This window comes from Burkholderia cepacia complex sp. TUM26381 (genome assembly GCF_057439935.1).
The window spans coordinates 3,349,979-3,406,638 of record NZ_CM172007.1 but is presented as its reverse complement, the minus strand read 5'-3'; the positions used below and the strand labels follow the sequence as shown (position 1 = coordinate 3,406,638).

Annotated in this window: 51 protein-coding genes (2 of these 51 running past the window's edge); 22 read left to right on the top strand and 29 right to left on the bottom strand. The window is 65.7% G+C overall.

All coding sequences use genetic code 11. The features are described 5' to 3' along the window. Nucleotides 1-770, top strand: the 3' portion of a protein-coding gene (locus ACWMMN_RS32125; protein WP_174991726.1) for a LysR substrate-binding domain-containing protein. It extends 154 nt beyond the left edge of the window; 770 of the gene's 924 nt are visible here — the last part of the coding sequence; its start codon lies beyond the left edge, outside the window; the stop codon is at nt 768-770. A gap of 98 nt (nt 771-868) precedes the next feature. Here ACWMMN_RS32125 and argC read toward each other — a convergent pair whose 3' ends face one another. Beyond that, nucleotides 869-1,810 (bottom strand): N-acetyl-gamma-glutamyl-phosphate reductase, encoded by a 942-nt coding sequence (gene argC / locus ACWMMN_RS32120; protein ID WP_486423671.1) that lies wholly within the window; start codon nt 1,808-1,810, stop codon nt 869-871. A 121-nt stretch (nt 1,811-1,931) separates the two neighbouring features. Here argC and ACWMMN_RS32115 point away from each other — a divergent pair, with 121 nt between their 5' ends. Further along, nucleotides 1,932-2,816 (top strand): LysR family transcriptional regulator, encoded by an 885-nt coding sequence (locus ACWMMN_RS32115; protein ID WP_486423670.1) that lies wholly within the window; start codon nt 1,932-1,934, stop codon nt 2,814-2,816. A gap of 39 nt (nt 2,817-2,855) precedes the next feature. Here the strand turns inward: ACWMMN_RS32115 and ACWMMN_RS32110 are convergent, their stop codons facing one another. From ACWMMN_RS32110 to ACWMMN_RS32095, 4 genes are all read right to left on the bottom strand, one after another. Beyond that, complete coding sequence (locus tag ACWMMN_RS32110) at nt 2,856-3,320, bottom strand: signal peptide protein (RefSeq protein WP_486423669.1); 465 nt, start codon at nt 3,318-3,320, stop codon at nt 2,856-2,858. A gap of 61 nt (nt 3,321-3,381) precedes the next feature. After that, nucleotides 3,382-4,599, bottom strand: coding sequence for a patatin-like phospholipase family protein (locus tag ACWMMN_RS32105; RefSeq protein WP_174991728.1), 1,218 nt, complete (start codon nt 4,597-4,599; stop codon nt 3,382-3,384). Continuing rightward, nucleotides 4,596-5,381, bottom strand: coding sequence for a 3-hydroxybutyrate dehydrogenase (locus ACWMMN_RS32100; protein WP_105391308.1), 786 nt, complete (start codon nt 5,379-5,381; stop codon nt 4,596-4,598). The genes ACWMMN_RS32105 and ACWMMN_RS32100 overlap by 4 nt, the downstream gene beginning before the upstream one ends. A gap of 52 nt (nt 5,382-5,433) precedes the next feature. Continuing rightward, nucleotides 5,434-6,174 carry an acetoacetate decarboxylase gene (locus tag ACWMMN_RS32095; protein ID WP_059238261.1) on the bottom strand — a complete coding sequence of 247 codons (741 nt, stop codon included), beginning with the start codon at nt 6,172-6,174 and terminating at the stop codon, nt 5,434-5,436. A 435-nt stretch (nt 6,175-6,609) separates the two neighbouring features. On the opposite strand from ACWMMN_RS32095, the gene ACWMMN_RS32090 reads away from it, so the two are divergent. Continuing rightward, nucleotides 6,610-7,191: a phosphatase PAP2 family protein gene (locus ACWMMN_RS32090; RefSeq protein ID WP_486423668.1), complete on the top strand. Its 582-nt coding sequence runs from the start codon at nt 6,610-6,612 to the stop codon at nt 7,189-7,191. 29 nt (nt 7,192-7,220) lie between these two features. Here the strand turns inward: ACWMMN_RS32090 and ACWMMN_RS32085 are convergent, their stop codons facing one another. From ACWMMN_RS32085 to ACWMMN_RS32075, 3 genes are all read right to left on the bottom strand, one after another. Further along, a complete protein-coding gene (locus ACWMMN_RS32085) occupies nt 7,221-7,448 on the bottom strand; it encodes a hypothetical protein (protein WP_059238257.1) in 228 nt (75 codons plus the stop codon). Between the two features lie 167 nt (nt 7,449-7,615). Beyond that, nucleotides 7,616-8,437 carry a siderophore-interacting protein gene (locus ACWMMN_RS32080; protein WP_174991731.1) on the bottom strand — a complete coding sequence of 274 codons (822 nt, stop codon included), beginning with the start codon at nt 8,435-8,437 and terminating at the stop codon, nt 7,616-7,618. Nucleotides 8,438-8,475: 38 nt separating this feature from the next. Then, the gene (locus ACWMMN_RS32075) at nt 8,476-9,186 is read right to left on the bottom strand and encodes a PadR family transcriptional regulator (protein ID WP_059238253.1); all 711 of its coding nucleotides are present in this window, start codon (nt 9,184-9,186) and stop codon (nt 8,476-8,478) included. Between the two features lie 433 nt (nt 9,187-9,619). Here ACWMMN_RS32075 and ACWMMN_RS32070 point away from each other — a divergent pair, with 433 nt between their 5' ends. Then, on the top strand, nt 9,620-10,045 hold the full coding sequence (locus ACWMMN_RS32070; RefSeq protein ID WP_486423667.1) for a hypothetical protein: 426 nt from the start codon (nt 9,620-9,622) through the stop codon (nt 10,043-10,045). Nucleotides 10,046-10,125: 80 nt separating this feature from the next. Here ACWMMN_RS32070 and ACWMMN_RS32065 read toward each other — a convergent pair whose 3' ends face one another. The 3 genes from ACWMMN_RS32065 to tssI all read right to left on the bottom strand — a co-directional run bounded on the left by ACWMMN_RS32065 (nt 10,126) and on the right by tssI (nt 16,707). Then, a complete protein-coding gene (locus tag ACWMMN_RS32065; protein ID WP_081051972.1) occupies nt 10,126-10,389 on the bottom strand; it encodes a PAAR domain-containing protein in 264 nt (87 codons plus the stop codon). Nucleotides 10,390-10,456: 67 nt separating this feature from the next. Then, the gene (locus ACWMMN_RS32060) at nt 10,457-10,720 is read right to left on the bottom strand and encodes a hypothetical protein (RefSeq protein ID WP_486423666.1); all 264 of its coding nucleotides are present in this window, start codon (nt 10,718-10,720) and stop codon (nt 10,457-10,459) included. Nucleotides 10,721-10,737: 17 nt separating this feature from the next. Further along, entirely contained in the window at nt 10,738-16,707 is a 5,970-nt protein-coding gene (tssI, locus tag ACWMMN_RS32055) for a type VI secretion system tip protein TssI/VgrG (RefSeq protein WP_486423665.1), read from the bottom strand. A 281-nt stretch (nt 16,708-16,988) separates the two neighbouring features. Between tssI and ACWMMN_RS32050 the strand changes: the two genes are divergently transcribed. The 7 genes from ACWMMN_RS32050 (at nt 16,989) to ACWMMN_RS32020 (ending at nt 26,673) form a co-directional block, all read left to right on the top strand. Continuing rightward, on the top strand, nt 16,989-17,387 hold the full coding sequence (locus ACWMMN_RS32050; RefSeq protein ID WP_081051971.1) for a helix-turn-helix domain-containing protein: 399 nt from the start codon (nt 16,989-16,991) through the stop codon (nt 17,385-17,387). A gap of 463 nt (nt 17,388-17,850) precedes the next feature. Further along, complete coding sequence (locus tag ACWMMN_RS32045) at nt 17,851-18,075, top strand: hypothetical protein (protein ID WP_155627243.1); 225 nt, start codon at nt 17,851-17,853, stop codon at nt 18,073-18,075. A gap of 466 nt (nt 18,076-18,541) precedes the next feature. Beyond that, on the top strand, nt 18,542-19,543 hold the full coding sequence (locus ACWMMN_RS32040) for an FHA domain-containing protein (RefSeq protein WP_486423664.1): 1,002 nt from the start codon (nt 18,542-18,544) through the stop codon (nt 19,541-19,543). After that, the gene (locus tag ACWMMN_RS32035; protein WP_486423663.1) at nt 19,540-23,586 is read left to right on the top strand and encodes a TOMM system kinase/cyclase fusion protein; all 4,047 of its coding nucleotides are present in this window, start codon (nt 19,540-19,542) and stop codon (nt 23,584-23,586) included. The genes ACWMMN_RS32040 and ACWMMN_RS32035 overlap by 4 nt, the downstream gene beginning before the upstream one ends. Nucleotides 23,587-23,619: 33 nt before the next feature. Further along, nucleotides 23,620-23,964, top strand: coding sequence for a BMA_0021/BMA_0022 family TOMM bacteriocin (locus tag ACWMMN_RS32030; protein WP_174991736.1), 345 nt, complete (start codon nt 23,620-23,622; stop codon nt 23,962-23,964). A gap of 16 nt (nt 23,965-23,980) precedes the next feature. After that, nucleotides 23,981-24,343: a BMA_0021/BMA_0022 family TOMM bacteriocin gene (locus tag ACWMMN_RS32025; protein WP_059238242.1), complete on the top strand. Its 363-nt coding sequence runs from the start codon at nt 23,981-23,983 to the stop codon at nt 24,341-24,343. Between the two features lie 92 nt (nt 24,344-24,435). Next, a complete protein-coding gene (locus tag ACWMMN_RS32020; RefSeq protein ID WP_486423662.1) occupies nt 24,436-26,673 on the top strand; it encodes a TOMM precursor leader peptide-binding protein in 2,238 nt (745 codons plus the stop codon). Between the two features lie 119 nt (nt 26,674-26,792). Here ACWMMN_RS32020 and ACWMMN_RS32015 read toward each other — a convergent pair whose 3' ends face one another. From ACWMMN_RS32015 to ACWMMN_RS32005, 3 genes are all read right to left on the bottom strand, one after another. Next, nucleotides 26,793-27,365 carry an AidA/PixA family protein gene (locus ACWMMN_RS32015; RefSeq protein ID WP_059238238.1) on the bottom strand — a complete coding sequence of 191 codons (573 nt, stop codon included), beginning with the start codon at nt 27,363-27,365 and terminating at the stop codon, nt 26,793-26,795. Nucleotides 27,366-27,567: 202 nt separating this feature from the next. Further along, entirely contained in the window at nt 27,568-28,107 is a 540-nt protein-coding gene (locus ACWMMN_RS32010; protein WP_059238236.1) for a cytochrome b, read from the bottom strand. A gap of 183 nt (nt 28,108-28,290) precedes the next feature. Next, nucleotides 28,291-29,241 carry a helix-turn-helix domain-containing protein gene (locus tag ACWMMN_RS32005; RefSeq protein ID WP_174991738.1) on the bottom strand — a complete coding sequence of 317 codons (951 nt, stop codon included), beginning with the start codon at nt 29,239-29,241 and terminating at the stop codon, nt 28,291-28,293. A gap of 343 nt (nt 29,242-29,584) precedes the next feature. Between ACWMMN_RS32005 and ACWMMN_RS32000 the strand changes: the two genes are divergently transcribed. Next, entirely contained in the window at nt 29,585-31,183 is a 1,599-nt protein-coding gene (locus ACWMMN_RS32000) for a GMC family oxidoreductase (RefSeq protein WP_486423661.1), read from the top strand. 39 nt (nt 31,184-31,222) lie between these two features. Further along, the gene (locus ACWMMN_RS31995) at nt 31,223-32,713 is read left to right on the top strand and encodes an aldehyde dehydrogenase family protein (RefSeq protein ID WP_059238229.1); all 1,491 of its coding nucleotides are present in this window, start codon (nt 31,223-31,225) and stop codon (nt 32,711-32,713) included. Nucleotides 32,714-32,804: 91 nt separating this feature from the next. Here ACWMMN_RS31995 and ACWMMN_RS31990 read toward each other — a convergent pair whose 3' ends face one another. From ACWMMN_RS31990 to ACWMMN_RS31970, 5 genes are all read right to left on the bottom strand, one after another. Next, nucleotides 32,805-33,896, bottom strand: coding sequence for a porin (locus ACWMMN_RS31990; RefSeq protein WP_486423660.1), 1,092 nt, complete (start codon nt 33,894-33,896; stop codon nt 32,805-32,807). 177 nt (nt 33,897-34,073) lie between these two features. Continuing rightward, a complete protein-coding gene (locus ACWMMN_RS31985; RefSeq protein ID WP_256087003.1) occupies nt 34,074-34,796 on the bottom strand; it encodes an SDR family NAD(P)-dependent oxidoreductase in 723 nt (240 codons plus the stop codon). Continuing rightward, on the bottom strand, nt 34,774-35,895 hold the full coding sequence (locus ACWMMN_RS31980; protein WP_486423659.1) for a 2,3-butanediol dehydrogenase: 1,122 nt from the start codon (nt 35,893-35,895) through the stop codon (nt 34,774-34,776). The genes ACWMMN_RS31985 and ACWMMN_RS31980 overlap by 23 nt, the downstream gene beginning before the upstream one ends. Nucleotide 35,896: 1 nt before the next feature. Next, on the bottom strand, nt 35,897-37,201 hold the full coding sequence (locus ACWMMN_RS31975; protein WP_486423658.1) for an MFS transporter: 1,305 nt from the start codon (nt 37,199-37,201) through the stop codon (nt 35,897-35,899). Nucleotides 37,202-37,219: 18 nt separating this feature from the next. After that, nucleotides 37,220-37,753, bottom strand: a complete 534-nt coding sequence (locus tag ACWMMN_RS31970; RefSeq protein ID WP_174991743.1) for a 2,4'-dihydroxyacetophenone dioxygenase family protein — start codon at nt 37,751-37,753, stop codon at nt 37,220-37,222. 176 nt (nt 37,754-37,929) lie between these two features. On the opposite strand from ACWMMN_RS31970, the gene ACWMMN_RS31965 reads away from it, so the two are divergent. Further along, a complete protein-coding gene (locus ACWMMN_RS31965) occupies nt 37,930-38,910 on the top strand; it encodes a helix-turn-helix domain-containing protein (RefSeq protein ID WP_059238217.1) in 981 nt (326 codons plus the stop codon). An 86-nt stretch (nt 38,911-38,996) separates the two neighbouring features. Here ACWMMN_RS31965 and ACWMMN_RS31960 read toward each other — a convergent pair whose 3' ends face one another. The 4 genes from ACWMMN_RS31960 to ACWMMN_RS31945 all read right to left on the bottom strand — a co-directional run bounded on the left by ACWMMN_RS31960 (nt 38,997) and on the right by ACWMMN_RS31945 (nt 43,802). Then, nucleotides 38,997-40,562 carry a GMC family oxidoreductase gene (locus ACWMMN_RS31960; protein WP_486423657.1) on the bottom strand — a complete coding sequence of 522 codons (1,566 nt, stop codon included), beginning with the start codon at nt 40,560-40,562 and terminating at the stop codon, nt 38,997-38,999. Between the two features lie 149 nt (nt 40,563-40,711). Continuing rightward, nucleotides 40,712-41,680, bottom strand: coding sequence for a helix-turn-helix domain-containing protein (locus ACWMMN_RS31955; protein ID WP_059238209.1), 969 nt, complete (start codon nt 41,678-41,680; stop codon nt 40,712-40,714). 203 nt (nt 41,681-41,883) lie between these two features. Beyond that, the gene (locus ACWMMN_RS31950; RefSeq protein ID WP_059238207.1) at nt 41,884-42,672 is read right to left on the bottom strand and encodes a hypothetical protein; all 789 of its coding nucleotides are present in this window, start codon (nt 42,670-42,672) and stop codon (nt 41,884-41,886) included. A gap of 182 nt (nt 42,673-42,854) precedes the next feature. Then, on the bottom strand, nt 42,855-43,802 hold the full coding sequence (locus ACWMMN_RS31945; RefSeq protein WP_174991746.1) for an aldo/keto reductase: 948 nt from the start codon (nt 43,800-43,802) through the stop codon (nt 42,855-42,857). A 356-nt stretch (nt 43,803-44,158) separates the two neighbouring features. Here ACWMMN_RS31945 and ACWMMN_RS31940 point away from each other — a divergent pair, with 356 nt between their 5' ends. From ACWMMN_RS31940 to ACWMMN_RS31925, 4 genes are all read left to right on the top strand, one after another. Further along, nucleotides 44,159-46,663: a type VI secretion system Vgr family protein gene (locus tag ACWMMN_RS31940; RefSeq protein ID WP_342705546.1), complete on the top strand. Its 2,505-nt coding sequence runs from the start codon at nt 44,159-44,161 to the stop codon at nt 46,661-46,663. A 13-nt stretch (nt 46,664-46,676) separates the two neighbouring features. After that, nucleotides 46,677-47,570: a DUF4123 domain-containing protein gene (locus tag ACWMMN_RS31935; RefSeq protein ID WP_059238201.1), complete on the top strand. Its 894-nt coding sequence runs from the start codon at nt 46,677-46,679 to the stop codon at nt 47,568-47,570. Between the two features lie 112 nt (nt 47,571-47,682). After that, complete coding sequence (locus tag ACWMMN_RS31930; RefSeq protein WP_059238199.1) at nt 47,683-48,363, top strand: DUF3304 domain-containing protein; 681 nt, start codon at nt 47,683-47,685, stop codon at nt 48,361-48,363. Between the two features lie 36 nt (nt 48,364-48,399). Then, entirely contained in the window at nt 48,400-50,142 is a 1,743-nt protein-coding gene (locus tag ACWMMN_RS31925; protein WP_256086998.1) for a T6SS phospholipase effector Tle1-like catalytic domain-containing protein, read from the top strand. A gap of 81 nt (nt 50,143-50,223) precedes the next feature. Here ACWMMN_RS31925 and ACWMMN_RS31920 read toward each other — a convergent pair whose 3' ends face one another. After that, complete coding sequence (locus ACWMMN_RS31920) at nt 50,224-50,844, bottom strand: LysE/ArgO family amino acid transporter (protein ID WP_059238194.1); 621 nt, start codon at nt 50,842-50,844, stop codon at nt 50,224-50,226. A 110-nt stretch (nt 50,845-50,954) separates the two neighbouring features. Here ACWMMN_RS31920 and ACWMMN_RS31915 point away from each other — a divergent pair, with 110 nt between their 5' ends. After that, nucleotides 50,955-51,848 carry a LysR family transcriptional regulator ArgP gene (locus tag ACWMMN_RS31915; RefSeq protein ID WP_059238193.1) on the top strand — a complete coding sequence of 298 codons (894 nt, stop codon included), beginning with the start codon at nt 50,955-50,957 and terminating at the stop codon, nt 51,846-51,848. A gap of 48 nt (nt 51,849-51,896) precedes the next feature. On the opposite strand, the gene fnr is transcribed toward ACWMMN_RS31915, so the two are convergent. Both fnr and ACWMMN_RS31905 read right to left on the bottom strand, forming a co-directional pair. After that, complete coding sequence (gene fnr / locus ACWMMN_RS31910; protein WP_059238191.1) at nt 51,897-52,643, bottom strand: fumarate/nitrate reduction transcriptional regulator Fnr; 747 nt, start codon at nt 52,641-52,643, stop codon at nt 51,897-51,899. A gap of 103 nt (nt 52,644-52,746) precedes the next feature. Next, entirely contained in the window at nt 52,747-53,214 is a 468-nt protein-coding gene (locus ACWMMN_RS31905; RefSeq protein WP_059238189.1) for a universal stress protein, read from the bottom strand. 162 nt (nt 53,215-53,376) lie between these two features. On the opposite strand from ACWMMN_RS31905, the gene ACWMMN_RS31900 reads away from it, so the two are divergent. Then, nucleotides 53,377-53,640, top strand: coding sequence for a hypothetical protein (locus ACWMMN_RS31900; protein WP_059238188.1), 264 nt, complete (start codon nt 53,377-53,379; stop codon nt 53,638-53,640). Between the two features lie 85 nt (nt 53,641-53,725). Here the strand turns inward: ACWMMN_RS31900 and ACWMMN_RS31895 are convergent, their stop codons facing one another. Beyond that, the gene (locus ACWMMN_RS31895) at nt 53,726-54,145 is read right to left on the bottom strand and encodes a DUF3005 domain-containing protein (protein WP_342705548.1); all 420 of its coding nucleotides are present in this window, start codon (nt 54,143-54,145) and stop codon (nt 53,726-53,728) included. Nucleotides 54,146-54,423: 278 nt separating this feature from the next. Here ACWMMN_RS31895 and ACWMMN_RS31890 point away from each other — a divergent pair, with 278 nt between their 5' ends. Together ACWMMN_RS31890 and epsC are read left to right on the top strand one after the other, a co-directional pair. Next, nucleotides 54,424-54,657, top strand: a complete 234-nt coding sequence (locus ACWMMN_RS31890) for a hypothetical protein (RefSeq protein ID WP_059238184.1) — start codon at nt 54,424-54,426, stop codon at nt 54,655-54,657. A 137-nt stretch (nt 54,658-54,794) separates the two neighbouring features. Beyond that, nucleotides 54,795-55,715, top strand: a complete 921-nt coding sequence (gene epsC, locus ACWMMN_RS31885) for a serine O-acetyltransferase EpsC (protein ID WP_059238182.1) — start codon at nt 54,795-54,797, stop codon at nt 55,713-55,715. A 52-nt stretch (nt 55,716-55,767) separates the two neighbouring features. On the opposite strand, the gene ACWMMN_RS31880 is transcribed toward epsC, so the two are convergent. Together ACWMMN_RS31880 and folE are read right to left on the bottom strand one after the other, a co-directional pair. Then, nucleotides 55,768-56,571 carry an SDR family oxidoreductase gene (locus ACWMMN_RS31880; protein WP_486423656.1) on the bottom strand — a complete coding sequence of 268 codons (804 nt, stop codon included), beginning with the start codon at nt 56,569-56,571 and terminating at the stop codon, nt 55,768-55,770. After that, nucleotides 56,571-56,660, bottom strand: partial view of a GTP cyclohydrolase I FolE gene (folE, locus tag ACWMMN_RS31875; RefSeq protein ID WP_059238178.1) — the end only. 546 nt of this gene lie beyond the right edge of the window; only the last 90 of its 636 coding nucleotides appear in the window; its start codon lies beyond the right edge, outside the window — the gene reads right to left on this strand; its stop codon occupies nt 56,571-56,573. Before folE ends, ACWMMN_RS31880 begins: the two co-directional genes overlap by 1 nt.

Here is a 56,660-nt window from a genome sequence, read left to right as displayed (position 1 = left end):
TGCATCGCTCGACGCGCCGCGTGACCGTCACCGAAGCCGGCGAACGCGTGTTCGCGCGCGCCGAGAAGATTCTCGACGACGTCGATCATCTCGTCGAGGACGTGTCGACCACCCGCACGGTGCCGCGCGGCACGCTGCGCATCTCGAGCAGCTTCGGCTTTGGCCGGCACGTGGTCGCCCCGGCGCTGCTCGACTTCAGTGCGCGCTATCCGCAACTGAACGTGCGGCTCGATCTGTTCGACCGGCTCGTCGACGTCGCGGGTGAAGGCTACGACCTCGACGTGCGCATCGGCGACGAGATCGCCGATCACCTGATCGCGCGCCGCCTCGCCGCGAACCATCGCGTGCTGTGCGCGTCGCCCGACTATCTCGCACGACGCGGCATGCCGCGCTCGCTCGCGGATCTCGCGTCGCACGACTGTCTTGCAATCAAGGAGCGCGACCATCCGTTCGGCGTCTGGCGGTTGAACGTGCGCGGCGAAACGGTCACGGTGAAGGTCGGCGGCGCGCTGTCGACGAACCACGGCGAGGTGGCCGTGCAATGGGCGCTGGCCGGCCGCGGGATCGTGCTGCGCTCGATCTGGGAAGCCGCGCCGCTGATCGAGCGCGGTGAACTGTGTCGCGTGCTGCCGGACGCGATCCAGCCCGCGAACATCTGGGCCGTGTATCCGGAACGCGTCGCGGCGTCGGCGAAGGTGCGTGTGTGTGTGGATTTTCTGGCGGAGACGCTGGCAGGGATGAATGCCGCAGCGGGTGACGATACGGCCTGAAATCGTCTAAAGGTGAGCTTTTACGGGGGGCGTGCGCAGGCACCGGCGCGACGTGGATCTGCCTGCCGGGCAGACCTTTGACGGTGCCTGCGCGAGACTCACGCCGCGCTCGACGTATCGAGCATCAAGTCGAGATTCTGCACGGCCGCGCCGGATGCCCCCTTGCCGAGATTGTCGAACACGGCGGACAGCAACACCTGCCCGCGATCTTCATTGACGAACACGCCGAGCCGCAGGTCATTGGTGCCGTTCAGCGCTTGCGGATCGAGATGCGTGATCGCGTGCGTGTCAGCAAGCGGCGTGACGTCGACGTGACGCGCGGCGGCGTAGTGGTGCGCGAGACACGCATGCAGTTGCTCACCGGTCACGCCGGCCGGAAGCAGGCGCAGCTCGATCGGTACGGTGAGCACGATGCCTTGCCGATAGGCACCGTAGGCCGGCACGAAGAACGGGCGGTGTGCGAGCCCGGCATGCAGCCGGATCTCGGGGACATGCTTGTGCTCCAGAGCCAGGCCGTACACCTGCAGCGGCAGCATGCGTGCGGCGGCGTCGCCGGATTCGAATGCTTCGACGGCGGCCCTTCCGCCTCCCGAGTAACCGGAGACCGCGTGGATGCTCGCCGGGTAGTCGCGCGGCAGCAGGCCGGACTGCAACAGCGGGCGAAGCAGGCCGATCGCGCCCGTCGGGTAGCAGCCCGGATTGGTGACGCGCTTCGCGTGCGCAATGTGCTGCGCGTGTCCGTCGGCGATCTCGGGAAAGCCGTAGACCCATTCGGGCTGCGTGCGATGGGCCGAACTTGCATCGATCACGCGTACCGCGGGGTTCCGGATGAAGCCGACCGCTTCGCGCGCGGCCGCATCGGGCAGGCACAGGATCGCGATATCGCATGCGTTGAGCGCGTCGGCGCGCCGCACGGGGTCCTTGCGTTCGGCAGCCGGAAGCGTGAGCAACTGCAAGTCGGCGCGGTCGCGCAGACGCTCCAGAATCTGCAGTCCGGTCGTGCCCTGGTCGCCGTCGATGAAGACAGTGGGGAAGCTCATGATGGTCGTGTTCCTCGCGTTCGGTCGTCGGGGGAAGCCGTATGGTCCGCCGAACGCCTAGAATAGGAAAAGTTGAATTTGCTGACCGTTTGATTCAGCTTTTCTGAACGAGAGGTGTTCGATGCGCGAGATCAGTCTGGACCGCCTGCGTACGCTGGTCGCGATCGCGGACCAGGGATCCTTTGTCGCGGCGGCGCAATGGCTTCATCTCGCACCGCCAACCGTCAGTCTTCACGTTGCCGAGCTGGAAAGCCGCGTCGGTGCGCCGCTGCTGACCCGCACGCGTGGCAACGTGCGGCCTTCGACGATCGGCGAAGTGCTGGTGGAGCGGGCGCGGCGTCTGCTGGCCGAGGTCGAATCGACGCTGGACGATGTGCAGCGACAGGTGCAGGGATTGACCGGACGGGTGCGCCTGGGCGCATCGACCGGGGCGATTGCGCACTTGTTGCCGCAGGCGGTGGCCGGGTTGCGTGCGCAGCATCCGGATATCGATGTGCAGATCGCGGTGCTCACGTCGCAGGATACGCTGGCGCGCATTGCGCAAGGCACACTCGATGTCGGGCTGGTTGCGCTGCCGCAGGCGCCGGTCGCGGGGTTATCGATCCGCCCGTGGCGGCGCGATCCGGTGATGGCTTTTCTGCCGGCGGACTGGCCGCTTCCGGCCCGGGTGACGCCGGCGTATCTGGCCGCGCGCCCATTGATTCTCAACGATGCGACGACGCGTCTGTCACGGCTCACGACGGAGTGGTTCGCGCTCGGCGGCCACCGGCCCGAGCCGCGGATCGAACTCAACTACAACGATGCGATCAAGAGCCTGGTCGCCGCCGGGTACGGCGCGACGCTTTTGCCGCACGAGGCCGGCGCGCCGCTGTCGGATGCGCGGATCGTCATGCGGCCGCTACGCCCGGCGTTGTGGCGCGAGCTGGGGATTGCGCATCGTGCCGGTCCCGTCGAGCGGGCGACGCAGCACGTGCTCGATGCGCTGTGGGCGCTCGGCGGGCGATAGCGGATCGTCGCGCGGTGGCACGAGCGGGCGAACGCGCGTTCAGAGCCGGTTGTCCTTCGCAAGCGTGAGCACGCGCGCCCAGCGCTGTGCGTCGCGCTTGTCCGTCATCGGCAGCTTCCATTCGCTGCGCGCGGCGTCGCGCACGCGCACGACGAGATGCCAGCGGCCGCCGATCGGCGCGGCCTGGCAGCCGTCGAGCTGCGACAGCGTATAGCGGCCGTCCGCGCCGTCATGCGACAGCCACAGCAGCCCTTGCGTCGCGGACACGCGCAACTCGCCCCACGCGCGATGCACGATGTGCGTCCAGCCTTCTTCCTTCGTATTCGGTGCGATGTCGCGGCGGCGTTTGATCCACCCCGCGATCAGCGCGATCAGGATCGCAGCGGCGAGCACGGCGGCCGCGATCGCGACCGGCTGGCCGAACTGCGCGGCGACGACGTGAAACAGGTGAACCGCGCCCCATCCGGCGGCGATGAGCGCGAACAGCGCAATGAAAATCGGCATTGTCGAATCTGAAATGAGGACGGGCCGGCGCACGACGCGCGCCGGCCCGTTGCACACGGCATTACCGGCGGCGGTGAATGTCGTGCGTGACGAAGCCCGCGTCGTTGTTGGGCAGCGCGAGGCCGTCCTTCACTGCGAGCGTCTTGCGGATGTCGTCGAGACCCGCGGACCAGTGGTCACGCATCGTCGACAGACCGAACTGATAGTCCTTGTAATGATGCTCGTACGCCTTCTGCTGGTAGATCAGGTGCTGGATGTTGTACTTCTTCCCGCTCGACATCGCGTCGGCTTCGACGCACCACGGGTCGTTCTTGCGTTGCGCTTCCGGCACCTGTTCGAGCACGTGGCGCAGCACGTTGCGGTAGCGCTGTTCGCGCTGCAGCGTGTCGGTGACGAAACGCGTGCGGCTCGAATACTGCACGTCCTTCGTGCGTTCGGCGACGTCGGCCATCGTGCGCGGCAGCGGCCCGCGTGCGCTCCACAGATCGACCTGGAACGCGAGCGTGTCGCGGCGCGGCCGGGCGCGGAGCACTTCCATCAGCGGGGTGTTCGACACGACGCCGCCGTCCCAGTAATACTCGCCGTCGATCTCGACGGGCGGGAACGCGGGCGGCAGCGCACCGGACGCCATGAAATGCTCGGGCGCGAGACGGATGCGCGAGTTGTCGAAGTACACGAAGTTGCCGGTGCCGACGTTGACCGCGCCGACCGACACGCGCGTCTCGCCCGAATTGATCCGGTCGAAATCGCACAGCTTCAGCAGCGTCGTGCGCAGCGCCGACGTGTCGTACCAGCTGATTTTCTCGGGATGGTCGGACACGCCCGGCAGCGGCGGCGGGAAGCGCGGCACGAAGAAGCCTTGCTGGCCCTGCATCATTGCGCTGGCCGCCTGCGACGCGGTGAAGAACGTGCGGATCTGGTCGATGCTGTTGAACAGCGCGAATTCGAACGCGGCCGGAATCGTCGGAAAGAACGCCGGCTGGCAGATCGTTTCCCAGAATTCGCGCAGGCGCTCGACGCGATGCTCGGGCGCGTTGCCCGCGATCAGCGCGGTGTTGAGCGCGCCGATCGAGATGCCCGCGATCCAGTCGAGCGGAATGCCGGCCTCGTGCAGCCCTTCGAACACGCCGGCCTGATAGGCGCCGAGCGCGCCGCCGCCCTGCAGGACGAGCGCGATGGTTTCGTATGGCAGCGACCGTGCGGGGGCCGGTGCGCCGGCTTCGTGATGCAGGTCCGCCGCATCGACGGCCTGCTTTTCGGTGGGGGCGCGCGGCTTCACTGCATGAACCAGCCGTGGCTGACGATGAACGACTGCCCCGTGAGCGCGGCGCTCGGGAACGCCGACAGGAACAGCACCGTCTGCGCGACGTCCTGCACCGTCGTGAACACCCCGTCGACCGTGTTGCCGAGCATCACCTTCTTCACCACTTCCTCTTCGCTGATGCCGAGCTCCTTCGCCTGCTCCGGAATCTGCTTGTCGACCAGCGGCGTGCGCACGAAGCCCGGACACACGACGTGCGAGCGCACGTTGTGCTTCGCGCCTTCCTTCGCCAGCACCCGTGCCAGACCGAGCAGGCCGTGCTTGGCCGTCACGTATGCCGATTTCAGCGGCGACGCTTCGTGCGAGTGCACCGAACCCATGTAGATCACGACGCCGCCGCGATCGTCCTTGTACATGTGCTTGAGCGCGGCCTTCGTCGTCAGGAACGCGCCGTCGACGTGGATCGCCTGCATCTTCTTCCAGTCGGAGAACGCATAGTTCTCGATCGGGTTGACGATCTGGATGCCCGCGTTCGACACGAGGATGTCGACCGAGCCGAACGTTTCGGCAACCTTGTCGATGCCGCTGTTCACGGCTTCCTCGTTCGTCACGTCCATCGCGACGCCGATCGCCTTGCCGCCTGCCTTGTTGATCTCGTCGGCGACCGCGTTCGCGCCGTCCTGGTTCAGGTCGGCGATCGCGACGGCCGCGCCTGCCTTGGCGAGCTCGAGTGCGATTTCCTTGCCGATGCCGCTCGCGGCGCCCGTGACGACTGCGGTCTTGCCATTCAGGTTGCTCATGTTCGAATTCCCGTGGTGAAAGGATTGACAGGGAGAAAGGACTGCGGACGTGTTACTGAGCCAGGTAATCGTAGACGACTTCGCCGAGGCCCAGCGTCAAATCTGCGACCAGGTGCCGGGCTTCGACGATTTCGAGCACGGGCAGGTCGGCCACCGGTGCGAGCGCGTGCGGCGCCAGCTCGAGCGATGCGGGGCCCGTCCATGCACCCTTCATCTTGATGTCCTGCATGTAATAGCGCACCAGTTCGCAGACGCGCGCGGTGCCGTCGACGTGCGGGATGATCTTCAGCAGGAAATTGGGGCCGGCGAGCCGTTTCGTCTGCTCGTCGATGTCGAGTTCCTTGTGCTTGTAACCCATCGTGCCGGTGGCGACGCGCACCTTGCCGTAGTCGAGCGTGCCGAGGAGGTGATCGGTGTTCACGTGCAGCGTGGGCGACGCGAGCTTCTTCGGGAAGCCCCACAGCTCGCGGCCGCCGGCGATCGGCGGGTGATCGTCGAGATACATCGCGAGCGTATAGCCGCCCGGCTGGCCGTTGTACTCGACGGGGATCACCTGGCCGCTTTCGGTGTAGTCGCCGAAGCCGGTCGAATCGGCCATGCGAATGAATTCGTAATGCACGAGCGGCTCGGTGACCTGCAGCGGCTCGGGGACAATTTCACGGAGACGGTCCGGATCGGTGCGGTACGTGATGATCAGAAACTCACGATCGACGAAACGGTACGGGCCCATCGGGAAGGCAGGGCTGGTCAACGGCATCGCAAACGCTTTCGATCGGACATCGCTGGGTTTCATGCGGACTCCTTGTTGTTGATCGCTTCGTGGATGAGTGGTCGTAATCGTATGCCTGTGCGTTGCCGTTGTGCGATGCCGCATTTGGAATTAATTGTTGCCGATTTCGAATAATTTGCGGCGTAAATATTGAGATGAACGATGCAAACGGCCTGAATGGCGCCCGGCGGCTCGATGGTCGCATGCATCGATGACGCCATGATGTGAAAAAGGTGAGCCTTTACGGGAGGCGGGGTGAGCCTTTACAGGAGACGGTCGCGCGGGAATATGACAATTGTGTGAACTTGTCTTGCAGTGCAGGCTCTAAGTGCGTTCGCCGCGGCGGGCCTCGCCCCGTGCGGCCGCCCCATTAAGCATCGCTTAAGCGGGCACGCCCTAGCATCGTTCGTATCCGGCCGGGCAACCGGTCGACCTTTTACGCCCCACGCAACCGGATTCATGCAGAACCTCAATCTCACCCTCTTTTCCGCCATCAACGCCGGGGTTGCACCGCAGCCGGGCGTCGCCCGCCTTGCCATCTTTGCCGCCGACTGGCTCGTCTATGCGCTGCCGGCGATGCTGCTGCTGACCTGGATCTTCGGCGCGCGCCCGGCGCGGCGCCAGGCGATCGAAGCCGGCGTCGGCGTCTGCGTGGCACTCGCGCTCGCGCAGGTACTCGGACATTTCTGGTTTTCGCCGCGCCCGTTCATGGCCGGCGTCGGTACGCAGCTGATTCCGCATGCACCGGACAGCTCGTTTCCGAGCGATCACATGACGTTTGCGTGGAGCATGGCGGTCGGCCTGATGCTCGGTAGCACGACGCGTGTCACCGGGTTCGTGATGGCTGCGCTGGCCGTGGTCATCGCATGGGGGCGCGTCTACGCGGGTGTGCACTGGCCGTTCGACATGGCGGGCGGCGTGCTGGTCGGCACGGCCGGCGCGCTGGCCGCGCATCTGTACGGGCAACGCGTGACCGCGCCGCTCGAACGGATCGGCGATTCGGTGCATGCCGTCGTGATGGGGCGCCGGCACGCGCCGTAAACAGCGGGAGGTCGTTGGGCAGGACGCCGTCAGCCGGGTGTCTTGGCCGACGCATCGGCCGATGCGGACGGGCCACCGCCCGCATCGTGCAGTTCGGGTGTATCGGCCGGGTGCTGAGCGGCATCGCGGTCGAGGGCGCTTTCCTTCAGGATCGCGCACATCGCGACAAACAGCGCGAGGACCACCGCGGCAAGGCCGCAATAACCGGCGATCTTCAGGTTGCGAAGGAAAGGCGAAGCGTGGCTTGCTTTTGTCATGACCGGGCGCTCCTGGGCGGGCTGCGGCGGCTGTCGCCTGACAGCGGCGTCGCAGACATACATATATACCAGCCGCGATACCGGTGCCAAGCCCGCTGGTGCGCCGGCGCCACGATTGTTTCAGCGTGTGCGCATGCCGTCTGTTCGGCGCCAGCGACCCGTAGACGTCAGTCTTCCAGCGTTTCGTGCACGGCCGCCGCGCCGCGTTTCCAGTAGGCCGCCGCGCGGATGCGCGACTTGTCGATGCCGCGCTCGCCGGTCAGGTGCTGGCGTACCGCGCGCATCGACAGCGCTTCGCCGGCCGCCCACACGTAGCCGTCGCCGGACGGCGGCAGCGGCAGGTCGCGAACGGCATTCAGCAGCACGTCGCCATTCGCCGCGTCGGCTTCCGCGCGAAAGCGCCAGATTTCATGCACGTCGGCGCGCGTGTCGAATGCGATCTGCGCGGAGCGATCGGCGACTTCCAGCACGACGGCCGCTCGCGCACCTTCCGGCAATTCCTCGAGACGCCGCGCGACGGCCGGCAGCGCCGTATCGTCGCCGATCAGCAGATGCCAGTCGAAGCCGGTCGGGACAACGAACGAACCGCGCGGGCCGCCGATGCCGAGCCATTGGCCGACGCGGGCCTGCGTGGCCCACTGCGACGCCGGGCCCGGATGGTTCAGCACGAATTCCAGATCGAGTTCGCAAGCAGCGCGGTCGAAGCGGCGCGGCGTGAAGTCGCGCGCGACCGGCTTCGGTTCGCCTTCCGGAAACTCGGGGCCGTTCTCGCCGAGCGTCGGCAGTGCGGGCCGTTCGGCGCCGGGCGGCGGGAAAAATACCTTCACGTGATCGTCGAACGACGCGGATTCGAAATCCGCGAGATCGGGGCCGCCGAGCGTGACGCGCAGCAGATGCGGCGTCACGGCATGCACGCGCAGGACCTGCAACAGGCGGAACTTGAGGGTGTGGCGCACGCGGGTGACGGTGCGCTCGGATGTGTTCTGCATCAATCCGTTCTCCTTGGGTTTTGACGGGGCGGCGCGGATCACGCGCCGGAGCCGCCTTCGATTTCGGCCGTCGCGCGGCGCATGATGGCCGCGATGCGGCGCTGTTCGTCGGCATCGGCGGCGCTCTTGTGCAGCAGCGCCCGCTTGAGCGCGAGGCGCGCCTCGACGAACTCCGGCAGCCAGCCGGCCTGCGATTCGTCCTGCGCTTCGGTGCCCGCCGATTCCCCGGCGAACGCGCGGCGCATGAATTCCATCTTGCGGGCGAGGTGCGTGAGGCGCGCGAACAGCGTGTCGACGCGTTCGCGCTGTGCGTCGAGATGCGTGCGACCGGCGTCGGTCAGCGCATAGCGCTTGCGGTTGCCTTCCGCCTGCGACGCGACGAAGCCGACTTCTTCGAGATACGTGAGCGCCGGATACACCATGCCGGGGCTCGGGCTGTAGAAACCATTCGAGCGCGTGTCGAGCGCCTTGATCAGCTCGTAGCCGTGGCTCGGCTGCTCGGCGACCAGTGCGAGGAGCAGCAGCTGGAGATCGTCGGAGCTGAACTGGCGGCCGCGCGGCATGCCGTCGTCGCCGAAATCGCCAAAGCCGCCGCGCCCGCCACGGCCACCGAACGGGCCGCCACCGAATGGATCGTGGCCGCGGCGGTGGCGGCCGATCGCGTACCAGAGACCGGCGAACCAGTCAGGGCGGGCCTGCGCACCATGACCGTCGCATCGGGCATGGCCGCGGAAGTGGTTGTGTCGCATGATCCTGTCCTATGTGTCGTAAAACATATCTAAAGATATATTTCGAAAGATAGGGCGTCAAGGGGAATTATTGGGGTGGGATGGGGTGTGTGGCTGTTGTAGGTTGGCAAAAAAGGTGGCTTTTTTGCAGTATTTGATCTGATATATAGAAAATGAAACTCAATAGTTTTTGTCGATGATCCTGGTGTTTTTTGCCTGGTCGATCTGTCTCCCGTTAAGTACGGTGCCTGCGGGCTGGTGGGGATTTCGCGTTCGCTGTTCCACTACGAATCACGGCGCCGCGTTGACGACGAATCGCTTACCTGTCGAATGATGGCCATCGCGGCGCAGAAGTGCCGCTACGGCTATCGCCGAATACGTGCTGTTGCAGCGCGAGGGCTGGGGTACCTACGCACTGAGATTGACGCAGCGAGTCTGCTCGGACGGCTCGACCATGAATCCGCTAGAACTCGCCATGAAGAAGCTTAAGGAATCTTTGGATGCAGCCAGGCGAGCCAAGAACGGTCCTCAGCGCGCAATCTATGAGCTGGACATGGCTCTGGAGCCTTTGGAACTGAAGTTCTATGACGTCGAGCAAGACTATGACAATCCACGTGGCGGTCAGTGCCTTAGTCACGTCAGCCTCAAGCTGGGTCCTGAGCACGAGCTTTACCTGACTGCACTCTATCGCTATCAATACTTCGTCCAGAGGGCGCTGGGGAATTTCAAGGGTCTTGCGCGACTGCAGGCCTGCATCGCTCGGGAAATCGGTGTGCCAGTCGGACCTCTGGTTTGCCATGCCACGCTCGCGACCCTGGAGGAAGGCGCGGGCGAAGGTGAGCAAACTCGGTGGGGCGTCGTGCGTTGGATGCCTTGGTGAAGGATTGCGAGGCGATTAACGCGCAATCGATCCAGGGGTGACTGTCTGGCAGTTGGGGAAACCTGGTCTGGGAGCGTGTTCTACTGATCCGCAAGAAACTGCTGCTGACTGGCGATTAATGATGCGCCGCAGGCGGTTTTCATGCCATGCAAGGCGACAGCGCGACCTTCAATCGAATACTGGCTCGATCCCTGAATGATCGGGAATATACCTTTACATTTCGGGCAACTGACCATATGGCCAACGCCAGCCGCTGGCCGACCACTGAGATCCATGCCTCCGAAGCCATCGAGCACGACACCGCCGTGATCGGTCATGTCACCCTTGCGAATGATGGGTTGCATTTTGCCAACTCAATACGTCATTCTTTCTCAATTATTACTCGACTGTCGTCGTGATATTTCGAAAATATCATTTCGCATCGGTAAATTTCGGATCCTTCACTATGTCATCATCGTCGCTAGAGTAGTAAAGAAATCCAAGCGCCTTTGTTTCCACAAGAATACCTTCTGACAATTTTCCGCCTCCGACCAGCTCTTGGTCGGTAAGCCAGTCGTCATACCCATCTACACATTGGCGCTTGTCGAAATCACACACGACAAGGCCAACAACGTCCCCCTCGACGATAACATGATCGCCAATGTGGATATCTAGCCCAGATGAAACGTATTTCACGATGCGCCTCTTCCCTATCAAGGTGGGTTGAGAAATGGTTCAACCGGCACCATGCTTGATGTCAATTGCTCCGGCTTAAGCACATATTTTTGCTTCGCCCAGAAGCAGTCGCACTTCGGATATGGCATTTGATTGGCCTGGAACATATTGTGATGCGACCCGTACACACCATGTTGCATTTCATTGTCGGGTATCACGTCAAGCGGTCTGTACCCAAACGTGCCAACGGCGATGATTTTCCCTGACACGGTTTTGCATGGGTTGCATTTGTTCGGGCAATCATCTTTTTCCTTGACCTTTTCTTGCGTACCGTCCGTGGACCTCGTCATGTACCAGATGCCCGCTCCGATCATGACCAGCGCGCCAATTCCCGCGCCGATCAGTGTCCCGGGCCCGGGAACGACACTTCCGATACCGGCACCGATCGCTATTGTGCCGAGACCACTAGGATCAATCTTCCGTGTCGGAATGCCATCCGCATAGGCGTAAAAATTTGGCCCGCCACGCAGTCCGATCGGGTCCTGATTGATGTATCGACCTATAGCTGGATCGTAGTATCGATGCCGGTTGTAGTACAGCCCGGACTCTCTATCCCTGAATTGCCCCGGAAACCGGATCGGATTGTCGATCTCGTCGGCGATCATCGATTTCGTCTGCCCGTAGCCGTCGAAGTCCGCCGCCCACACGACCCGACGCGTCTCGTCGTAGAGTTCCTGCGGCGCGCCAAGGTGATCGGTAACGTAGAAGTACCGTTTGCCACGCTCGAGCCGAGCCACAGGCCCGGCATGGTCCGGATGGGCAACATAGGTCACGGACTTGTCGTTGCGCGGTGTCTGCCCCGCATGGACCTCCTGCAGCAGCCAGTCGCCGTCCCAGACGAACAACGTCGTAGACGGCGCTGCGCCGGCGGGCGTGTGAACCTTTGCGATCCGTCGGCCGAGCGCGTCGTATTGGTATTCGGTGCGGCTGCCGTCGGCCTGTTCGATACTGGCGAGTTGATGCCCGCTGTCGTAGCGGTAGCGCGTTTCCACGGGTTCAGGTGTTGTCACGGGTGTGACGGCATCTCTACGGGCCAGCAACCTGTCGAGCAGCCCCGGATTGTGATCCGGCTCGGGCACCTCCTGCAACGCACGCGCGACGCGACCGGTACGGTTGCCGTGCCCGTCGTAGCTGAAATCGAGTTGGGAGCGCGTCGGCCCGGCGATCGCGATGAATCGCTTTAGCCGATCGCCAGGCGCTTCCGGAACGGTGGCCGTATCGGACGTCGACATGGCTACGCTGTCGGGTTCCGATCCGTGGTCCAGCCGCGAAAGCAGGTTGCCGGCTGGGTCATACCGATACGTTTCCCCTGACGGGTGCGGGACAGCTTCGCCTCCCAGCCGGTTCACACTGGCCAACCGCGCGAGCGGATCGTATTGGAAGTGACGCTCGCCTCGCCACGTGTCAGCGAGTCGCGTGATCTGTCCGGCCGCATCGTAATCCCACGCGCGCCACGGACGCGGTTCCGCACGTGGCTGCCCCCGCTCATCGAGATCCTGCAAGCGCTGCGTTTGAAGGAGCCCTGCGTCGTTGTACGCGAACAACTGCGCGATAGGGCCTTGAGCCGCATGAATCGTCCGATGCAACGCGTCGCGCTCGAAACTCGCCAGCGGTTCGCCGTCGAGCAGTAGCCCGTGGATATGACCACTGCCGTAACGTTGCCAAGTCAGCGTGCCGACGCCAGGCAACTGCATCCCGCTGCGGTTGCCGGCTGCATCGAACGTGTGCTGGAGCCGCCAAACTCGCCCGTGGTGCGATTGAACCTCGGCCGTCCGCCGGCCGGCAGCATCGTATTCGTACGTGATCTGCGATGGTTCGCTGTCTTTCGGTTCGTGGCGGATCTGCGTCAGCAGACCACGAGCGTCGTAGCCGAATGTGGTGTGTGTGCTATCCCCGAGTCGTCGCTCGATCGGTCGTCCCAGACTGTCGTACAGCAGTGTCGTGCGCAATTGGCCATCATTGCCGTGATCGATTTGCGCGATCTGTTCGCCAGCGGCGTTGTATTCGACTTGCTGGCGTCGCCCATCGAATCCCGTTTGCGCAATCATGCGACCGTGCGCGTCATACTCGAACGTGCAGTGCTCGCCCTTTGCATTGGTCAGCGCCACGAGCCGCCCGAGCGCGTCATAACCGTAACCGGTGGTGCTGCCGTCCGGCGCTTCTATCCGGACGATCTGGCCGTAGGCGTCTCGTGTCACCTGCGTCGTGCGCCCGAGCGGATCGGTATGGGCGATCGCCTGTCCTGCCCGATCGTACGTCGTTGTCCAGGTGCCGAGCCCGGCAGGCGCGATCGCTGTCGGCAGTCCGGCAGCATTACCGTAAAATCTGCTCGTCTGCCCCAGTGCGTTCGTCTGGTGGGTTTGCCGCCCGCGCTCATCGTAACCGTACTGCGTCGTGAAGCCCGAGCAGTCGGTGCGTGCGATCAACTGACCGGCGTCGTTGAATTGTGTTTTCGTCACGTTACCGAGCGCGTCGGTGTGCGCGACAGCCAGGCCATTCTCAAACGTGGTACCAGATGTGTTGCCGAGCGGGTCGATCTCCTTGACCAGATGGCCGTCGGTGTCGTACTCGCGTTGCCAGATATGCCCGGCGGGATCGGTAATTCGCGTCGGCAGGTTCTGGTCGTTGTATTCAATGCGCGTCAGCTGGCCCGCGGCGTCACGGATCGCGATCGGATTCCCGTTTGTGTCGCTGACCGATTGCGTCTTGCGGCCGAGTGCGTCGACGCGCGCCGCGACATTACCCGTCTCGTCGAACTCGGTCTGGTCCGCGCTACCGTCCGAATGAACGACCTGGTCGACCGCCCATAGGCCGTTATAGCGGTACGTCGTCGAGTTCCCGAGCGCATCCGTCACCTGGGTCATCCGGGCGGCCGGTTGATAAGAGAAGCGTGCTTCGCGCGTCACGACTGGCTGGCCGTTGGCGTCGAGTGTGTACGCGTAGGTTCTGATGCAGCGCGCCTGTGGCGTCTCGCCGTCCCACTCGGCGACGAATGTTGCGCCGGCCGGCGTCTCGTAGCGCGTGAGCAGGTGCGTGTGATACGCGTAGGTCCAGGTCAAATTGCCGCTGTCGATCGCCTGAACGAGATCGCCGTGATCATCGTATCGATACGCGGCAAGTTTCTGCGTCGAAGTGCCGTGCTCGTCGAGCAGATGGACTTCGGTGATGCGGCCTTCATCGTCGTGCCGGCACGATACCGTATGGCAGTTGTTCTGGATCTGATGCAGGTTGCCGCTCCGCGTATACCTAAACGACAGCAACTGCTTGTCGCGGGTCTCGTAGCGCTCCAACAGCCAACGATCGGATTCGCTCGGATGCGGGCTATACGTCTCGACGATGCCATTCGGAAAGCGTACCGCGTACCTCGCGAGCCGGTCGATATCGTCAAGCCGCTGAAGCGTGTATTTCTCGATCGGATGAAAGTGTTCCTGACCCGGATCGAGCACCGGAAATTGCAGCTGTCGGCCGTCGAAGTCGATATAAACAAGCTTCGGTGTACCGGCGATCGTCACGTGACGTACTTCGGTCGCGTACTGCAGTTTCCATGCGACGCCGAAACCGCCGGTTCGCTGATCGGCACTGCGATAACGTCGATTCCAACGGATCGGCATCCGTCCCGGCAATGTGAAATCGTCGTGCGTGAGCAACTTCTGGCCTGTTGCAACGTCCACCGGATGCGCGCTGGTGGTCTTCTTCGCGCACTCCGCACAATCGGCCTCCGTGACGGGCGCAAGACCTTTGGCACTGCCGCCGCTTTGCGTGACCGGCCCCTCGAGGTAGATCCCCGTACCCTTCAGGTGAATACCTGCCGCGTCGATCGTAATCGTGCCGCCCGGACCGATTAGCTGCGCTGTCTTCGCGCCCGAGAGGCTTGCCTGGCCCGAATCGGTGATCCGGATCTGGTTGCTGTTCGCGCTCTGAACCGGATCGGGGATTTGCGGGCTGAAGCCGGGAGAAATGTCGAGTGGCGTCTCCTGGTCTTTCTTGACCGCGTCGCCGACGGCCTTGCCTCGTACCGTCACCTCATAGGTATGCCCGACATGCGCGGTCCAGTCCTGAACCACGCGATCGACGCGATCCATGCCGACCGTGCTGGCCATCTGCAGTACGACGTTGCGTAGATACAGGCCGCCGACATTCACGTTGTAGGCCAGACCGACGTTGAGCATTTTGCCAAGTCCGACCGATTGCACCGAGGCCAGGCCGACTGTCTCAAACTTGACGCCGCCGGTTGACAAGGTCCAGTTCTGGCCAATGCTGGCCTTCTCGTCGTTCCCAACCGATTTTTCGCGGTCGTTGCCGACCGAGTGCGATTCGTCGTTCTCGACCTCGATGCGCTGATCTTTCTCTGCATGCAGCCAGACTTCTTCCTGCCCTTTTCGGTCTTCGAAACGCAACGCGTTCGCCGTACCATTGTCGCCGCCCGTCGTCGAGCGTGTCAGGATGCCGCTCTGGGTCGCATTGTTCGGCAGCCCCCACGGCGGCATGTTTGCCGCGTTGTAGACGGATGCAATAATTAGCGGACGATCAGGATTGCCGTCGGCGAAGGTCACGACGACCTCGTCGCCAATGCGAGGGAGCTGGATCATCCCGAATCCGCTGCTGGCCCAGGGTTGCGCGACGCGCACCCAACACGAGCTCCCCTGATCCTGCTTGCCGAGCCGATCCCATGGCAACTGGATCTTCACGCGACCGAGCGTGTCGGTATAAATTTCCTCGCCCTTCGGTCCGACCACGACAGCTGTCTGCACGCCATGGATCATCGGCCGAGGACTCGTCAGCAGCGGCCGATACGGGATCTTCTTGCGGATGCAGCGGAATTCGGCCGAATAGATCGCGCTGCCCGACACTGCCGTGGTTTGCGACCCCGGTTTTGCCTGGTAGTTGTTCGTTCCGTGGTGCCGGATCGACGTCAACAGAAATTGCCGATCCTCGGGCTGCGCCTGGTCATGATCGTAGTGCGTATCGAGTTGGAAGTACCGCTCGAGCTCAAGCCTGCGATAGTGACTCTTGCCGACGAAGATCTTGCTGTGGGCAGCCAGTGCCTCGGTCCGGAATCGAGCGAGTTGTTCGCCCCGATCGGAATCGGGAAAACCATGGGCGCCGAGATAGTCGTAGATCTCATAGTTGTCGACCTCGCCCTGATCGACGGCCGTGTCGCGCTCGACATACCGTCGCGCGCTCGGAGCCTTGTAGTCCCCTGTCTTGAGCGCAACGCTGCCCGACGAGAATCTGCGACGCGATACGAAGGATGTGACGACCTGGTTGCTTTCCAGGATCTCGTCGGTCGAATAGCGGAGCACCGGACTGTGCCCGGCAATCGGGCCGACGTTGATCGACGAGTCTGTGACGACTAATGTATGGCTGTCCTTCTTGTGCTCGAAATAGAAGAACAGCCCCTCCTCCTGCATCAGGCGCAGCGCAAAAGAGAGATCGGTCTCCTTGTACTGCGTGCAGTAGCTGCGATTGACCGTTGGCGCGGATAGACGAAACACAACGTCGCCGAATCTCCGGTATCGATGCATCACGTCGTTGAGAATCTCGTCGACTTTCTGCTCCTGAAAAATCCGGATATCCTGACGGCGATCCATAAAGGCCAGCCACGGGCGGGCGATAGCCTCGTAGGTCGCCAGGCCACCATCGGTGCCGGTATGTATAAAATCGGTGACGTAGCCGTGGAAATAGCGCACGTCCGTGCTGGCAAGCGCGTCGGTCAGCTGCAGGGTGACCGTCACCGGCTTGCCGATCAGTTGCTTGAGCTCGATGTTCGGGTCCTGGGACGCGAGCATGAACTTCATTTCAAACAGTTCGCCCAACGCCTCTTCGCAGACGAACTCGGTCAGCACGAGCGCCGAGCGACCGGACAGCGGCGTGTCGATCGTGAACAGCCGATTGTTTTGCAGAGCGAAGAATTCCTTCGCGATCTCTTGAAGGGAAGGCGGCGACATAGGCGATGACGTCCTGTCGTTGTTGATTCTTTTCTCGGACCGGGAGGCAGCCTCCTCCCATATTTCGGTCCTCTCTCATCGGACACGCTACCCCGATCTTATGATCCTAACAAAGTCGTTTTCGACAGGCACGATCTTTCATTCATTATTTCCTATTGATGGCGATCTTCAGGTATTTGTGTTTTATTATTGCCAATTTTAGAATTTGCACCGGATTGATAGTCATGCGGGCCCTATGCAGGTGGCCTATTGTTGCTCGGTTCTGAGAATTCGCGCGTAGCCTGAGGGGCGCACTCAGACTTCGCTACGGCATCCGTCAGAAGGATCTGGCAGTTGCCATGGCGCTTGAGCAAAGCTACGTTTCGGCCATTGAGCTCGGTACGAAGGACCCTCCCTCGCAGGCAGTCGTCGATCGGCTCTCAGCGTGCTTGCGGCTCTCAGACGACGAACTTTCAAGTCTGCACGACGCCCGGTTGCTTTCGCAACGACACTTCACGATTCCTCACACGGCGTCTGCCGACATATGCCGTCTCTGCAGTGAGCTTTGGCGTGATCTCGACACGCTGAGCGATGTTCAGGTGCCCGTCGAGGGGAGCACGCACCTCTTCGGGCTGTATCTCTTCGTGCCGCACTACTATTGCCGCCGCTCGACTTTCAGTTCAGGTGCTGAACATGCTTGAGCGAGATCACCCAACAAAGCTCTGCATATCGATTCGACAAAGCGCGAACACTCGTCGTGGCCTTCGTATCGAGGTGTCCATCTGATCACGGAAGCGGTCGTTAGCCGTTCGCTATTTGCATACTATGCACACATTTACAGCACACGCGAGCCTGCCATCGGGCCTTGAACCTCAAGCAACCAGGGCTTCGGCAACTCGTATGCGGGGTAGGTCGGACCGTCTCGATTCATGAGCACCACCTTTTGTGGGGGGAGGCACCGTGCGCGCAAGTCTTTGATTTTAAAAACTTCTAGGCAGGGGTTCGATCGGGGATCAACTTTTCTGCGAATTTTGTAGGGAGGGGTCATCTTTTCTGCCACATGGTCGCGGGAAAACTCGCAGAAAAGATGGCCAAATCATTGATTTGCATGGTCCGCAGAGGCCCCCTAACAGTGCCGGACTGCGCGCGCGAGGCGTTCTGTCGGTGCATTCCGATGATGCCGCTGGCGGGTCGATCCCAACGACCGGACGGATGATGCCGGATCCGGTGCCGTGGTCGTTCGATCAAATGATCGGCACGCGCGGATGCCGAAGCGAATTCGCTGGTCGACAGCGTTGCGAAACATTCGCCGTGGTGCAGCACGATTTATCGAATAAATTAAGCAATGGCGATTATAAAAACATCAATGAACATTGTTTAATTTATTGAAACTGTCAGATTTTATTTTCGGCCGATCAAACAAAATTTCCGCGGCGGCAAAGGTCATTAAATTTGCACCGTCATTCAATATCGTCTTGTTGCTTTGGCGTATATCTGGCGGAGGTTTGCGCGGATATGAAGAATTTCGACCCTTTTATTTTCGAGCTGGAATTTCTTCGAAAATGTAAAGCATTGCAATATAAGATCGCTGGCTGGGTATTCCGGTTGCGGTGCGTGATTTTATTTGGCAGGATTTTCATCGGGATGGATGGTTTTACAACAACAACGCGCTCGACAATTTAATTTGATGAAAATAACGCGCGGCGCCTGGACAACGATTTGAAAGGAAGCTGACCAGAAAACAGGTAACGAGGCGCGGACATTCGGCACGGTTCGCGATCATTGAATCAATCGCTTGCCCGGCAGCGTCGATGCGTCACTCGAGCGAACCGGGCGAATCCGACACGGGGCGGCCATGGCGATACTCAAGAACGATTCATCCGGGGAAGCATGCCTGCTCCGCGCGTATCACGTATTCGGCCGCGACGATGCACGCTGCGACACGGTCATCCGGGACGGGTCGGTGTCCCGTGTGCATGCCCATATCCGCTGGGTCGGCGGGCTGTGGGAACTGCACGATCACAGCAGCAACGGCACGTCGGTATCGGGCGTGTCGTTGCGCGACGGCGAGCACGCGGTGCTGCGGCAAGGCGACGTGATCCGCTTCGGCAGGGCCGGTGTGGTGCCCTGGCGTGTGGAGACGCTCGACGATCCCGCCGATACGCTGTGGCCGATCCGCGGCGCCGCAGCCCCGATCGTGCTCGCGCCGCGCCAGAGCCTGCCTGCTCCTGCCGCGCAACCGGTCACGATCGTTCGTTCGCCGGCCGGCGAATGGCTGTGCGACGACACGTTGCCGCCGCGCGCGCTCCATGACGGCGACGAAGTGTCGACCGGCGACCTCGCGTGGCGCCTCGACCTCGTGCGCAACGCCTCGACGGTGATGCTCGCCGCCTCCACCGTTCCGGCCGCGCCCGCGCAGTTGCTCGAATTCTTCGTCAGCCGGAACGAGGAGCACGTGCGCATGCTGCTGCATGTCCGCGGCGGCGTGGTCGACCTCGGCGAGCGCGCCCATCACTACAGCCTCGTCACGCTCGCTCGCGCACGTTCGGCCGACATGCAGGCCGGCTACGACGCCGCCACGCAAGGATGGATCGAACTCGACCGCCTCGCGCGCATGCTCGGCATCGACACGTCCCATGTCAACGTGCAGATTCATCGTGCGCGAAGCCAGTTCGCGGCCCTGCCGGGGCTGGGCGCGAGCCAGCTCGTCGAGCGCCGGCGCGGCAGCGTCCGCTTCGGCGATTTTCCGTTCCGGATCATGCGCGGCGAGCACCTCGAATGCCAGTCGGTGCCGGTCGCCGGGCCGCGTATCGGCGTGCCGCGTGCGGCGCCGGGCCCGGTTGTCCATTGCTCGTGAACGCGGGGGAGCCGGCCGTGTCGACGACCCTATCCCGCCCGCCCGCCGGGCCGGACGCCCCTGAACCGGGTCAGCATGCCGTGCCGCTCGCGGCGCTTGCCGGCAAGTGGCATTACCGGCTCGGCCCGCTGCTCGGCGAAGGCGGCAACGGCGTGGTGTTTCGTGCGACCTGCGACGAGACCGGGCAAGACGTCGCGATCAAGCTGATGCGAGACGATGCCGCGCTGACCGCAGCGGAGCGCGCGCGCCGGCGTGCGCGCTTCCGGCGCGAAACGAGCCTGTGCGAGGCGCTGCGGCATCCGAACATCGTTGCGCTGCTGGATCAGGGGGAGGCGCTCGACGGGCGGCTGTTCGCCGTATTCGAACTGGTGGAGGGCCGGACCGTGCGCGACCGGCTCGCCACGGAGGGGCCGCTGTCGGCCGTCGACACCGGGCGGCTGATGACGGAGGTGCTCGACGCGCTCGCGGCCGCGCATCGGCGCGGCATCGTGCATCGGGATCTGACACCGCAGAACATCGTGATCGCGATGGCCGATGACGGGCCGCACGCGAAGCTCCTCGATTTCGGCATCGGTGCGTTGCTGCCCGGTACCGACGACATCGCGCGCCAGACCGCCACGCTCGCGACCGAGGTGCTCGGCTCGCCGCCTTATTGCGCACCGGAGCAGTTGCGCAACGAGCCACCGACGCCGGCGAGCGACCTGTATGCGTGGGGCCTGATCGTGATCGAATGCCTGACGGGCGATGTCGTCATGCAGGGCGCAAGCGTGGCCGACATCCTCTATCAGCAGCTGAGCCCGGTGGATGTCGCGCTCCCGCCGTCGATCGCATCGCATCCGCTCGGCGCGGTGCTGCGGCGCGCCCTGAACAAGAATCCGCAGCAGCGCGCGGCGTCGGCCGACGCGCTCGCGGCGCAGTTTCGTGCGCTCAACTTCGCGGCGCTCGTCGGCCAGTTCGACGCCGGTCGTGCCGGCCGGCAGACGCGTTCGCGCCCGCCTGCGCCCCACGGCGAGACGATCGCCGCGGTCGGCGAATATCGCCAGATCACCACGCTGTGCTGTTGCGTGACGATTGCCGGAGAGGGCCCGCAACGCCATGCCGGCACCGAGCACGGCAATGCGCTCGACGGCTACGAGGCGCAGTGGCTGACGAAGTGCGCCGATATCGCGGTCGGCTACGGCGCGCACGCGGGCGGACGGCTCGGCGACACGCTGCTGTTCCATTTCGGTCTGCAGGGTGACATCGACCGGCCCGCACGCCGCGCGGCGCGGGCGGCGCTCGACATGGTGCGGGTCGCCGAGCGTGCCCTGCTACCGGTGCCGTCGGCCACCGTCGGCGTGGCCGGCGCAGGAGAAAGCTGGCGGGTCGAAGTGGCCGCCGCGATTCATGTCGGGCAGGTGCTCGCGCACGCATCGCACATGTCGGGCGCATCGACGTCGGCCGCGGTGTCGCGGCTGTTGCGGCTGGCCGGGCCCGGACAGGTTCTGATCAGCGACGACGCGCGGCTCGTGCTCGAACGGCATGCCGATTCCCGGCCGACCGCATTGCGGCTCGCGCGGGCGGGCCTCGTATCGCAGCCGGTTCATGAACTGCTCGGCGAGCGGCAGGCCGATACGCCGTTCGATTCGCTCGACGCCGGCATGCGGACACCGATGGTCGGCCGCGCGCGCGAGCTCGACGCGCTGCTGCGCGCATGGCAGGAGACGCAAGGGCGCCATCGTCGTGCGATGCGCGGCGAGCCTGCGCCGCTCGGCGTGCCGCGGCTCATTGTCGGCGATGCGGGCTTCGGCAAGTCGCGGCTCGCGCACGAGCTGTGCGAGGCCGTCCGGACCCGCGGCCACGCGTTCGCGCATTGCGGGTGCCTGCCCGAGCGGGAAAACCATGCGCTGTTCCCGGTCCTGCGGTTCATCGGCGCGCATTGGCATATCGAAGCCGATCGCGAGCCTGGGGCGGCGCTCGCGGCGATCGACGCGATGATCGCGCCACTCGATTGCGATCATGCGGCAGCCCGGGTCGCGCTCGCGACCTGGCTCGGGCTGCCTTGCGATGCGAACGGGTTCCTGTGGTCGAGCGTACGCGAGCAACATGCGCTGTTCGACGTCCTGGAACAACTGATCATGTCGCTCGGCAACGGCGCACCGGTTCTGCTCGTGGTCGAGGACGTTCAATGGATCGATCGCTCGACCGAGGCGTTTCTCGCGTATCTGCAGCGCTCGCCGCGCGCGGCGGCACTTTGCATCGTGCTCACGTCACGCCCCGACAAGCTCGCCCGCTGGCGCGGCGCGACCGACCGCCTGGTGCTGCGCCGCCTGCCGCGCGACGATGCGCAGCGCCTGATGTCGGCGCATCTGGGCACGGGCGCATTCGATCCGGCGTGGCTCGACCGTCTCGCCGATCGCACGGCGGGCATTCCGCTGTTCATCGAGGCCGTCGCGCGCGAGTTGGCGATGAGCGGCGCGGACGGCTCGCTCGCCGGACCGTGGGCAACGGATCCCGATCCGCTTCCGCTCAGTCTCGGCGGCATGCTCGGCCTTGCATTCGACCGGATCGACGACGCGCGCGACACCGCGCAGCTCGCCGCGACCATCGGGCTCGAGGTGGAGGCGCAACTGCTCGCCGAGGCATCGCCGCACGATCGGGCCACGCTGGACGCGCATCTGCGGCTGCTGCTCGAAGAGCGGATCGTGTATGCGCAACATCGACGCGATCGCGTGTTCTATTCGTTCCGCCATGCGCTGATTCGCGATGCGGCGTACGAATCGATGCCGCCTGCCGTGCGGCGCGGCAACCATGCGCGCGTCGGCCGTGCGCTGGTCGAGCAAGCCGATCGCGGCGCCGGTGCGCATGCGTTCGGCGTTGCCGGGCACTTCGCGCGTGCAGGCGCCTGGGCGGATGCGATCGCTCACGGCATCGACGCCGCGCGCCGCGCACTCGAGCGTTCCCGGTACGACGATGCGATCCGCTATGGACAGGCCGTGTTCGACTGGCTCGGCAATGCCGACTACGCGCAGCGCGAGCACGACAGCGCGCGCGTCCGCGCCACGCTGACGCACGCGACGATGGCGCGCTTCGGCTGGGCCGATCCGCAGGTGCGCGAGCACGCGGAGCTGCTGCTGCGGCACGTGCAGACGCTCGATGATCCGGAACTCGAGATCAGCGCGTTGTGGACGCTGTCGACCTATTACCACGTCGCAGGCGATCGTCCCACTGTGCGCGCGATCGGCCTGCGGCTCGATGCACTCGCGACCGAGCGCGGCGATGCCGGCGTCCAGGTCGCGGCGGATGCGATGCGCGGCATGAGCCTGTGGGTCGACGGCCACTTCGCGCGCGCCCGTACCGCGTTCGATGCGGCGCTGGCCGGCTACGACGTACGGCGCGATGCGGGCCACCGGCGCATCCTCGGGCTCGATACGCGCGCGTGGACGATGGCATCGCTCGCGAGCGTGCGCTGGTGCATGGACGACGACCCGCAGCCGGCGCTCGCGATGGCGCGCGACGCCGTGTATTGCGCGACGTGCCTCGACCATCTGCCGACGCTCGGCGTCACGATGATGTACCTCGCGCGCACATACCAGCTCGCAGGCGATCGCGACGCGGCGCGCTCGCTGTCGGAAGCGATTCTCCGCCTGTCGGATGCGCACCGGCTGCGTGCGGTCGGGCACTACGCGGCGATCATTCATGCGTGGGCGCAGGGGGATCGCGCGGGCGTCGTCGCGCATCTCGACGCGCAGCGGCAATCGGGCGGCCTGCTGGGGCTGACCTACTACGCGTCGCTGCTCGCCGAGCTGGATGCCGGACGCGGCGACTACGGTGCCGCGCTCGCGCAGGTCGGGCAGTGTCTCGCATGGTGCGAGTCGACCGGGGAACGGTATTACGAAGCCCAGCTGTTGCTGAAGCAGTGCGAGTACTTGCGCCAGGCCGATCCGCGTTGCGGCGGCGTGGCCGCGCTGGACGCGTGCCGGCGCGCAGTCGAAATTGCAACGGCGGCGGGCATGGGCCGGATCGCCAGGCTCGCCGAAGCGACGTTGCAGTCGTTGCCGTAAGCAGTTCCATTCGTCATTCAGGAGAACAGACCGATGAGCAAGGATCTTCGATTACCGACGTACGAACAGTTTCTCGAATACCGCGCGACCGTCATCCGGGCGATCGCCCTCGCATGGCATTCCCCGGCGTTTCTGCACGAGCTCGAGAACGATCCGGTCCACGCGTTGCGCGAGCATTTCGACTATCACTTTCCGTTCAAGCTCGACCTGAAGGTGCAGATCAAGTCGTCGGCGTGGACGCCGACCGTCAATGGCGACTGGACGGCCGGCCAGAAAAACAGGCTCACGCTGTATTTGCCGCCCGCGCCGGCCGACGAGGCCCAGTTCGCGCAAGCCCTGGCCGCGTACAACGCGAGCCACATCACCATCATGGAATGACTCCGGGGAAACCGACATGTCAAAGGACAACGCCAATCCGACGCTCGAATCGATGCTGGAGTTTCAGAAGGTCTATCTGCGCGCGATCGCGCTTTCATGGCGGGACCCGGCGTTCAAGGGCGAACTGCTGGACAAGCCGCTGGATACGCTCGCGAAATACTTCGGTTACCAGTGTCCGTGGATCATCGACATCGAGATCGCGAAGACCGACGGCGATCATGGCTGGACGGGCGACGGGAAAGGCGGCGGGAGCTGGAACCTGCCGCGCAACGTGATGACGGTCGGCATACCGGAGCAGCCGACGCACCTGGACGAGGAGGCCGTCGCGCTCGCAGCCTACTGCGACGCGGGGCCGTGTTACCTGTTCACCTGTTGCTGACCCGGCGCGGCTGAGCCGCGCACCGTTGCGCGGCCCGGGGCGGTTGCCCGGGCCGCGCAACGTTTTTCCGATCCGTCGCACGGAACCAGACGATGCTCGAAGACCTTTCGCGCGTGTTGCGCTTCAAGCCGCATTTGCTCGTGCTCGATGCAGGGCCCGAGACCCTGTTCGTCGTCGACGAATTCAGGCGCGCAATGCTGTCCGGCGCGATCTACGTACAGATTGCCGCCAGTGTGCGGGCGCGCATGACGATCGCCGAAATCGTGACGGCGCTGGCCGGCACGTTCGGCGAATGGGACGTGCTCGCGCGGCTCGATCACCTGGTGCGCCGCGGGTACGTGCGTGCCGATCCGCCGCACGACGACGACGCGGCGCGCGGCTTCTTCGAGCGCGCCGGGCTGGACGGCGACGCGGCGCAGGCGCGCGTCGCGCAACTGCGCGTCGCGGTGGAAACCTTCGGCGCCGACGGCGCGGCGCTGCGGCGTGCGCTCGATACGGCCGGCATCGCTGTCGTGCCGGATGCCGAACTGACGGTTGCGATCGCCGATACGCACGACCGCGACGACCTCGCCGCATGCGCCGCCCGCGTGACGGCGCGCGGCGGCGCGCTGCTGGTCGTGGCGGCGAGCGGTGTGCAGACGTTGATCGGGCCGCTGCTGGCCGGCGGCGGCGCGCATGCCGATGCGCCGTGCATCGAATGCGTGCGCTACTGGATTCGCATCAACCGGCCGGTCGAGGCGCTGCTGGCGCGTCATCACGGCAGCGGCGCGGCGCGTCTGCCGCCGGCCGCGTCGCGTGCCGGGGCCGCGGCGGCGGCGGCGCTCGTCGCGGCGACGGTCGAGCAGATCGCGGTCAACCGCGCGGTGGCGGAACGTTTGCACACGCATATCGTCGCGCAACGCATCGACACGCTGGCCGTCGAACGCCACCGCGTGATCCGGCGTCCGCAATGCCCGTGCTGCGGCAATCCCGCGTGGATGCGCGAGCAGGCGGCGCGCGCGCCGCGGCTTGCCGGGCATGCGCCGTTGGCACGCGCCGACGGTGGTTACCGGACCGCCGGTCCGCAACAGGTGTTCGAGCGCCACGCGCACCTGATCTCGCCGGTCAGCGGCGCGATTGCGTATCTGCATCCGATGCCGAAGCGGCACGCGGGCCTGCGCAAGGTCTATGCGTCGGGTTTTCTCGTGTGCCCGGCCGCCGTGCCGGAGAGCAACCGGTTCGACCGGATCTGCTCCGGCAAGGGCAGCACCGACGAGCAAGCCCGCGTGAGCGCACTGTGCGAAGCGCTCGAACGCTTCAGCAGCGTGTATCAGGGCGACGAGGCGACCGTGACCGGCAGCATGGAAAGCCTGCTCGCCGATCCGGCCGGTGACGCCGAACCCATCCACGTGAACGAACTTCAGGAGTTCAGCGATCGGCAATTCGACGCGCGCGACGCGATCAATGCATTGACCCGCGATGTTCGCAAGCAGGTGCCGCCGCGCTTCACGTCGCACGACGTCATCGACTGGACGCCTGCGTGGTCGCTCGTGAATGGCAGGCGCCGGCTCGTGCCGCTCAGCTACTGCTATGCGGAAACGCCCGGCAGTGCGCGGGCCCTGGCCGCCTGCGTGCACAACCCCAACGGCTGCGCGGCCGGTTCGAGCGTCGACGAGGCGATTCTGCAAGGCATGCTCGAGTTGATCGAGCGCGATGCGGTCGCGATCTGGTGGTACAACCGGGTCGCCCGCCCCGGCATCGATCTCGCGAGTTTCGGCGACGCGTATTTCGACGCGCTCGAACACGAATACGCGACGTTCGGATGGCGTGTGTGGGCGCTCGACATCACCACCGATCTCGGGGTGCCGACCGTGGCCGCGCTCGCGGAGAATCCGCAGGACGGGCGTTTCTCGATCGGCTTCGGTTGCCACCCCGATGGCCGGATCGCGGTGCAGCGGGCGCTGACCGAGGTCAACCAGTTGCTCGATATCGCAGCGGATGCACCGCATCCGTGGGATCGCGACACGCTGCCGGAAACCGGATTCCTGTATCCGGCGGCGGGCGTGCCCGCAACGACACGCTCGACGTGGCAGCCGATCGATGCCGCGTCGTTGCCGGCGGCGCTTGCGCATTGCACCGGGCGCATCGCGGCGGCCGGCATGGACGTGCTCGTCGTCGACAAGACGCGGCCCGACATCGGCTTGTGCGTGGTGCAGGTCATCGCGCCGGGGCTGTGCCATTTCTGGCCGCGCTTCGGTGCGCAACGGTTGTACTCGGTGCCGGTGAGACTCGGTTGGCGCGGGCAGCCGTGCGACGAAACGGCGTTGAATCCGGCGCTGCTGTTTCTGTGACCTGATCGCGGGCCCGCCTGGCCGGAAAGCGGCATGGGGCGGACCGGTTCGGCCCGCCCGGTATCGCCGGGCGCCTCGTGCGAAGCCTGCACCGGCCGTGTCGAGGCGCCCGTCCGGGATCAGCGGTTGTTGGCGGTGATGTACGGATCCCAGGTGACATAGCCCTTCAGTTGCGCGTGGCGGTCGTAGATGGCGACGACGAACGTGTAGGTTTCGGTGCCGGGCCGGATCACCGTGGCCTGCGCGTAGTAGTCCGCGCGCGGCTCTTCGTTCACGCGGTTGCTGCCGGGCCAGCCCGCCGCCGGGTAAGGCTCGGTGACGTTGGCGGTGAGGTACGACACCTCGCTCAGCAGATTGCCGCTGACCGCCGTGAAGCGATACATGAAGCACTTGTAGTCGGCCACGTCGGTCAACGACACGGTGCGCCAGCGGATCACGTCGTTGACGTCGGCCTTGATCCGCAGATTGCTGCCGGCTTCGCCCTGGTTCACGCCCTGCAGCGGGCCCTGGCCGTAGCCATACGCCGCGTTGGCCAGCGTGGTGATCATGTAGACGGTGTCGGGGTTGTTCCCGAGCGACGTGGGCTTGTCCGGATTCGTGCTGAGCACGTTGTTGTTCTTTCTCAGGATTTCGTCGACGTCGAACGCGGTCAGCACATCGATGATGTTGAAGGTACTCAGGATCTGGGACATGACGGTTCCTTTCACGCTTTATCGTTGAAGAACACTCGGCTGAGTGACGACGCTTGCGGCGTCTGAATCTCTTCCGTCCTGCGCAGCGTCGCTTGCGGAGACACCGGGCGCACGGAAGAGTGACGACAGCGTACGAAGGATCGATTCCCAAATCGATTACACATGCTTACAGCGCGCGTGCCGGCGCGTGTTCCCGTTCCCGTCAGATCCCCATCCGCCCCGCCACTCCGTCGCGATCGACGAACTTGTGTTTCAGTGCGGCCCCGATGTGCAGGGCCAGCAGCAATCCGAGCGTCAGTACGAGCGCGCGATGCAGCGCATCCGTCAGGAGTCGCAACGGCTCGTCGCGGCCAACGAGGATCGGCAGGTTCGCGATGCCGAAGAAGCTGACCGCGTGCGCACCCGCAAGGCGGTGCACGTAGCCGGTCAGCGGTACGAGAAACAGCAGCAGGTACAGCACGCCGTGCAATGCGCCGGCGATCCGTGCCTGCCACGCCGGAACGCTGCCCGGCAGCGGCGGCGGCGTGTGCGTCGCGCGCCACGCGAGGCGCGGCACGGTCAGCATGAAGATCAGGCTGCCGATCGACGCGTGATAGAACAGGATGCCGTTGAACTGCGACGAGTTGTGCGGAAACGTATCCATGTAGAGCCCGATCGACAGGTTCAACAGGATCAGGATCGCGATCGACCAGTGCATGGCGATCGCAAAGCGTGCGTAGGCGGTGTGGTTGGGCTGTGACATGATCGGTCTCGCGGAATCGGGTGGGGCGTCGCGCGCCCGCACGTCCGGCGCGGCGAACGGCGTGGCGACACCCGATGTACCGGCGCGGCGCCGGATTTATTCCCGATGCCGGAGAGGATCGCTGTCTGGCGTGGTTGTTACGGCATGCAGAAAGAAGGATGAAAGGCCGCAGGACGCGGCGCGTCACGCCCCCGGCACGGTGCGGTGCGCAAGCCGGTAAGCGCCGGGGCTGCATCCGAACCGCGCCTTGAACGCGCGGCCGAAGTGCGTGATGTCCGAGAAGCCGCATGCGATCGCCAGCTCCAGCAGATTCCGGTTGGTATCCGCCGGATCCTCCAGCGCACGCCGGCTCGCCTGCAGCCGGTATTCCTGGATCAGGCTTTGCGGCGTCTGGTCGGTCGCCGCGAGTGCGCTGTAAAGCGTGCGCCTCGACACGTTCAGCGCGCTGGCCAGCCGGTCCGGCGACAGGTCGGGGTCGTGGTAGTGATGCGCGAGATGGATTTCCGCATTCATGCGCAGCGTCGCGCTGCGCGCGTCGGCGCCGGTGAGCGAATCGCCGGCCTCGCGGCGGATCACCGAATCGAGCAGCATCAGCGTCGACTGTTCGAAGCCGAACAGGCTTTCCGGATCGTTCGGCACCTGCCCGTCCATCAGGAAGTGGATCGACTGCAGTGCCAGCCGCGCATTGCCGACGGTCTGGCGTACCTGGACGCCCGCGCGTTCGACGAACCACCGCCACATCGTGCTGCTGCGCGGCGGCGTCAGCGCGGCGACGAAGCGCGACGCGTGCGCGGATTCGATCCGGTACGGCTGAGTCGCGTCGTAGATCACCCATTCCCCGGGATTGACGGTCGACGTCGTGTGGCGTTGCGTGATGCGACTTTGCCCGGCGATCTGGAACAGGATCTTGTAGCAGTCGCTTTCGGTGCGCGCGGCCAGTGCGCGATCGCGGTCGACCCGGACGGCCGTGGTGTCCACCTCCGCCATGCGCAGCCCGCCCACCGATGCGACGCGCACCGACATCTGGAAAAGAGGGCCGGTGTCGTGAAAAACCAGCGGCAGGAAACTGTCTGCGACGAGTTCTCGCAGGTTTGCGCTGCCGTTGCTGGCGCTGACGACGAGTTCATGTGCCATGGCCGGGAGAGGGGAGGTGCCGGGAACGCACCAAGATTAATGCAAATGAAAAAAGCCGGTACGGTGGCCATGCCGTTCTGCACGCTGAAGCTAAAAGTGTGCACGGAGCGCCGAGGTATGCCGGCGGACCACTTCTAGAATCGGAACGCGGTCGACAAGCCGTCCGCGCATCGGGCTTTCGCCGCGGCGATTCCCGTCGCGCCGCAACGAACCGCACGGGCTGGCTCGCGCCATCAGGAACCATCACCGATTTTCAAGGAGACACCGCCGGAGGCCAGGCGACGCACGTGGCGGCACGACGCGCCGGCGAACGTTGCGCGGACGACGGCGGGCGCATACCAGGATGTCCGATAAAACTTTCGACTACATCGTCATTGGCGCCGGGTCGGCCGGCTGCACCATTGCGACCCGCCTCGTCGAGCGCCGCAAGGGCACCGTGCTGCTGCTGGAAGCGGGCGGGCACGACAAGGACCTGTTCATCCACATGCCGGGCGGGCTTGCCAAGGCCATTCCGCGTCACACCTGGCCGTATGCGGCCGAACCGTCGGACGACGTGAAGGGCCGCTCGATCGCGGTGCCGCAGGGGCGCGTGCTCGGCGGATCGAGTTCGGTCAACGGGATGCTGTACGTGCGCGGGCACCGCAACGACTACGACCGTTGGGAGAACGAATTCGGCTGCAAGGGCTGGGGCGCGGACGACATGCTGCGCTACTTCGCGAAGGCGGAAAACAACGAATCGCTGACGGCGCCCTATCACGGCAACACAGGGCATCTGCAGGTCACCGAGATCCGCTACCGGCATCCGCTGTCGCAGGCGTTCGTGCGGGCCGGCCAGCAGATGGGCCTCGATTACCTGGTCGACTACAACGGCGAGCGGCAGGAAGGCGTCGGGTTCTATCAGGCGACGATCTTCAACGGCGAGCGTGGCTCGACCGCCGCGACGTACCTGAAATCGATCCGGAACCGCCCTGAATTCAGCCTCGAAGTCGATGCGCTGGTCGAGCGCGTCGAGATCGAAGGCGGCCGTGCGATCGGCGTCACCTATCGCCAGGGCAGCCGTCGCGCAACCGCGAAGGCGCGTGCGGAAATCATCGTGACGGCCGGCGCGATCGGTTCGCCGAAGATCCTGCAGCTGTCCGGCATCGGGCCGCGCAGCGTGCTCGACGGCGCGGGCGTCGCGGTCAAGCACGTGCTGCCGGTCGGCGAGAACTTCCACGATCACATGCACATGTCGGTCAACGCGACGATCCGCACGCCGGTGTCGCTCTACGGCCAGGACAAGGGATGGCGCGCGCTCAAGCATGGCATCGAATGGAAGTTGTTCCGCTCGGGCATCCTGACTTCGCCGGTGCTCGAGGGGTTCGCGTTCGTGGATACCTGCGGGCAGGGGCAGCCGGACGTGCAGTTCCATTTCCTGCCAACGATCGATTCGTTCGACGACCCGATCGGCGTGACGCAGGGCAAGACGCACGGCATCACGATCAAGACGGGCCATCTGCAACCGCATTCGCGCGGACGCGTGACGATCCGCTCGTCGAATCCGGCAGACCTGCCGCGCATCGACGGGCGCTATCTGGCCGACCGCCGCGACGTCGACGGCCAGATTCGCGCGGCGAAGCTGGCGCTGAAGATCCTGCGCCAGCCCGCGCTCGCGGAGCACGTCGACGAGATCTTCTCGCCGGATTGTCCGCCCGATGACGAAGCGGGCATCGAGGACTGGGTGCGCGGCGCAGCGAAGACCGTTTATCACCCGGTGGGCACGTGCCGGATGGGCACGGATGCGGTGTCGTCCGTCGTCGATCCGCAACTGCGTGTACACGGCATCGCCGGGCTGCGCGTGGCCGACAGCTCGACGATGCCGAGCATCCCGAGCGGCAACACGAACGCGCCGACCATCGCACTCGCCGAAAAGGCATCGGACCTGATCGCCAACGCGGCTTGATCGGGCGTTTCATTCACATGGGTTTCCGGAGGCAGGCAAATGGCATTGGTGCAGATGCTGGACGAGGTCAAACGGTTTCTCGCGCGCGAGCACGGTCACTACATCGACGGCCGGGCCGTCGCCGGCAGCGGCGGCGAACGGATCGAGGTACGCAACCCGGCCACGCGCGCGGTGATCGGCTCCGTCGCGCAGGCGACCGCCGACGAGATCGAGGCGGCGGTTGCATCGTCGCATCGTGCGTTTCGCGGCGCGTGGGCGCAGGTGACGCCGGCCGATCGCGAGCGCATCCTGCTGCGGTTCGCGGATCTGATCGACGCGCACGGCGAAGAGATCGCGCAAATCGAAACGGCGCAGTCGGGCAAGCTGATCGGCCTGTCGCGCGCGATCGAAGTGAGCTGGTCGGCGCGCTGGCTGCGTTACTACGCGGGCTGGGCCACCAAGATCGCAGGCGAAACGCTCGCGCCGTCGTTTCCGAGCATGAACGGCGAGCGGTACACGTCGTTCACGTTGCGCGAGCCGCTCGGCGTGGTGTTCGGCATCATCCCGTGGAATTTTCCGGTGATGATTCCGGTGTGGAAATTCGGCGCGGCGCTCGCGACCGGCAATACGGTGCTGATCAAGTCGTCGGAGTTCACGCCGCTCACGATGCTGCGCATCGCCGAGCTGGGCACCGAAGCCGGCTTGCCGCCGGGCACGCTGAACGTGATCAACGGCTCGGGCAGGGTCGGTGCGTCGGTGATCCGCGATCCGCGCATCGCGAAAGTGTCGTTCACGGGCTCGGTACCGACCGGCCGCATCATCGGTGAGGAAGCCGTCAAAGCGAACTTCACGCGCGTCACGCTCGAGCTGGGCGGCAAGAACGCGGCGGGCTTCTTGCGCGATACGCCGGTCGAGAAAATCCTGGATGGCGTGATCGAGGCCGGGTTCCTGCACAGCGGGCAGGTGTGCGCATCGGCGGAGCGCTACTTCGTGCATCGTTCGCAGTTCGACGAGGTGGTCGAGAAGCTGAAGGCGCGGCTGGACAGCTTCCAGCCGTCAGACCCGATGGACGACGCGGGCATGATCGGCCCGGTGTGCAACGAGCCGCAATTTCGCAAGTGCCTCGACGCGTTCGACCTGGCGCGCGCGGACGGCGACACGATCGTCACAGGCGGCGGTGCCTATGCGCGCGACGGCTTTTACGTGAAACCGACGGTCGTGCTGCCGAAGTCGCTGCAATCGAGTGTGTACCGCAACGAAGTCTTCGGCCCGGTCGGCGCGTTCGTGCCGTTCGACGATGACGAAGAACTGATCGCGATGATGAACGACACGCCATTCGGGCTGACCGCGAGCCTGTGGACGAACGATCTCTCGAAGGCGCTGCGCTATGTCCCGCGCATCGAGGCCGGCACTGTGTGGGTGAACATGCATACGCTCGTCGATCCGGCCGTGCCGTTCGGCGGTGCGAAAGGATCGGGTATTGGCCGTGAGTACGGCTCGTCGTTCATCGATGCCTATACGGAACCGAAATCCGTCACGATTCGTTTCTGAGTCGAGCAAGTGACAGGCGCGTTGCCGGATGAAAACCCGGCAGCGCGCCCGCCGGCGTCGGCCGCGATATCGCGGCCGGCGCTTTTTTCCATCAGAACCGCGTACTGAACCCGATTCGCGCAATCGACTGCAGCGCACCGCTCGATGCACCGTTCGCATCCATCACGCCGTTGATCTGCGCGTTGCTGCCGTGGCCGGTGCGCTGATGCACGCCCGCTACGTACACCATCGTGCGCTTCGACAGCCAGTACTGGACGGCGGCCAGGAATTGATGCGCGTGCGCGTTGTCGAGCGTGTCGTTGCCCTTCATGTACGTGTAGCTCGCGCCGACGACCCATCCGGGCGACGGGTGCCATGCGGCACCGGCTTCGGCCGACCACGCGCCCGCGCCGTTCTGTGCGTTGTGCACGGTCGTGAAGAGCGCCTTCCCCGTGACCGTGCCGATCGTGTAATGCACGCCCGCGCCCCAGTTGCGCACGCTGGTGGGCGGCAGCCCGCCGGCCGCGCCGTACTTCTGGTTCGTATAGGCCGCGCCCGCGCCGAACGGGCCGTTGTCGTAGCTCGCACCGACGCTGACGGTGTTGTTCGCGCCGACCGACCCGGCGACGTTGCCGAAGCCGTACAGCGCGCCGACGGTCAGGCCCGACAGCGACGGGCTCGTGTACTTGACCGAATTCGCGACGCGATTGCTGCCCGCGACACGGTCCCAGTCGAATGCGCCGGTCGGGTTGTTCGGCAGCGCGAGCTTGTCGAACGGCCCGTTGCGAAAACCGTACAGGCCGACGAGATCCTGTGCGATCTCGTTGCCGCTGGCGGCCAGCGAATCGACCATGAATTCGTACTGGTTGCCGAGTGTCAGCGTGCCGTACCGGTCGTTCTGCAGCACGACGTAGGCCGTGCGCGCGAACAGCCCGCCGCCGATGATCGAGCCGTTGCCCAGCGAATACTGGTTCACGAGCCGGAAAATCGCACGCGTGCCCGCGCCGAGATCCTCCTTGCCTTCGAAGCCGAGCAGGTTCGGAAAGAAGATGTTGTCGTCGAATTTCGCGGCGCCGTGGCCGCTTTGGTTGCTGACATAGCTGATGCCGGCATCCATCAGCCCGAACATCGTCACGCTGCTCTGTGCAAACGCCGCAGCCGGAATCGTGCAGGCCGCGAGTGCCAGAAAGGTCTTTTTCGTCATCTCCAAAGTGCTCCTCACATGTTTCCGATCGGATCGGATATTTTTAATTGGACTACTGATTGATATGAAGAAAGATGAAGCGGGTGAATCCCGATTCAGCGGCAGCCGAAGGACGCCGCGGCGCGCAACGGGCATCGGCAGGTCTCGTCGGCCGCCGATGCCAGCGCGCGCCCTGCGCTAGACCGTCGAATACCCGCCGTCCACCGGCAGGACCGCGCCGGTCACGAACGATGCGCCGGGCGAGCACAGGAACAGGATCGCTTCCGCGACCTCGTCGGCCGTGCCCCAGCGCCCGAGCGGCGTGCGCTCGAGGATGCGGCGCGACGCCTGCGTGTCGGCCATCAGGCCGCTGCTGAGCGGCGTGTCGATCCAGCCGGGCGCGACCGCGTTCACGCGGATGCCGCGATCGGCCCACGCCTGCGCGAGCGAGCGCGTGAGCTGCGCGATGCCGCCCTTGCTGGCGCTGTACGCGGGCCGGTCCTTGCTGCCGAAGTACGTGTACATCGACGCGATATTGACGATGCTGCCGCCGTTCGCCGACAGCGCGGGCCGTGCGGCATCGGACGCGCGCATCACCGACGTCAGGTTCACGTTCAGCACAAGCTCGAACTGATCCATCCGGTATTCGTCCGCGTGCCGGCTGATGCCGACGCCGTTGACGAGCACGTCGAGCCGCGGCAGCGCGGCGATCGTGCGTGTCAGCGCGTCGTTGTCGGTCACGTCGAGCGCCACGCAGCGGATGCCGGCATGCACGGGCGCATGCGGGCCGGCCGCGTCGAGCCCGAGTGCGACGACCGACGCGCCCGCCTGCGCGAACCGCAGTGCGGTACGCGCGCCGATGCCCGACGTGCCGCCCGTCACGACGACGGACTGCCCTTCAAACGCCCACTGACGACTCATGCTCGACACTCCCGACGGTGTGTGCGCGACGGGCCGGCCGTTGCGCGGGTGAAACGAGGATCTTGATCTGTGCGCGGTCGGCGAGCAGCGCGTCGAAGCCGTCGGCGACGGCGTCTTCGAGCGACACGGTGCGCGTGACGATCGACGTGAGGTCGAGCGCGCCCGACGCGACAATGCGCAGCAGGTCTTCATACGCATGCCGGTAGCCGACGCTCGCGGTGAAGGTCAGCTCGTCGTTGACCGCACGGAACGCGTCGAAGCCCGCATGCGGCATCAGGCCGACCATCACGAGACGGCCGCCCTTGCGCAGCGCCTGCATGGCCGATTCGAACGTGGCCGGCAACCCGGCCGCTTCGAAACTCGTATCGACGCCGAGCCCGCCCGTGGCCGAGCGGATCGCGTCCTGCAGCGCGAGCGCGCTGAATGCACGCGCATCGAATGCCTGCGTCGCACCGACGCGCGTCGCCGCCGCGAGCCGTTCGGGCGATACGTCGACGGCCACGATCGTCGTCGCGCCCTGCAGCTTCGCGAGCATGATCAGCAGCAGGCCGATCGGCCCGAGCCCGAACACCGCGCAGGTCTCGCCGAGCCGCAGTTCGCCGCGCCGCAGCGCATGCAGCGCAACGGCGGCCGGCTCCATCACCGCGGCCTGCTCGAGGCTCACGCCGTCGGGCAGGCGATGCAGCATGTAGGCCGGCACGACCGCGAAGTCGGCCATCCCGCCGTCGCCCATCAGCCCGGCGAAGCCCATCGACACACACAGGTTGTACGACCCCGCGCGGCAGTACGCGCACTGGCTGCAGCGGTACTCGGGCTCGACCGCGACGCGGTCGCCCGCGCGCAGCGCCGTCACGCCTGCGCCGACTTCGACGACGGTGCCGCAGAACTCGTGGCCGAGCGTCAGCGGCGCGGTGCGTTGCGACAGCGGGTGCGGCGCATCGACCGGAATCGCATGCGGGCCGTCCGCATATTCGTGCAGGTCGCTGCCGCAGATGCCGCAATACGCGACCGCGATGCGGACGTCGCCGGGGCCGACGCGCGGCGTGTCGATTTCCACGAGACGGACGTCGCGCGGGCCATGCCATTGAAGTGCGCGCATGTCAGCGTCCTCCGAGGTTTTGCGTATCGAGGCGGCCGGCGGCAGCGCCGGCGAGCGCGCGCTTGCGCAGCACGGCCGGCGCGGTTTCGACGAGGCCGAACGACAGCACGCACGCGAGGATCGCGCCGGTAGCCGACGTCCACATCGCGAACTGCAGGCCGTACTTGTCGGCCGCGAAGCCGGCGACGGTCGGCGCGACGAAGCCGCCGATCAGCTCGCCCGCGCCCATGATCAACCCGAGCGCGCTCGCAATCGCGCGCGGCGGCACCGTCTCGGCCGGGATCGTCGCCATGAACAACGTGAAGCAGCCGAGGCCCGTGTACGTGACGAACACGAGCGCGCCGAGCGCCCAGACCGAGCCGACATGGATCAGCACGACCGGGCACACGGCCGCAATCAGCGCGAACACGATCATCGTCGGCTTGCGGCCGATCCGGTCGGAGATCGCCGGTACCGCGAAGCCCCAGAACACCCATGCGGCGCCGAGACAGGTCATCACGACGCCCATGTCGGACGGCGACAGATGGCGGCTTTCCACGAGGAAGACGGGCGCGAACGAGATGATCACGACGAACCACGTGAGGAAGAAGCAGCTGATCAGCACGCAGAGCAGGATGTTGCGTTCCTTCAGCAGCGCCCAGCGGTTGATGGCCGCGCCGCTCGCGGCCGGCGCGCCGGCGCTTTCGGCCTGCGCACGCCGCACGCCGTCGGGCGGCACTTCGCGCACCCAGCGCCAGATGCAGAACGCGATCAGGAAGCCTGGAATGCACGACACGTAGAACGCTTCGCGCCAACCATACGCGGTCGCGATGCCGATCACGACCGGCGGGCCGATCATCGCGCCGAGCAGGCCGGCGGCCGAGCCCTGCAGCAGGCCCATGTTCAGCCCGCGGCGGCTCGGCGTCGAGCTTTCGACCATCAGCGACTGCGACAGCGGCAGCACGGGGCCTTCGGCGATGCCCATCAGTGCGCGAAACGCGATCAGGCTTGCGAAGCCGCCGACGAGCCCCGACAGCGCCGAGCACACGGAAAAGCCGAACACGGCCGCGATCAGCAGCGGCTTGCGCGTGCCGCGCGCGTCGGACCACGCGCCGGTCGCGGCGCCCGACAGCGCCCACGTGAGCGCGAGCGCGGACGACACCATGCCGAGCTGCGTGTTCGTCAGGTGCAGCTCGGCCGACATGAACGGGAACAGGAACGACAGCGCGAGGCGGTCGAAGAACACGAAGCCGAACGTCATGAACAGGATCAGCAACAGCCTGTTCTCGTACGTCCAGGCCGATCTGGAGGAGGTTGGGGATGTCATGGGGAGCCTCGCCGTGCGTCAGCGGAACAGCTTCTCGATCGCTTGCGCGCCGAGGCCGACCTTCTCGTAGTGCGCCTTGCACATCGCGATGTACGAGTGCACGTCGAAGTAGCCGTCGGGGTTGCCTTCCTCGTCGAGCCAGATCAGCGGCCCGGTGACGATGAAGAACGCGCGCATCGGCTCCGGATGATCGAACGCGACCAGCGTGTGGCCTTCGCCCGGCGTCTCGTACACGAAATCGCCGCGCGTCGCGGTCCATTCGTGCTCCAGGTAGCCCCATTTCCCCGACAGCGTGTACGCGAACACCTCGTGCGGGTGATAGTGACGGTTCACGAGCCCGGCTTCCTTCGCCATCAGGATGTCGCACCATTTGTTCTGCGACGGCGAGATCCACAGCGGCCGCGACGAAACCGTTTCGGTGAACGGAACGTAATAGCGCTCGTCGTCGGTGGCCGCGTTCGGGATGTAGGCTTCGGGCAGCGCATCGGGCTTGAACGGATTGGCAATCGCCGGGATGTTTTGCCAGAATTCGGATACGGCTTTGTCGACCACGGTTTGTCTCCTTGCATGAGTTGTCGTGGGCTCGACTTTAGCCAGCCGGTGCGCGCCACTCTTGACTGGGCTGGACGAATTGCTTGACCGCGCCGGACATTGCATCGCACCAAAATCCAGACGAACCATCCCCCAATCCGTGCCGCTCCGCACGACAGGCGCCCGCAGGAGGCGACGTGACGAATTCGACCGTTTTTTCATGCACGCGAGGCTCGACGGCCGACGTGCCGGCGCGCGACAGGATGGCGTACTGGGATGCATTCAATGCGGCGACGCTGGTCGGGCTGCGCTGCTCGTCGCTGTCGCCGGCCGGGCTCGAGGTCGAGAAGACCGACATCGCGCTGCCGGGCCTCGGCATTGCCGACATCAGCGGCCGGGACCACGTGATCGAGCGCAGCCCCGCGTTGGTGCGCCAGTTGCCGAAGGAATCGCTGTTCGCGTGCCAGATCCTCAGCGGGCGCGCGTATTTCATCCAGCGTGACCGGTGCCTGCTCGCGGAAGCCGGCGATGTCGTCGTCTACGACACGCGCGTGCCTTATCTGTTCGGATTCCTGACGCCGATGCGGCAGCTGCTGATCGACATTCCGGTCACGTCGTTCGACGACCGGCTCGATGCCGAGCTGGCTGCGCTGCCGCTGCGGATCGCACCGAAACCGGGCGCGGGCGCGATGCTCGGCGCGACGTTGCGTGCGAGCGTCGAGCGGTTCATGAAGGCGCCCGTCGAGCGCGATGCCGCGCGCTTCGCCGAGCACACGCGCACGCTGATCGCGGAACTCATCGACACGGAAGTGAACGGTGCGGGTGCGACGCGCGCGTCGCTGTCGTACCTGCTGACCGCGAAGCAGTACATCGCAACGCACCTCGGCGAGCCGGAGCTCGGGCCGCAGGCCGTCGCCGATGCGGTCGGGCTGTCGCTGCGGCACCTGGGCCGTCTCTTCGCGGCGGAGGGCGAGTCGATCACGCAGCACATCTGGTCGGAGCGGCTGTCGCACGCCCATCGCGAGCTGACCGATGCACGGCTGCGCAAGACGAGCGTCGGAGAGATCGCGTTTCGCTGGGGGTTTTCGAGCCAGGCGCACTTCAGCCGCGCGATTCGCGAGCGCTACGGCGCGTCGCCGATGGCGCTGCGCGATGCGGCGCGGGCGGGTGGGGGCTGATAGCCGGTTTCCGAAGGTTCGGCGGCGCGTGAGTCACGCGCCGCTTTTGTTTTCGTCGCGCGTACGGCAGTAACGCGCCCGCCGCGTCACTCCGCCAGCATGAACTCGGCACAGCGCTCCGCGATCATGATCGTCGGCGCGTTGGTGTTGCCGGACACGATGCGCGGCATCACCGACGCATCGCAGATCCGCAATCCGTCGACGCCCTGCACCTTGAGGCGCGGCGTGACGACGGCGTCCGCATCGTTGCCCATGCGGCAGGTGCCGGCCGGGTGATAGACGGTTTTCGCACGACGCCGCACGTAGTCGGCAAGCGCCGCATCGGTCAGCGTCTCGGCTTCGCGAACGATGCGCGCGAGCGACGGCGCGCGGATGATCTGCCGCGCGAGCGCGACGCCGCGCACGAGGCCGTCGACATCGGCCGGATCGGACAGCGCGCCGCTGTCGAACAGGATCGGCGCGGCCGGATCGTTGCCGCGCAGTTGCACGGAGCCGCGTGAACGCGGCCTGAGCAGGCACGGGTTGATCGACAGGCCGTGGCCGGGCAGCGGTTCGCGGTCGACGTCACCGACGAGCGTCGGCAGCACGTGGAACTGGATGTCCGGGCGGCCGTTGCCCGTCGTATCGACGAACGCGCCCGATTCGACGACGTTCGACGTCAGCAGGCCCGTGCGGCACAGCATCCATTGCAGCCCGTGTCGCCATGCCTTCAACCCGCGATCCTCGCCCAGCAGGCTGACCGGCGCTTGACTGCGGCCGTAGATCGATACCTCGAGGTGGTCTTGATAGTTCGCGCCGACGTCGCGGCTGTCATGCAGCACGTCGATGCCGTGCGCGCCCAGGTGCGCGCCGGGCCCGATGCCCGACAGCATCAGCAGCTTCGGCGTGCTCAGCGCGCCGGCCGCGAGCACGACATCGGCGCGCGCCGCGGCCGACCCCGTCGCGCCGCTTTCGGTGCGCCATTCGACGCCGGTCGCGCGCCGGCCGTCGAACCGGATGCGCGTCACGCGGCAGCCGGTCAGCACACGCAGGTTCGGATGGGCGATCGCGTCGGCCAGATAGGTGGCTGCCGTGCTGCCGCGCTGCCCGTCGAAGATCGTCGTGTGATAGAAGCCGACGCCGTGCTGCGCGGCGCCGTTGAAGTCGTCGTTGTACGCGATGCCGGTTTCCTGCGCAGCCTTCACGAACGCGAGGCTCAGCGGGTGCCGGAAGCGCGTGTCGCCAACCTTCAACGGCCCGTCGGTGCCATGAAACGGCTCGGACAGCCGCAGGTGCGATTCGGCCCGCTTGAACACCGGCAGCACGTCGTCCCAGCCCCAGCCCGTGCAGCCGAGTGCGGCCCAGTCGTCATAGTCCTCGCGCGTGCCGCGCACGTACAGCATCGCGTTGACCGAGCTGCCGCCGCCGAGCGTGCGGCCCTGCGGCACGTAGGTCTTGCGTCCCGCCGCGCCAGGTTGCGGCTCGCTCTCGAACGTGACCGTGCGCTGCGTGCCGAGCACACGGATGAAGGTCGCCGGAATCCGGATGAACAGGCTGTCGTCCTTCGGGCCGTCCTCGAGCAGCAACACGCGCCGGCCGGCCTTCACCAGCCGGTGCACAACCGTGCAGCCGGCCGAACCGCCGCCGACGACGATGTGGTCGTACGTCTCCATCCCGCTTCTTCTCCTTGCTGTCCGGCGGCGGAACGAGTGCCGCCGCGCAGGAAGCCAGCTTAGCGAGCGGGTTGCGGCCCCATTTGACCGGGACGGACGCCGTGCTTGCCTCGTCCGGACATGGCGGCGGGGGGCGGCGCGCACGCGCGCTAGCGCGCGTCGGCGGGTGCGCGCGTGTCGCTCGGCGTCTCGCCGAAACGTGCGCGATAGCTGCGGCTGAAGTGCGCGCTGTTGTTGAAGCCCCAGCGGAACGCGATTTCGCTGACCGTCAGGTGCTTCAGCGACCGGTCGCGCAGGTCGGCGCGGCAGCGTTCGAGCCGCCGCGCGAGGATGTAGCGCGTGAGCGGCATCCCTTCGATCTCGAACACGCGCGCAAGCTGGCGTGGCGACAGGTTGATCGCGCGGCTGACCGACCGGCTGTCGAGTTCGTCGTCGGCGAGATGGCTGTCGATGAACGCCTTTGCGCGCGACAGCGTGTGGACGGTCGACTTCGTCGGCGATGCGTCGCCGTCGCGCAGCCGCAGCATCGACTGCACGAGATCGAGGATCGCGGCGGCGCGCCGTTCGCGTGCGTCGGGCGCGGGCTCCTGCGGCGCGGCGAGCAGCGCGTACACCTGCCGCACGGCCCACGACGTCACACCGTCGTCGCGATCGATCTTGACGAGGCTGCGGTAGCGCCACGGCCCCACACGCGCTTCGAACACGTCGCGCGGCACGTCGAGCACGGTCATCGCCATGTCCGCGGGAAAGCCGTGACCGTACGGCATCGACGTGTCGTACAGCACGAGGTCGCCGGGCCCGTGCTGCATGCAGTCGACGTCCTGGAACGTGTAACCCCGCCCTTCGTGCATCAGGCAGATGAACACCGCGTCGCGCTGGTCTGCGTGGATGTTGTGCGGCGTGCGCACGACCGCGTGCCGGTTCGCGACGATGTCGCATGCGCCGAACAGCCCGAGATCGCGCTTGCGCATCGACGCGTCGATGCCTTCGGACGACTTTCCGCTGCATTCGATCCGCACGAGCGTGCGCGCGACATGGTCGACCCAGAAGTCGACGCGCTCGGCGCCGCGTACGGCGCGCGTCGAGACCGTGGCGATCTCCGTGCTGGTGTCCGGCATGACGTTCTCCCAATGACCGCCTGAGCGGCGCAGTCTCGGGCACGCCGAATGGCGCGGTCAATCCGTGAAAGACCCGGGGCAAGCGCGTGACGCGCTTGCAGCGGGGCGCTGCGGGCGGTTGCGCGATCGATGTCCGGCAGAGTCAAAGGAAGCGGCCGTGCGAGTCAAAACACGTGTGCGATTTTGGGCTAGGCCGTGCCGGGTTACTTCGATGAAGACGACGGCAGCCCGAGCGACACGTCCTGCTCGTAGCCCATCTTGCTGTCACGGAACTCGACGCTCACGTAGCCGGCCCGCCGCGCGTCGGCGACGTTCGCGTAGATCGACGTCATCACCATCCCCGCATCGCAGCCGAGTGCGATCGTGCGGTCGATGCGGCCCGTCGCGATGTTCACGGCCCGCAGCGATTGCATCGCCACGCCGCACTTGTCGGACAGCGCATAGGCGCCGACCAGCATGTGCGTCTTCGTGCGATACCACATCGGGATCTCGACGGTGCCGTCGAGCTGCGGGTGATCCTGGTCGTTGTCGTTCAGTCGCCCGACTTCGTTCAGCGTGATCGGGAGCGTGTTGCGGCCGTCGTCCCAGGTGCCGGTTGCCGTTTTTCCGGCGACCGTCAGCGCGATCGGGCAGGGCTTCGGCCGCGCTGGCGATGCGGCCGGCACGACCGGCGAGTCGGCGTTCGATGCGGGTGATGACGCTTCGCACAGCGTCATGCGGCCGTCGGGCTCGCGGTGGCCCCGCAACGGGATCGGTTTGCGATGCGCGTCGTAGTAATAGCTGCCGTCGACGCGCCAGCGGCCTGCGTCGTTGTGGTTGATTGCGTCGTAGGTCTGCAGCGATACGTGGACGGGTGCATTGCCGATCGTGCCGGTGTAATTCGCGATTTCGTACCAGCCTGCAAAGGACACGGCCGGCGCGCAGGCGAGCAGTGCGGCAATCGCTGCGGCGAACGGGCGGGAGAATCGGGCGCGGCGCGTGATTCGGATCATCGACGGTTTGTGTGCGTGGGACGGGTTCGGGCGCGAAGGAGGCTCGCCATTGTATCCATCCGTCATTCCGCGAACTTCCGCCTTCGCGCGCGCGGCGAAACCGAAGCACTCAGGACACAGGCCGGTCGTGAAACCGCGCGGATTGCGCGGCTCCACCGGCCGGCCCGCCGCCGTCGCGGACCTCAGGTCGCGCTCGCCTCGTCGATCTGGCGGATATCGTCCTGATCGAGCTGAACGCGGATCGCTTCGCCGAGCAGTTCGAGCTGCGCGAGCGACGTCGCGCTGGCGATCGGCGCGGTGATCGTCGGCCGCGCGATCTGCCACGCGAGCGCGATCGCGGCCGGTTGCGTGCGGTGCTTCTCCGACACGGCATCGAGCGCCGCGAGGATGCGCAGCCCGCGTTCGTTGAGATAGCCGGCGACGCGATCGCCGCGCACGCTCTTCTTCAGGTCGGCCTCGCTGCGGTACTTGCCCGACAGGAAGCCGCTCGCGAGCGCGTAGTAGTTCACGACGCCGAGCTTCAGGTCGCGCACGACCGGCTCGAGATCGCGTTCGTAGTCGGCACGGTCGATCAGGTTGTATTCGGGCTGGATGACCTGGTACGCGGGCAACCCGTCGCGCTGGCTGATGGCGGCGGCTTCGCGCAGGCGCGCGCCGCTGTAGTTCGATGCGCCGATGATGCGCACCTTGCCCGCGTCGATCAGCGCCTGGTACGCGCCGAGCGTTTCTTCGAGCGGGGCCGTGTCGGCGAGGTCGCGGTGCGAGAAATACAGGTCGATGTAGTCGGTCTGCAGGCGGCGCAGCGAATCGTCGACGGCCTTCAGGACGTTGCCCTTCGACAGCCCGGCGCGCGCGGCCAGCAGGCCGACCTTGGTCGCGATCACGACCTGCTCGCGCTTGCCGGAACGCTTGAGCCACTTGCCGATGATCGTTTCCGATTCGCCGCCGCTGTTGCCGGGTACCCAGGCCGAATAGACGTCGGCCGTGTCGATGAAGTTGATGCCGGTGTCGGCGAGCGCGTCGAGCAGTGCGAACGATGCGTGCTCGTCGACGGTCCAGCCGAAGACGTTGCCGCCGAATGCGAGCGGCGAAACCTGGATAGTCGACGTGCCGAGGGTGCGGTGTGCCATGTTCTGCTCCGATAGCTGCGGGTGAAGGGATGGGACTGCGGGAGGTGAAGCCGGTCGCGTTGAGACGGCAAAGCGCGTGGCGAGGTTCCGTCACGGGCGTGCCAACCGGCGTGTTTCGCGATCGTGCGCCGGGATGCCGGACAAGGTGACGTCATCATGGCGCCGATATCCGTTCGAGCGTCGCAGCCGGCGCACGCAAGATGCTGTATTTATTACCGATTTTCCGTGCGGAACTAGGGAAACGACGCAGGACGCCAATGTTGTCGCGGTGGATTGTCTACGATATCCTTTCATCCCAAAATTAAGAGCGGCAACAGGCCGCTGCCATACGAACGAATAATCATTCTGAGGCGGTCATGGCTGACCTTGCGGCACTCATTCGAACCCCGTTTTTTCTGCAAGACAAGCGCCTGCTTGCGCTGTCTTTCCCTCACGACGACGCCCCCTCGGTTACCGACTCGTATGGCCGGCAACGTCCGGCGCGGCTGGTTGCCGAGCGGCTCGTCGCGCACGAGGGGCTCGGGATCGACTTCACGTTCGAGCTGACGCTGCTGTCCGGCGAAGCGGGCGTCACGCTGGCCGACATGCTGGGCAAGCTGCTCGCGGTGTCGATGGTGCGCCCCGACGGCGGTCTTCGCTATTTCACCGGCTATTGCACGGAGTTTTCGCTCGTCCGCAACGACGACTCGATCGCGGAATATCGCGCGGTGCTGCGCCCGTGGAGCCACTTCCTGCGGACCCGCGTGAACAACCGCCTGTTCCTCGGGCAGTCGCTTCAGCAGCAGATCGGCACGCTGCTCGCCGATTACCAGGGGCTCGCACCGTCCTGGGACTGGCGCGTGCGAGGCGACGATCCCGCGCGCACCATGAACGTCCAGGGCGGAGGGCTCGGCGAAAGCGACTGGAACTACATCGTTCGCCATCTGGAAGCCGTCGGGTTCCTGTACTGGTGGGAGCACGACGAGAAGGGCCTGAAGCTGATCGTCGGTGACGACAGCACCGTGCAGTGCCCGGCCATCGACGGCCGTTCGCCGGAGATCCGCTTCCAGACGCACGACGGCCCGATGGCCGCGGACGCCATTTCGCAATGGTCCGCGGTGCGGTCGCTGTCCGCGGGCAGTTACAGCGCGACGGCGTTCGACTTCAAGGCGCCGCATGCCGCCCATGCGCAGATTCCGACGCTTCACCCGCCGGGCGTCGCGCCGCAGGTCGAGCACCATGAATACGTGGGGCACTACGGTTTCGTGAAGGACGCGCGCGCCGGCGATGCGCTGACGCGCGTGCGGATGGAAGAGATCGAGGCGGCGGCATCGCGTTTCGACGCAGCCGGCAACCATCACGGCATCCTGCCCGGGCGCTGGTTCCAGCTGTCCGATCACTTCAGCGTGTCGTCGGGCAGCCCGGAGGATCACCGCTACCTGATTCTCGAAGCCCGGCACGAAGCGGCGAACAATTACCTGCAGGCCGACGGCAAGCCCGAGTACCGCAACCGCTTCGTCGCGGGCCTCCGGCATACGCCGTGGCGCCCGGGCCGCGGGTTCAACAGCGAACCCGTGCGCGTGCTGGCGCCGCAAACCGCGACCGTCGCGGGCGCGAAGGGCGCCGGCAGCGTCGATGTCGACGAGTACGGCCGGGTCTGCATCGTGTACCACTGGGATCGCGCGGCACAGCTCAGCGCGCGGATTCGCGTGGCCGCCGGCTGGGCCGGTGGCGAGAAGGGCATGATTGCCCATCCGCGCGTGGGTAGCGAGGTGCTGGTGATGTGCCTCGACGGCAATCCCGACCGGCCCGTCGTGTCGGGCACCACGTACAACGCGGAACGGATGCCGCCGTGGGCGCTTCCCGACCAGCAGGTGCTGACGGGGTTGCGCAGCCGCGAGTTGTCCGGTGACGGCGGCAATGCGGCGGGCGGCCGGTCGAATCACGTGCTGCTCGACGACACGCCGCAGCAGCTCCAGTTGAAGCTGCGCAGCGATACCGACGCGAGCGAACTGACGCTGGGACATAACGTCCGCATCGACCAGACGCAAGGGCGCACCGATCAGCGCGCGCGCGGTTTCGAGTTGCGGACCGACGCGCACGGTGCGGTACGCGCGGCCAAGGGTTTGCTGGTGACGAGCGAAGCGCGCTTCGAGGCGCGCGCTCATGCGACGGACCTCGGCGAGACCGTCGCGCGCCTCGACAAGGCGCACGATCTGCATGAATCGCTGTCGGGTTCCGCGCATGACGTGAAGGCGCAGGAGTCCGGCGACCAGGATGCCGTCCATCAGGCGCTCAGGACGCAGAACGACGGCCTCAAGGGGAGCGGCGGGAATCCGCAGCAGGGCGAGTTCCCGGAGTTCGCGCAGCCGTTCCTGGCGCTCGCCAGCCCGGCCGGCATCCTGACCACGACGACGGGGTCGACCCACGTCGCGAGCGACCAGCACGTCGCGTTGACGAGCGGCGCCCATACGAGCATCGGCGCGGGCAAGAGCATGCTGGTCAGCGCGCAGGAGGCGGTGCGCGTCGCCGCGTTCGAGAAAGGCATCCGGCTCGTGGCAGCCGCCGCGGACATCGACATCCAGGCGCTGAAGGACAGCGTCAACGTGCTGGCCAAGCTGGACGTGAAGGTCGATGCGAACCGCATCACCATCACCGCAAAGGAAGAAGTCCTGATCAACGGCGGCACCAGCTATACGCGCTGGAACGGCAGCGGCATCGTCCACGGGACCAAGGGCGAATGGACTGCGCATGCCGCATCGCATACGTTCATCGGGCCGGACAGCCTGCCGGTGCCCGCGCAGGCGTTCCCGGGCACGGCGTGCGCGCCGTGCATGGTCAATGCGGCGTCGATGGCATCGCCGTTCGCGGCCAAGGCGTGAGGCAAGGCAGCGAATGACGAATGACCTGATGGCCGCGCAGGCGGCCGACGCGCTGCAGGCTGCACTGTCGTCGCAGGACGGGCTGCACGCTTACGTACTGATCGACGGCGCATTGCTGGAGACCCTGGCGGACGAAGAAAAGGCGTCGTGGCCCGCGTTTGTCGCGGCGTCGCTGCTCGACAACGCCGACGACGATGCACGAGCGGTCGGACCGTTGCTGTTCGAATGGGCGCTCCTCGCCGACGGCGCGGACGCGATCGAACCGCGCAGCATTCCGTGGCCGGCGGCGAGCCTGCTCGTTTCGCCGTTGCCGCTCGAGCGACTGGCCGCGCATCTTGCGCCGATGGTGGATGTCCAGCTCGAGCAGATGGAGAGCGTGATGCTGATGCGCTTCTTCGATCCGCGCGTGTTGCCGTTCTGGCTCGACATGCTGCCCGCTGCGCATCGCGCGTATCTGGCGCAGGGCGTGCGGCACTGGATTCACCGGGATACCGAGCTGCAGATCCGGACGGCGGAAATCGCGGTGCCCGCCCACGCCAGGCAGGCCGCCGAATTTCCGCTGCAGTTGTCCCAGGCGCAGGAGGACGGCCTGCTCGCCGCCTGCTATCCGTACACGATGCTCGAGCGGCTGCGTGCCGAAAAGCCCGCGCTGCTGGCGTCGTTGCCGGCCGCGCAGCACTACGGCTTCGTGCGCGATCAACTGGCACGATGCCAGGCGCACGGCGCCGAAAGCGCGGTGTCGCTGCTGATCTATTGCGAACTGGCATTGCGGTACGGCGCGCGCTTCGACGAGGACCCGGCGATGGCCGCCGTGTTCGACGCGGTGGCGCAAGGGCAGGCGTTTCCGGACGCGCTGGCGCTGGTGCCGGCGGAGGGCTGGCAGCGGATGCAGGAAGCAGCGGGATGACGGCTGGCGCGAATGTCGTCGCACGCCGTGCGCATCGCCGCTGAGCTCGATCGAGTCAGGTTTGTCGTACGGGCGTCATGCGCACCTAAATGGATGTCACGAGAGAACAACGATGTCGAGAACGAAACACCGCTGGATCACGCTGCTGTCGGTTCTGGCTTTCTTTGCGGCAGGGTGCAGCAAGGCCGAGAGTGGCCCGGAAAGCCTCGGAACCGGCGCGACCGCCAAATGGAACGATCCGAACTACGAGATCATCAAGGCCGGCTCGTACAACTATTCGGACTACGACATTTACCGGGTCTACCTGCTGCCGCTGGGCCAGGGCAACCTGGATGATGCCGCGAGTGTCGACGGTGCGCGGGCGACGCCGCGGACGCAGAGCTACTGGAGCGGCGGCAAGGGGTCGCGGCCGAGTCTCGCATGGGATTTCCGCTGGAAAACGCCAAAGAAGTTCAAGGTGTGGTGGGAGCGCGTGGTCGACAAGCGCGCGATGGAAGCGTCGTCCCGGAACTACGACGAATACACGCATCGCGAAACCCAGCCCGGGATGGCGTGGTGCGAGGGCGAAATCACGATCACGCGCCCGCCCATCAAGGACAAGGACGGTAACGTATTGCTGCATTTCTTTCCGGACGGCCGAGTCGAAGGGGACATGGATTTCAGCCTGGGCCGTGCGCCGACCAAGGTCGAGCTTTCCCGGCGGGACGGCCAGCCCAAGCTGACGGATCGCGCATGCGTGAAGGAAATTCCGAATCCGTTCTACGGCCGCAAGAAGCCGGCGCAATGGAATTGACGCCGGACGCATTGCCGGAACAGGAGCCTATCTGCCATGAGCAATCCCCCCATCATCCGACGCATCACCGATATCACGCCTGCCGAGGACGCCATCCGGAGCAAGCAGCGGGAAGCGCTCGATCCGCTGCTGATCGAGCAATGCAAGGAATGTCCTAAGCCTGTTTGGTTCACGGCGTTTTTCGATGGTACCGGCAACAACTACGATGCCGACGGCGGCGGTTCGACGGACGTCAACCGGACCAAGTACAGCAACATCGCCAAGCTCTGGCAGTTTGCGCATGCTGAAGACGACGTGTTTCCTCGTACGTCCCGCAACTACGTGGAGGGCGTTGGTACACCGTGCAGCAAAGTGGGTGACACCGGTAAAGGGCTCGATAACGCGCTCGGTATGGCCGCTGCGCGAAAAGGCGAATTGCGCATCCAATGGATGCTGAACGAACTCGATCGGCACGTGACCCGACACATGCCGGCCGTGAGCCAGATCAATGTGGCCGTGTTCGGCTTCTCGCGCGGCGCGACGGAAGCACGTGCCTTCGTCCGCATGCTGACCCAGAAGCTCACCGAGAATATCGGTGGGCGGCTTTGGTGGAACAAGAAGAACATGAAGGGGCATCGTCCCGAACTGGTCGTCTATTTCCTGGGAATTCTCGATACGGTGTCGTCGACGGGCTTTGGTGGCAGCCGCCTCGAAAAGAAGGCGCCGACCCTCGTTCAGCCGATCCTCGGGCCGTTCTTCGGGACGATTGCCGGTGGCGTGTTGCGTGGTCTCGACAAAGGCGGCCATGCAGAGTGGGCGAACGATATCCGCATTCCGGGCTACGTGCGGCAGTGCGTTCACTATGTGGCGTCGCAGGAAGTCCGGGAGAAATTCCCCGGCGATTCGGTGCGCGAGGACCAGATGGTTCCGGGGAACTGCCGCGAGGTGTACTACCCGGGCATGCACTCGGACGTGGGCGGCGGGTACGAGCGCGATTACCAGGAGGGGCGCACCAACGAGCTGGCCAACGTCGCGTTGAACAACCTCTATATCGAGGGATGGAAGGCCGGCGTGCCGTTCCGTTCGCCGCAAGAAGTCATGGCGAGCGCGGGGCAACTGTTCGAGATTTCCAAGGACCTGGAGGCAGCCTGGAACATGTACATGGGCCAGGGCAACGAGAAGCGCGCGGGCATGGCGCCGAATAGCGACAGGCTCGAACCCCAGATCATCTGGCACATGAATCGCTACTACCAGTGGCGTGCCAGCCGCAGCCGGCGCCTGCACGACGGTCGGCTGAAGCCGCCGGGCGGCGTGAATTCGTACATGGCCACTACCGACAGCGAATGGAACGACGACGCCGAAAGCATCCGCGAGGACGCCGGCGGCTACTTCACGAGCTACGTATCGGAGCAGCACAAGGCCATCGATGCGGCCACGCGGGTCAAGGGCAACTGGCTGGGCGGCATCGATCCCGCGGCACGCGCGACGTTCGACCGGTTCTTCGACCATTACGTGCACGACTCGATTGCCGGGTTCAAGAAACAGATGGATGACGGTCACGTCGGCTTTGCCGAATCGAGCCGCTGGTCGGTCAACCGCCAGTACTTCATGGGCAAACGCGCCCAGAAGTACCTGTACTGGCGCTACGAAGGTGACAAGGCCGAGCATGCCGACACGCGGGTGGCCAAGGCCGATCCGGCCAAACAGAAGGATCCGATGGCGGCCAACGAGCCTCAGCTCGCGAGCAACCAGCCTGCGATGACCGGCGGCGCGCTGCCTGACGCGGCATCGACGGCCTGATGCCGAGCGCGATGCCGTTCGCTATCGCGAACGGTTGACCTGAGGTCGCGGCAGACCGGATCTGCCGCGACACCCCTTTCCCTACCGCAACTGCACCGCCGCGAGAAACAGCACCATGCTGCCGATCGCACCATCCAGCACGCGCCACGCCATCGCCTTGCGGAACCACGGCGCCAGCAATCGCGCCCCGTATCCGAGCCCGAGGAACCATACGACGCTGACCGTCATCGCGCCGATCGCGAACGCGAGCCGCGCGCCTTCCGGCTCGCGCGCGCCGGCCGTGCCGATCAGCAGGAACGTGTCGAGATAGACGTGCGGGTTGAGCCACGTGAACGCGAGGGTCATCAGCACGATCGAGAGCCCGCTCTGCGGCGGCGGCGCGACCGCGTCGCCGCGCACGTCGAGCGTTTCGTGGCCCGGCTTGAACGCACGGCGCAGCGCATTGATGCCGAACCACGCGAGATAGGCGAGGCCGACATACAGCACCGCGTGAACGAAGGCCGGATAGCGCTCGACGAGTACCGATGCGCCGCCGACCCCCGCGCCGATCAGGATCATGTCGGACGCCGCGCACAGCAGCACGATCTTGCCGACATGCGAGCGCATGATGCCCTGACGGAGCACGAACGCATTCTGTGCGCCGATGGTGACGATGAGCGATCCGCACAGGGCGGCGCCGTGGGAGAAAGCGAGCCAGTTCATGATGATGGGCAGCGTTAGAAGCAGTAGACGAATGAATCGGGTAGCGCTAGTCTGCGGTCAGCATGAAGATAAGAGAAGCTAAATCACCTAATGCAGATTAAGGAAATCTAATGCTCGACTACGCGTTGCTCGATGCCCTCGCAGCCGTGATCCGGCACGGTTCGTTCGAGCGGGCGGCCAAGGAGCTGAATGTCACGCCGTCGGCCGTGTCGCAGCGCGTGAAGCTGCTGGAGGAACGGGTTGGCAGCGTGCTCGTCAAGCGCGGGCAGCCGTGCGTCGCGACGACGTCGGGCGCGCTGCTGTGCCGGCACACCGAGCGCGTGCAACTGCTGGAAGCCGAACTGGGCGGCCGGATGCCGGCGCTGCCGGGCCAGATCGCGAGTGCATGGCCGACGTTGCGCGTGGCCGTCAACGACGACAGCGTCGCGACGTGGTTCATCGATGCGGTCGGGCCGTTTTGCACGGAGCGCGAGACATTGCTCGACCTCGTGATCGACGACCAGGATTACACGGCGTCGCGCATTCGCGACGGCAGCGTGCAGGGCGCGGTGACCGCGCAGGCGGAGCCGATCCAGGGATGCCGGTCGGAGCGGCTCGGGCGGATCCGCTATCGCGCGGTGTGCTCGCCGGCGTTTTACGAACGCTATTTCGGTGCGGGCATCACGCGCGATGCGCTGCGCCGCGCGCCGTGCGTGATGTTCAATCCGAAGGACGGGCTGCAGGCGCGTTTCATCCGGCGCGTGACGCGCGCGGATCTCGATCCGCCGCAGCACTGGATACCGCACGTCGCAGGCTATCTGCGCGCATGCGAAACGGGGTTGGGATGGGGGATGTGCCCGGACCGGATGGTCGATCGCCAACTGGCGGCGGGTGAGCTCGTGGACATGTCGCGCGGGCGGACCATCGACATCGATCTCTACTGGCAGAGCTGGCGTCTGTCGATCGGCTGGCTCGACGATTTCAGCGCGGCGCTGAAGACGCGCGCCGCACTGTTTCTCGATTGATTCGGGATGCGATGCAGGCGGCGCGCGAACCGCGCGCGCCGCGCAGGATCAGACCTGATGCAGGCCGTCGAAGTCGACGATCTGCACGTGGCGGCCCTGCATTTCGATCAGGCCGCGCTTCTGGAACTTGGACAGCGTGCGGCTGACCGTTTCGAGCGTCATGCCGAGATAGCTGCCGATGTCTTCGCGCGTCATCCGCAGGTTGAATTCCGACGGCGAGTACCCGCGCTTCAGGTAACGCGACGAGACGTCGAGCAGGAACGCGGCGACGCGCTCTTCGGCATTCAGCGAACCGAGCAGCATCGTTTGCGACGTTTCGCGCACGATCTGTTCGCTCATCAGCTTGTGCATGCGCAGCTGCATCGAGCCGGCTTCCGAGCACAGGGTCTTCAGCGCGCTGTACGGGATCACGCAGACGGAGCTGTCTTCCAGCGCGACCGCGGTGCGCGGATGGGCATCGTCGCAGATGCCGTCGAGGCCGAGCGCTTCACCGGCAAGATGCAGGCCCGTGACTTGTTCGCGGCCGTCATGGCGCGTCGCGACGGTTTTCAGCGAACCCGAGCGCACGGCATACAGGTTGTCGAATGCGTCGCCTTCGCGGAACAGCGCTTCACCGCGCTTCACGGGGCGCGCTGCGCAGATGACCGACTCGAGGCGACTGAGTGCTTCAGGTGCCAGGCCCTGCGGCATGCACAGGTGCCGCATTGCGCACGACGAGCAGTGCGCGGCCTGGCGAGGAGCCCAGCTACCGGCATGAGGCGTGGCGGCGGGACGTGTGGCGACGGGCGTCAGCATGATCGTTTACTCCGGCGTTGAATCGACGGAATCATTGTCCCACCGCAAGTTGCCGCTGTCGGGTGACAAAACGTCGCGACCGGTGGCGCCTGCCGGATGGCGTTCAGGCGGCCTGTTCGTCGACGTTCGCGGCCGCCGGAATCAACAGCACGGGCAGCGTCGCGTGCCGCACGCATTGTTCGGCGATGCTGCCGAGCACGAGGCGGCGGAACCCGCGGCGGCCGTGCGTGCCGAGCACGAGCAGATCGGCGCCGAACGCTGTTGCGCCGTCGAGGATCAGCGACGAGACATCGTTGAGCGACGTCGCTTCGTTCAGCCGCGTTTCGCCCTTCACGCCGGCTGCCTGCATCAGCTTCGAGAAATCCCGAGCGAGTTCGTTGCCCTGTGCGACGAGCTGATCGCGCAGCACGGACGGATCGTAGCCGGGCACGTTGTAGTAGATCGCGGCGTTCTCGACGACGTAGAACGGCTGCAGCTCGGCGCCGTGCGCTTTCGCGAGCGCCAGTGCGGCATCGAACGCATGGCGGGACGTGTCGCTGCCGTCGACGGCAACCAGAATACGCTTGTACATAGTGTCTCCGAGTGGCGGGTTGAAACGAAGTCGGCCGGATGGCCGATCAGGCTGGGCAATGCGCAATGCTGCGAGGCAGAGTAAACCAACGGCGGGGACTTTGCAGCGAGGTGCCCGTCGGGTCGCGTGGTCGCATCGCGTCTGTTGCAGCGGCGAACGGCCATGCGCGCGGCGCATGCTGCACCGCGCGAGATGTGGCGCGTGGCTGGATCGATGCCGCTGTTCGCGCCGGCGGCGGAGCGCAGATGCACGCAGCGACGTGATGCGTTGCGTGGGTACGCGCATCGACCGTGCGCGACCGGCACATCGATGCACCGCACGCATCGCCATTCAATCGCAACTGCGCCGTTTCGACATGACTTCGATCAACGCAACGGCATCGGCACGATGTGCGGCATGCATGAAACCGTCGACGCCGATGCGTGAAATCGTTCACTCGTGCGTCGGTCGCACGCGCCGACCCGTCGGCATCGGTCGTCGACCGGTGCCGCTCCGCAAACGAACGACCGATTCAAACGCCCGGCTGGCTCGGCACGGCCGTCAGCTCGATGATGCGTTCCGGCCGCCGTCCGTGGCCGGGCCAGTACGTGCTGCCGTACATCCTGTGAACGGGGCCGAACCACGCATCGCCGGGCGATGGCGCGTCGAAGCCTTTCTCGACCACCATGTAGCCCGCGCGCAGTGCGAACGCCGGGTGGTTGCCGCCGGGGCGGCTGTCGAAACCGGCGAAGCCGTCGCCGGCTTCCGGCATCGCGTTGACGAGCGAGGCGTTGCTGCCCGTGATCTGGTCGGGCGAGAACGGCCCGCCGCCGGCGAGGCGCGACGCTTCGCGATTTTTGCCGTCGGTGTCGACCGTGCTGTCGTGCGTGTCGTCGTTGTCGAGCTCGATGCTGCGCGGACGTACACGACCTGTTTGACCGGATGATTCCATCGCGGCTCTCCTGGCGGCGAAACGCTCCGGATCGAAGCAAATCCCGTTCCGGGCACGACGGGAAAAGGCGCGCGGGCGATCGCCGCGGTCGCGCGACGCGCACTGATTTGTCATGATTTATTTCAGCTAGAAGACGCGTTTTCTACAGAGTATGATTCTTTTCCTGCGAAGCGGCGACAGGGGATGAAGTCTCGCCGCCTCTGCCCGCGCCGGGGCGCCGCAGCACCCTTAAAGACGGGTAGTGAACAACAAAGCAAGGGACTAGAGGTGGCGGATTCATGCAAGCGACTACTGCCTTCACGCACCGCGGTTATCTGTTGAACTGCGCGCCCGCGCGCGCCAGCGATGGTTCGTTCAAACCCTACGTCGTGATCTCCCGATCGAGCGACGGGGAACTCGTTGCGAACCGTTTTTTCCCGATCGAGCTCCAGTTCAACGACGAAGGCGACGCAATCGCGCACGCACGCGACTGGGCCGTGCGATGGATCGACGCGAGCAGCATCACGATGTGACGCCGCCGCGCTCGCGCAGCGCCGGCCGTCCGGCCGATCCCCGGTGTACCGCTCCGGGACAAAAAACGCGGTAATCTTGTGGAACCCGTCACTTTATTAGCGGCCGTGCGACCGAGCGCGGTCGCCTGCATTGGCATATGTCGACATCACCCGTCCGTCAGTGGGACCTCGAAGAAATCGTTGCCGGCTTGCGCGAGTCGCGCGAGGAACTCCATCGCACGCGCCATCCGCGCGGCATCCGCGAACTGCCGTCGCGCGATGCGATCTGCAAGATTGTGACCGGCCTGCGCGCGTCGATGTTTCCGACGCATTACGGCGCGCCGGACCTGACCGACGAAAGCGTCGACTACTACGTCGGCCACACGCTCGAAAGCACGCTGCGCATCCTGTCCGAGCAGATCCGCCGAGCGCTGCCGTTTCTGCCCGAACATGCCGATACGCCGTTCGCCGAGCTCGACGAACGTGCGTTCGAGATCGCGCGCGAATTCGGCCGGCAGTTGCCGGCGGTGCGCGCGCTGCTCGTCAGCGACATCCAGGCCGCGTACGCGGGCGATCCGGCCGCGCAGCACATCACCGAGATCCTGTTGTGCTACCCCGGCGTGCTCGCGATGATGCACCACCGGCTCGCGCATGCGCTGCACCAGCTCGGCGTGCCGCTGCTCGCGCGATTCATCAATGAAATCGCGCACTCGGCCACCGGCATCGACATCCACCCGGGCGCGCAGATCGGCCCGAGCTTCTTCATCGACCACGGCACCGGTGTCGTGATCGGCGAAACCGCGATCATCGGCGAGCGCGTGCGCGTGTACCAGGCCGTCACGCTCGGCGCGAAGAGTTTCCCGGCCGATGGCGAAGGCGCGCTGGTGAAGGGCAATGCCCGGCACCCGATCGTCGAGGACGACGTGGTGATCTATGCGGGTGCGACGATTCTCGGCCGCGTGACGATCGGGCGCGGCTCGGTGATCGGCGGCAACGTGTGGCTCACGCACAGCGTGCCGGCCGGCACGAGCGTCGCGCAGGGCAAGGTCCGCGAAGGCGGGAGCGCCGAGAAGCCGTAATGCGGCGGCGGGCGGCGGCGCGCCCGGTTCGCGCGGGCGCGTGCCGTGTGCGTCAGTGCTTGCCGGCGGGCGAGCGGTGCTTGTACAGCACGTCCTGGTCGACGCGGATCAGGTTCTGCCCCGCATCCACAACGAAATCCACGCCGTTGTACGCATTGCCCGTCAGCAGCAGGATCGCGCTCGCGACGTCGTCGGGGCCGGCGATGCGCGCGAGCGGCGTCGACGCGCGGCTCGCGTGTTCGAAGTCGGCCTGCGTCTGGTCGTCGCTCGGCAGCATCAGCCCGGGGAATACGGCATTCACGCGCAGCACCGGCGCGGACGACAGCGCGAGCATCTGCGTGAGGTTGCCGAGTGCGGCCTTGGCGACCGTGTAGCTGAAGTGGTCGCGATGAAAGTTTTCCTTGATCTTCTGGTCGACCACATTCACGACGACTCCCTGCGTGCCGGCCGCACGCGCCCGTTCGTAGAACGCGCGCGTGAGCAGGATCGGCGCACGGCAGTTGACGGCCCACGCCTGGTCGAACGCCGCGAGGTCGAAGCTCGGGAAATGGTCCTGCCAGAACACCGACGCGTTGTTGACCAGCACGTCGAGGCGCCCGAAGCGCGCATACACCTGGTCGATCAGCGCGGTGATCTGTGCGGCATCCGACAGGTCGGCCTGCAGCGCGACCGAATCGCGCCCGCGTTCGGCGATCGCGCGGGCGGCCGCTTGCGCGGCATCGGCCGAACGATCGTAATGCACCGCGGTGCGATACCCATGCTTCGCGAAATACTCGGCGAACGCGCGCCCGGCCCGGCGCGCGGCACCGGTCACGAGCACGACGGGCGCGTGCGCCGCTTGCTTCGTCTGCGCCATCAGGTATTCGTCAGGTTGACTGAAGAAGGATTGGCGACGATCGACAGGAATTCGCGCCGCGTCGACGGATCGGTGCGGAACGTGCCGAG

Bases quoted from the DNA above. Each gene is read 5' to 3' on its own strand.
- argC (WP_486423671.1), bottom strand. From the start codon at position 1,810: ATGAGCTTCCCCACTGTCTTCATCGACGGCGACCAGGGCACGACCGGA.
- ACWMMN_RS32115 (WP_486423670.1), top strand. From the start codon at position 1,932: ATGCGCGAGATCAGTCTGGACCGCCTGCGTACGCTGGTCGCGATCGCG.
- ACWMMN_RS32110 (WP_486423669.1), bottom strand. From the start codon at position 3,320: ATGCCGATTTTCATTGCGCTGTTCGCGCTCATCGCCGCCGGATGGGGC.
- ACWMMN_RS32100 (WP_105391308.1), bottom strand. From the start codon at position 5,381: ATGAGCAACCTGAATGGCAAGACCGCAGTCGTCACGGGCGCCGCGAGC.
- ACWMMN_RS32095 (WP_059238261.1), bottom strand. From the start codon at position 6,174: ATGAAACCCAGCGATGTCCGATCGAAAGCGTTTGCGATGCCGTTGACC.
- ACWMMN_RS32090 (WP_486423668.1), top strand. From the start codon at position 6,610: ATGCAGAACCTCAATCTCACCCTCTTTTCCGCCATCAACGCCGGGGTT.
- ACWMMN_RS32085 (WP_059238257.1), bottom strand. From the start codon at position 7,448: ATGACAAAAGCAAGCCACGCTTCGCCTTTCCTTCGCAACCTGAAGATC.
- ACWMMN_RS32080 (WP_174991731.1), bottom strand. From the start codon at position 8,437: ATGCAGAACACATCCGAGCGCACCGTCACCCGCGTGCGCCACACCCTC.
- ACWMMN_RS32075 (WP_059238253.1), bottom strand. From the start codon at position 9,186: ATGCGACACAACCACTTCCGCGGCCATGCCCGATGCGACGGTCATGGT.
- ACWMMN_RS32070 (WP_486423667.1), top strand. From the start codon at position 9,620: ATGAATCCGCTAGAACTCGCCATGAAGAAGCTTAAGGAATCTTTGGAT.
- ACWMMN_RS32065 (WP_081051972.1), bottom strand. From the start codon at position 10,389: ATGCAACCCATCATTCGCAAGGGTGACATGACCGATCACGGCGGTGTC.
- tssI (WP_486423665.1), bottom strand. From the start codon at position 16,707: ATGTCGCCGCCTTCCCTTCAAGAGATCGCGAAGGAATTCTTCGCTCTG.
- ACWMMN_RS32040 (WP_486423664.1), top strand. From the start codon at position 18,542: ATGGCGATACTCAAGAACGATTCATCCGGGGAAGCATGCCTGCTCCGC.
- ACWMMN_RS32030 (WP_174991736.1), top strand. From the start codon at position 23,620: ATGAGCAAGGATCTTCGATTACCGACGTACGAACAGTTTCTCGAATAC.
- ACWMMN_RS32025 (WP_059238242.1), top strand. From the start codon at position 23,981: ATGTCAAAGGACAACGCCAATCCGACGCTCGAATCGATGCTGGAGTTT.
- ACWMMN_RS32020 (WP_486423662.1), top strand. From the start codon at position 24,436: ATGCTCGAAGACCTTTCGCGCGTGTTGCGCTTCAAGCCGCATTTGCTC.
- ACWMMN_RS32015 (WP_059238238.1), bottom strand. From the start codon at position 27,365: ATGTCCCAGATCCTGAGTACCTTCAACATCATCGATGTGCTGACCGCG.
- ACWMMN_RS32010 (WP_059238236.1), bottom strand. From the start codon at position 28,107: ATGTCACAGCCCAACCACACCGCCTACGCACGCTTTGCGATCGCCATG.
- ACWMMN_RS32005 (WP_174991738.1), bottom strand. From the start codon at position 29,241: ATGGCACATGAACTCGTCGTCAGCGCCAGCAACGGCAGCGCAAACCTG.
- ACWMMN_RS32000 (WP_486423661.1), top strand. From the start codon at position 29,585: ATGTCCGATAAAACTTTCGACTACATCGTCATTGGCGCCGGGTCGGCC.
- ACWMMN_RS31995 (WP_059238229.1), top strand. From the start codon at position 31,223: ATGGCATTGGTGCAGATGCTGGACGAGGTCAAACGGTTTCTCGCGCGC.
- ACWMMN_RS31990 (WP_486423660.1), bottom strand. From the start codon at position 33,896: ATGACGAAAAAGACCTTTCTGGCACTCGCGGCCTGCACGATTCCGGCT.
- ACWMMN_RS31985 (WP_256087003.1), bottom strand. From the start codon at position 34,796: ATGAGTCGTCAGTGGGCGTTTGAAGGGCAGTCCGTCGTCGTGACGGGC.
- ACWMMN_RS31980 (WP_486423659.1), bottom strand. From the start codon at position 35,895: ATGCGCGCACTTCAATGGCATGGCCCGCGCGACGTCCGTCTCGTGGAA.
- ACWMMN_RS31975 (WP_486423658.1), bottom strand. From the start codon at position 37,201: ATGACATCCCCAACCTCCTCCAGATCGGCCTGGACGTACGAGAACAGG.
- ACWMMN_RS31960 (WP_486423657.1), bottom strand. From the start codon at position 40,562: ATGGAGACGTACGACCACATCGTCGTCGGCGGCGGTTCGGCCGGCTGC.
- ACWMMN_RS31955 (WP_059238209.1), bottom strand. From the start codon at position 41,680: ATGCCGGACACCAGCACGGAGATCGCCACGGTCTCGACGCGCGCCGTA.
- ACWMMN_RS31950 (WP_059238207.1), bottom strand. From the start codon at position 42,672: ATGATCCGAATCACGCGCCGCGCCCGATTCTCCCGCCCGTTCGCCGCA.
- ACWMMN_RS31945 (WP_174991746.1), bottom strand. From the start codon at position 43,802: ATGGCACACCGCACCCTCGGCACGTCGACTATCCAGGTTTCGCCGCTC.
- ACWMMN_RS31940 (WP_342705546.1), top strand. From the start codon at position 44,159: ATGGCTGACCTTGCGGCACTCATTCGAACCCCGTTTTTTCTGCAAGAC.
- ACWMMN_RS31935 (WP_059238201.1), top strand. From the start codon at position 46,677: ATGACGAATGACCTGATGGCCGCGCAGGCGGCCGACGCGCTGCAGGCT.
- ACWMMN_RS31930 (WP_059238199.1), top strand. From the start codon at position 47,683: ATGTCGAGAACGAAACACCGCTGGATCACGCTGCTGTCGGTTCTGGCT.
- ACWMMN_RS31925 (WP_256086998.1), top strand. From the start codon at position 48,400: ATGAGCAATCCCCCCATCATCCGACGCATCACCGATATCACGCCTGCC.
- ACWMMN_RS31920 (WP_059238194.1), bottom strand. From the start codon at position 50,844: ATGAACTGGCTCGCTTTCTCCCACGGCGCCGCCCTGTGCGGATCGCTC.
- ACWMMN_RS31915 (WP_059238193.1), top strand. From the start codon at position 50,955: ATGCTCGACTACGCGTTGCTCGATGCCCTCGCAGCCGTGATCCGGCAC.
- fnr (WP_059238191.1), bottom strand. From the start codon at position 52,643: ATGCTGACGCCCGTCGCCACACGTCCCGCCGCCACGCCTCATGCCGGT.
- ACWMMN_RS31905 (WP_059238189.1), bottom strand. From the start codon at position 53,214: ATGTACAAGCGTATTCTGGTTGCCGTCGACGGCAGCGACACGTCCCGC.
- ACWMMN_RS31900 (WP_059238188.1), top strand. From the start codon at position 53,377: ATGCGCGCGGCGCATGCTGCACCGCGCGAGATGTGGCGCGTGGCTGGA.
- ACWMMN_RS31895 (WP_342705548.1), bottom strand. From the start codon at position 54,145: ATGGAATCATCCGGTCAAACAGGTCGTGTACGTCCGCGCAGCATCGAG.
- ACWMMN_RS31890 (WP_059238184.1), top strand. From the start codon at position 54,424: ATGCAAGCGACTACTGCCTTCACGCACCGCGGTTATCTGTTGAACTGC.
- epsC (WP_059238182.1), top strand. From the start codon at position 54,795: ATGTCGACATCACCCGTCCGTCAGTGGGACCTCGAAGAAATCGTTGCC.
- ACWMMN_RS31880 (WP_486423656.1), bottom strand. From the start codon at position 56,571: ATGGCGCAGACGAAGCAAGCGGCGCACGCGCCCGTCGTGCTCGTGACC.